A 57,671-nucleotide genomic window follows, 5' to 3' on the forward strand; every position below is an offset into this window, starting at 1 on the left:
CGGTTTTTAGGGGGGATTACCCCACAGGGAGTATTAAACGTCGGAAATTCACCTATGTGAATAATTTAGGTGCATTTGTTGGCCGGTGGATTCCAGTCGCCGGAATAGTCATTCAGGCTTATAATGTGTCATCAATAACCTATAAAACAACCCTCAGATATAACCTGATTGCTCGTGGTAATGATAAATTATGGCGCTGACGCTGGCTGAAAATACTGTTATCGAATGGTATAAAACCCGCTGGAACGGGCGTTTTTTTTTCTCAAAACAACCCTGGCCGGTAAGCCTGGATACCAGTCTTTCAACCGGTGATCATGCGTGGGTTGTTGAGACTGGTGAGGAAATTATGAATGATTTTTTTCAACGGTTTGAGGTTTCACCGGCAAGATTTAACTTACTGACCTATTGGCCCATCGAGCCTGGCTGGATACCCAATATACTTTTACCAGAATCGATGAAAGTTAACTATACCGCCCCCGCGGCACTGACACTCAAAATGCTGGCAGAATCGACGAATGCCGGCTACTGGTTATACGATTAATTCAGCGAAGGAGCGATTAAATGGCTGTACCTGTCCATTTATTTCTGACCGATGACGGTGGCCCGGTTATCCGTGGATCTTCTGTTATACATAACCGGTGAGGGAGTATGGCATTAACTGCATTGCATCACGGATTAACTCTGCCTGTTGATACCATGACTGGCAAGATAACCGGTCCCCGCCAGCACTCTCCATTTCACTTTACCAAACATGCTGGATAGCGTATCTCCTTATCTGTTCACTGCCGCAGCACCGGGTCAGTCTCTTAAATCAGCTGAGTTTCGTTTTTATCATATTAATTATGCCGGCCATGAAGATGAGTACTACCGGATCACGATGGACAATGTAAAGGTTATTGCGGTCAGTTCTGTGATGTACGATACACGCGAATGTCCGGGGACCGGGCATCAGGAAGAAGTCGCACTGGATATGAAAAGATCACCCATCTTTATAAAGACGGCAACTTGCTGGTACTTGATATATGGAGTGAATGACCAACCGGTTAGAGTTTTCTTTCGCGACTAACCTGTAAAAACGCAGGAGCTATTACGGAACCGATGTTTATGCTATCAATCCAGCTGTACCGGCCGGTTTTATGGTTAAACAGCAGGGTAATAGTCACTTCCCCGGGCTGTTTCCGGTGCCGAACCGCTGATATTTCAACCTGAAACTGTAGATCTGATAAACGGGTTTTCGCAGCATCAATGCTCAATGCAGAAAACTCAGAATTACTACCTGTTATCCGGAGAGTTTTTCTCTAAATCTGTGGGTAATACCGTGGCCTGCTGCTGTACCTGATTTGACTCTCGCGATATTACTGAAACAGTCAAAACATTACGCGGGTCGTTTACGCTAATTTCTTAGCCGGGAATTGTTATTATCCTGGCTGGATGTTTTATCACCATTAAATATTACCAATCCTCTCTCGGTACCTCTGCCGATATCCATTCGTAAATAAATATTAATATGATAATGATTTACATTTACATATATTGTGGCGTGCTCTAGGTTGTCTGCAGGGGCTGGCGCATGGGGTACCAGCCGGTAGCGAATTGTCAGGAGCGATAAGCAGAATGAAATCATCAAAGTTACTTTTGGGTGTGGCGCTGGGATCGCTGATGTTTTCCGGGGCGGTGTTTGCCAAAGAATACCCGATTGGCGGGCCAGTTGAACATGACGGGATGCAGATTGCTTCATCCTATCTGTTGAATATTGAAACCAGTCCGTCGCCTCAATCCATGGTGATGGGTAAAGATGTTATTCATCTGGAAACGGATGTTCATGCTACCAAAGGGAACAAGTGGGGCTTCTCTGAAGGTGAATGGATCCCGTATCTGTCGGTCGATTATGTGGTTCAGAAACAGGGTGACAGCAACTTCCTGGAGTTCGGTCAGTTGTTGCCAATGTCTGCCGATGACGGTGCACATTATGCCCATAGTGTGAAAATGGCCGGTGCCGGTACCTATAAAGTCACCCTGAAATACAACGCTCCGGATGAGGCGGGTTACGCCCGGCATATTGATAAGGCCACGGGTATTCCACAGTGGTTTGCACCGTTTACCGAAACCTTTACTTTCCATTACCCTCAGTAATTCCCAGCCCGGTCTGTCCTTTTGGGCAGACTGGCCAGTCGTTAACTGGTAATTCGCCGAAAAACCGGTGTTTTCATAAGTAGAATTCTCTACTAACCTCAATTCAGGGGCAGGGTTATCCTTCCCCTGGTAAAACGTGGCCTCAGAAATTCCCATCTTACTGCAGACTTCCTCGACCCGTGGCCCGGGTTCCGACTGTTCCAGCGCCAAAGCTACCTGTTCTTCCGTATCACGTGTCTTTTTTATGCCGAATTACCTCATTTACGGAGAGAAAGAAAAGCCGGAAACTGCACTTTACACGTGGACTGAACAAAAGGAAGAGATCAATCACAACGCCAGGCTGAAAAAGGCAGTACTCACCAGAGTCATTATTTATAGCTAAATTAATATTGCGTATATCTCTTTACCCTTTCAAACTTCCTGATAAACACCCGCCAAAAAATATCGGATACCTTCAATGAAAATTTCATCTCACGTTTCATCTTTTTAAAAACCATCCCCCGATAGTGATCCCTTTTTTCAACCAGCAGGGAGCGTTCGGCCTGTATTGAAGATTTGCTTTTATCTTTATCATTAGTGCTTATTATATGGGGTATTGTTGCATAAATACGAACCCCGGATAGTTTTTTGAACACCTCATACATATCAGCTTCAAATCTCACCGGGTGTAATAGTTTCAACATAGCCTTTGCCGCAGAATGAGTTATTATATACCCCGTTGTCCGTATGGCTGACCTGACAGGATATATATTAAATTCAGATAATGTTTCTCTACGGTTCTCAACATAACTCACATCACCCGTAAGCAGGTAAATCCCGTCCTTAACATATGTGGAATTATCAAATTCACTCACAAATCTGACTAATTCATTGCCAAAGGTAGCATCATCTTCCATTATTAATGCAAACGGAAGGTTTTCATCAATAATCCTTTTATACAGGTTTATATGGCTTAAAGAACACCCTATTTCGCCTTTGGTTAAAAAGCTATTTTCGTAATCAAAAACATTTTCTCTCAGAAAATCTTCCGACAATGAACTGCCATCCACAGCATTGTATATCTCTACATCCAACCCAACTCTCTCGCACTCATCGGTTATGTGCTGTTTTTTTTCAACTTCCCGGGGTAAGTTAATCACGAATGTTTTCATTTAAAAGCCTATGGTGACATTAAACAATTAATCAGTTTTTTCTTCTGTAATAAGTAAGTCGGGTAAACCCTGGCGTTAATCATGACTGAACGGTTTGTTCTGAATTAACAACAGACTTAGGTTTACTCCTGCTGCCTCTGGCAGATGGTATTCCCGGTGAATATCTTCTCATAACATGATCATTAAATGATTCTTTAGTTAATTTTATATGAGTCCACTTCGCTATATTTTTAGCCATCCCGCTCACTTTACTTTTATCCAGAGGTGCTGCAAATTGCAGATTACAGGCACTGGCGCGCTCACCGCAGGCTTGTAACCACAGCTTATACTCAGGCCATCCCTGACGAATAGCGCGGTAAGCCCACCTTCCCGTTTTATCAAACAGGGGGCAGTTAAGGCCTGAGCCATAGTCAGCGACGATTTCTTTGTCATTCGCGGCGCTCAGGTCCAGCGAATCGGCCAGCCAGCCCGGCGTGTAGAGTTCCGGCTGCCACACAGCAATTTTCCAATTGTCGTGGTTCGGATTTTAACAGATTAGCCCCAAATACCCCACGTCAGCCTCTGATTTTTTACGTAGCGCGTTCTCCACGGCTGCGGCGTAGCGCACCGGCTTCATTTTTCCGTTCGGCGTGGTGTGTATTGAAGTTTCCCGCGCGTACAACAGGTATGCATGTCCGTTTTCCGGGTTGGTGATGCTCAGCATGGGCGCAGGCGCATTTTGGTCGATCCAGTCGATGGCAACTCCGGGGCGCCCGACGTCGAAGCTCAGCCAGAACATGGCGTAAGGCTGACTGAACCGGATATACTTCGCCAGAATAGCACATTCTTTCCCCGCGATACGCACCCCGAAGTGAAGATCGTCCGGGAAGTGCGGCTTGTGCGGGAGTCGTTCGTTAAACAGTTCGGGGGCGACGTTACGAATATGCCCTGCGCTTATGGCGTGGCACGGCTCATGTGCTAATATCCTTTCAGGGTTAGAGCTGGCCCTGGTTATCATACGGATCCGCCAGGATTAGACATGATGCCCGGGCTTTGTTTTTCTGGCCTTAACGTTAAACCGTCTTGCTCCGTCTGTCGGTCTCACCGCGATTTACCATAACATCCGTTGCCTGCATCGCCTCAGGGGCTCTGAGAGCGTTTCTATGCCTTATACACAACAACCGTCTTACTCCCTGAAACCGCTCAGAATCAGCTGATGATTTATGGCGACGTGAATTGTTATGCCCCGGTATGCCTGACAGTGGTTTTCAGGCAGGAATCGCAGTGTATGCCAAAAAACCAGGGCAAACCGGTAACTGGTTGGGCAATCAGCAGGGCGTGGCGGCAGTGTAAACGCGATAACATTAGCTACGGATGACATGACCTTTCCTCGCTCATTCGCTCACTTCGTTCGGTCATTAGACTGTATTCCCTGAACCAGTCACGGTGGATCCTCTCAGGAGGGTGTTCCGTGTATACGGGCTTACAGAAGGGGGTTACAGGGGGAACTGTGGATGGTGTACAAGTGAAACGGAAGAACTTAAAGGACTGATATCTGATACAGATTATCCAGTGTCAAAAGCGATGATAGATTGTACTATTTGTTGGACAGAGGACCTGGATACAGTCCTCCTGGTGATTACTAAAAAACACAATCAGTTATGCAGTAGTAACTTATCTCCTGAAATGACACTTTTCAGCTTACTCTTAAAATACAACCTGACAATTAATAATAAATCAGAGAATTTCATGTTACTGACAAATCCCTTTAATGTTTTCTTGTCAAAGAGGAAATCAATTCCAATCTTTCTTAAATAGTACTCATTGTGTATTTTATCTTTGTACCGTATTTCATTATTACCAATTTTTAACCACGAACCGCTAAAATGGTGTGTGGCGATATTAGCTGGCAGGTCAAGGTACAGGTACGTTGATGGATATAAGTGGATGTAATCAACAAAGATTCACCCCACCATAATAAAAAAGTGCGTGCGCACGAACATAATCAGATACGAACGCAAATTTCTTATGCTTATAAGCTTTTTTTGTATATTGGCTTGAAGAGATGTCAAAGCTGTCTTCATTCCAGCTTTTTATTTCATAATCAGGGCAAAATAACAACCAGCTATCCATGATTTTTCTGATATCATCGGGAATGTCACCATTACCAAACCAGCAATAATGTATTATTTTAGGGATCATATTAAGCTCAAAATAAAAAATATAAATTCATCCATCCCGCTTTCTTCTATAATAAGCAGAACGACTAATACCCAACTTAGACCAGGGCTGAATAGTTTTTCAGAGCCTGGAGCAGGCTTCCTTTTGCTCCCGGAACCTCTAATTTATTGTGTTTTTTACGAGTTAGCTCTGGAAACACAATAACTAAAACTCTCCCCGCTAAACCTTGATTTAGTCCTTTTTGTAGCAATACTTTTTGCTATCCCAGTCACCTCCTTTTCATCTCAAGGAGCAGCGAATTGCAGATTGTACGCACAGGCGCGTTGGTAGCAGGCTTGTCGCCACTGTTCATACTCAAGGCCAGCCCTGACGGAGCGCACGGTATGCCCACTTACGGGTTTTATCGAACAGGGGGCAGTTACACCCTAAACCGTAATCGACGACGATTTCTTTGTAGTTCGCGGCGTTCAAATCAAGCGAATCGGCTAACCAGTACCACCATAAGGAACAACGAAACTGACAGGACCAGTATGGTTACCCGCACCCGGGTAATCACGCCTGTCCACATGGTCGCTCTCCTGTATTCATGCAGATACCTTGCAGGCCACCGGTTCCGGTAGCCCGGACAACAGGTCAGTTGTTGCCTGTGTCTGCCGATGACGGTGCACATTATGCCCGTAGTGTGAAAATGGCCGGTGCCGGTGCCTATAAAGTCACCCTGAAAGACAATGCTCCGGATGAGGCGGGTTACGCCGGGCACATTGATAAGGCCACGGGTATTCCACTGTGGTTTGTACCCTTTACCGAAACCTTTACTTTCCATGACCCTCAGTAATTGCCAGCCAGCTCTGTCCCTATGGGGCAGGCCGGCCTGTGGTTATTGCCTGGTTGTTCTCTGCGAAAATTATTCCTCCTGCCATCTTTAACCCGCCGGTTCCCTGTATCCAACTCATTAATCTGCCGCAGTATATGATTTTATTCTTTAATTCGTCCGCGGATACTTTTGCCGATGGCTGAACTTTTTATAAAAACCTGATGACTGCTGGCCTTATTTTACCGGTCAATATTTTTAGCTGATTTACCTGCGGTTCATGGCGGGCCTCTTTTGCAATAAGTGCCCTGACAGAATTTATTTAATAAATATTTGCGCCAGATCTCATGTTTGTTAGTTGCTGTGGGTTAACTAACGGATTGCCGTAATTAATGTTTTATATTTTTAGCGGAATCCGAACGGGCAGATGCACCAAGGAACAGAGATGGATAAATTAATTAATACCATTCAGCATTATGACTGGGGCAGTAAAACCGCATTAACCAAATTGTACGGTATTGAAAATCCTGAGAATCTGCCTATGGCCGAATTATGGATGGGCGCACACCCGGATGCTCCTTCCCGGGTGGCTGTGGCAGGCCAGCCAGTAAGCCTGGCAGAGTTAATTCGTCAACAGCCACAACAGTTACTCGGTGAGAAAGTGGCCCGCCGCTTTGCCGGACTGCCTTATTTATTCAAAGTATTGTGTGCGGCCGGCCCTCTGTCGGTGCAGGTGCATCCGGATAAACAGGCTGCAGAGCAGGGCTACCAGCGTGAGAATCAGGCCGGTATTCCGTTAACGTCACCGCTACGCAACTATAAAGATAACAACCATAAACCTGAACTGGTGTATGCCCTGACACCGTTCAGGGCGATGAATGGTTTTCGGCCGCCGCAACAGATTGCCGGGTTCCTGGATCCGCTTGCCGGTGCGCATCCGCAAATTGCCGCTTTTGTCGCCAGGCCAGAGATGGCCGGGTTAAGAGAACTTTTTGCCGTATTACTCTCTCTGCAGGGGGATGAGGCTGCGCTGGCGCTGAAACGGCTGGCAGAGGTCAGTGTCGGCTTGCCGGGAGAGACCTGGCAGACCGTACGCAGCCTGCAGCACAGTTACCCGGGAGATATGGGGCAGTTTATGCCATTGCTACTTAATGTGGTGGTGTTGCAACCGGGTCAGGCGATGTTTCTGTTTGCCAAGACCCCGCATGCTTATTTGCAGGGTAGCGGGCTGGAGATTATGGCGAATTCCAATAATGTGCTGCGCGCAGGGCTGACCGCTAAACATATTGATATCCCCGAGCTGCTGGACAATGTGGAGTTTGTGAGCCGCCCGGCGGAACAGTTACTGACTCAGCCAGTTGTTTCGCAGTATGAAATTAGTTTTCCGGTGCCGGTGGATGACTTTAGCTTCGCTGTACATCAGTTGCAGCTCACGGCACAGGCGTTGTCATGGCCGGGTCCACGGATCATATTTTGCCTGGAAGGCACTGCCCGTTGTGAGTGTTCTGGTCAGCAACTGACCCTGCGGCCGGGGGAGTCGGCATTCATTCCGGCGGATGAAGGTCCGTTAAGGGTCAGTGGCCAGGGCAGGCTGGCCGGTTCTTTCTGTGATATTAACTGAATTGTTTTTACTGGTGGCAGAGTAAACTCTGCCCGCTATTTTTTGTGATCTTTATCAAGGTTGTTTTTTATTTTTCAATCATCGTAAAGATTTCTCCTGGTAAATCATTACGATAATTAAATTTATTGATTTCATTTGCATTCCGCTAACACTGTAAAAATCCTGGCTGCAAGGGGTTAACCGGGTTGTTATTAATATGTCACCTTAGCGAAATATATTAGTTTAAATAATGTCAGCTATCAGATAAGGTCGATTTATTCCCTCGATTTACTGCGCTTCATCACATATTTTATTTTTTTTAGAGAATAAAATAACTCCGTGAATGAATACACTTTCCTGACACCTGCGTGGCTTTTTTTATCATAACAATGGCAGGTGCGGGACCTTTGAGAAAGATGTAGTTCAACGGGAGGTAGCAAGTGACTATTGCTATTGTGATTGGTACTCATGGTTGGGCAGCAGAACAACTGCTGAAAACCTCAGAAATGCTATTAGGCGAGCAGGGAAATGTCGGCTGGATTGACTTTGTTCCCGGTGAGAATGCTGACACGTTAATTGAAAAATATACTGCGAGGTTAACTGAGCTCGATACCAGTGAAGGTGTGCTTTTCCTGGTGGATACCTGGGGGGGCAGCCCGTTTAATGCGGCCAGCCGCATGGTGGTGGATAAAGAAAATTATGAAGTCATTGCCGGGGTTAACGTACCTATGCTGGTCGAAACCTTTATGGCAAGAGACGATAACCCGACCTTTGCCGAACTGGTCGCACTGGCACTGGAAACCGGTCGCGAAGGTGTCCGGGCCCTGAAACATCAGCCGGAAGCCGCCGCAGCACCTGTGGAAGCCCCTCAACCGGTCAAACCTGCCGTGGTCGCCCCGGCACAACCTATGTCCGACAGTGATTATATGGTCATTGGCCTGGCGCGTATCGATGACCGTCTGATTCATGGTCAGGTGGCGACCCGTTGGACCAAAGAAACCAATGTGACACGTATTATTGTGGTCAGCGATGAAGTCGCGGCAGATCAGGTGCGTAAAACATTGCTGACTCAGGTCGCTCCTCCCGGAGTGACTGCTCATGTCGTGGATATCGCCAAGATGCTGCGGGTGTATAACAACCCTAAATATGCCGGACAGCGGGTGATGCTGCTGTTTACCAATCCAACGGATGTGGAACGGGTGGTCGAAGGGGGAGTGAAAATCACCAGCGTAAACATTGGGGGTATGGCGTTCCGTCAGGGTAAAACCCAGGTGAATAATGCAGTTTCTGTGGATCAGAAAGATATCGGGGCGTTCAAAAAACTTCATGCCCGGGGCATTGAGCTGGAAGTCCGGAAAGTCTCAAGCGATCAGAAACTTAAAATGATGGATCTTATCGGCAAAGTGAGCCAGTAGCCTGGTCACCGTGTCGCATTATCAGTTTAACCTCACAGGAGAAGTACAATGGAGATAACCACCCTTCAGATTGTACTGATATTCATCGTTGCCTGTATTTCCGGCATGGAGTCGATACTTGATGAGTTTCAGTTCCACCGTCCTCTGGTGGCCTGTACCTTAGTCGGTATAGTCCTTGGTGATATGAAAACCGGGATTATTATCGGCGGTACCTTAGAAATGATTGCTTTGGGCTGGATGAATATCGGTGCCGCAGTGGCCCCGGATGCTGCCCTGGCGTCAATTATATCCACCATCCTGGTCATTGCCGGGCATCAGGGTATCGGTGCTGGTATCGCGCTGGCCATTCCTCTGGCGGCGGCCGGTCAGGTATTAACGATTATTGTTCGTACCATCACCGTGGGCTTCCAGCATGCGGCCGATAAGGCGGCGAATAACGGTAACCTGACGGCACTCTCCTGGATACACGTTTCGGCTTTACTGCTGCAGGCGATGCGTATTGCCATTCCTGCGGTGATTGTGGCTATTTCGGTCGGTACCAGCGAAGTGCAGTCCATGCTGAACTCAATACCGGAAGTTGTGACTAATGGCCTTAACATTGCGGGCGGTATGATAGTCGTCGTCGGTTACGCCATGGTCATTAATATGATGCGTGCCGGCTACCTGATGCCTTTCTTTTACCTGGGTTTTGTCACCGCTGCTTTCACCAATTTCAATCTGGTGGCGCTGGGTGTTATCGGGGCGGTAATGGCGGTGCTGTATATCCAGCTCAGCCCTAAATATAACCGTTCTGCGGCACCTGTGTCGGCGGCAACAAACAACGACCTTGATAACGAATTAGATTAAGAGGTGAGAGAAATGGTTGATACAGCTCGTCCTACAGAGAAAAAACTCACCCCCGGCGATATTCGTGGTGTCTTTATCCGTTCAAACCTGTTTCAGGGGTCATGGAACTTTGAACGTATGCAGGCGCTGGGGTTCTGTTTTTCGATGGTTCCGGCTATCCGCCGGTTATACCCGGAAAATAACGATGCCCGTCGTCAGGCGATCAAGCGTCATCTGGAATTCTTTAACACCCATCCTTACGTGGCGGCACCGGTACTGGGCGTAACACTGGCGATGGAAGAAAAGCGTGCCAACGGCGCGGAAATCGATGATGCTGCGATAAACGGTATCAAAGTGGGTCTGATGGGCCCACTGGCCGGGGTTGGTGACCCGATTTACTGGGGAACGGTTCGTCCGGTATTTGCCGCTCTTGGGGCAGGGATTGCGATGAGTGGCAGCCTGCTCGGACCCTTACTGTTCTTTGTGCTGTTTAATATTGTGCGCCTGCTCACCCGCTATTATGGTGTGGCTTACGGATACCGAAAAGGGATTGATATCGTTAAAGATATGGGCGGTGGCTTCCTGCAAAAAATGACGGAAGGGGCGTCGATTCTCGGCTTATTTGTCATGGGGGCTTTGGTTAACAAATGGACCCACGTCAATATCCCGTTAGTGGTTTCAACTATCCGGGATCAGAACGGTGCTGAGCATGTCACCACCGTGCAGACGATTCTCGACCAGTTGATGCCGGGGCTGGTGCCGTTATTGTTAACCTTCGCCTGTATGTGGCTGCTGCGTAAGAAAGTGAATGCGTTGTGGATCATTATTGGTTTCTTTGTTATCGGTATTGTAGGTTATGCGATAGGGTTACTGGGTCTGTAATCTTTAGTGTTTAAGCGGGGGCTGTCAGCTCCCGCTATGTTTTGGAGTGCTTATGTCGCTGACCGAGGTGGTTCTGTTGCTGTTTGTGGCCTGCCTGATAGGCTGGTTACTGTTTGATGAAGTGGTGACCGGATGGCTGAAAGGACCGACAACGCTGAAGGTCGGGTTGTTACGTGGTAAGCGGATTGACGGGGCTATTTTTATCGGGCTGGTCGCGATATTGCTTTACAACAATATTCATAACCAGGGGTCAACCCTGACCAACTGGTTGTTGTCGGTTTTGCTGTTGGCAGGTGTCTATCTTGTCTGGCTGCGTCGACCAATGTTGTTATTGAAAACAGAAGGATTCTGGTACTCATCGCTGTTTATTCCTTACTCGCGGATTCAGAAAATGAATCTGTCAGAGGACGGGGTGTTAGTCATTGGTCTTGAATCACGTAATCTGCTGATCCGCGTGCGAAATATTGATGATCTTGAACAAATTTACCGCACTATGGTAGCAACACACGGCTGAAAGCCGTGTTTTCTCGTCCGTTGTTACGCTGAATCTATTCCTCCTGATTCCTAAAAGCGTTAAAAATCACATAATTTGTTTGGTTGTTATCGTCAGCAACGGCACAATAGTCTTCATTATTCCGCTCTACCTGAGCATCGCAGAGTCTGGCAGTTTTACGCTTACTCAATGGACGTATGTACTATGAAAATTGCTATTGCCGGCACCGGCTATGTCGGGCTTTCTAATGGTATTCTGCTGGCACAACATAATGAAGTGGTCGCATTAGACATTGACCAGGCCAAAATAGATAAACTGAATAACGGTATTTCTCCGATTATCGATACCGAAATCGAACATTATCTGGCGATTAAACAGCTGAACTTTACCGCTACCACAGATAAGCAACAGGCGTATGCCGGCGCCGATTATGTAATTGTCGCCACGCCAACCGATTATGATCCGGTCAATAACTACTTTAATACCAAAAGCGTTGAGTCGGTGATTAGCGATGTGCTGGCGATTAATCCGCAGGCAACCATCGTGATTAAGTCGACTATTCCGGTGGGTTTTACCCGCGCTCTGAAACAGCGTCTTGGGGTGGATAATATTATTTTCTCGCCTGAGTTTCTGCGTGAAGGTCGTGCGTTGTACGACAACCTGTACCCGTCCCGTATCGTGGTTGGCAGCCAGACCCCTGCCGGAAAACGCTTTGCCGGACTGCTGGTAGAAGGTGCAGAGAAAGAAGATATCGCGGTACTGTTTACCGATGATACTGAAGCCGAAGCGATTAAACTGTTTGCTAATACTTATCTGGCGCTGCGAATTTCTTACTTTAATGAGCTGGACAGCTATGCTGAGCACCACGGCCTGAACAGCCGTCAGATTATCGAAGGTATCGGTCTGGATCCGCGTATCGGCAGCCATTACAACAATCCCTCCTTTGGCTATGGCGGTTACTGCCTGCCGAAAGATACCAAACAGTTGCTGGCCAACTATCACAACGTGCCGAACAACATTATCAGTGCGATTGTTGATGCTAACCGTACCCGTAAAGATTTCATCGCCGACAGCATTTTAAAGCGTAAGCCGAAAAAAGTGGGAATCTATCGGCTGGTGATGAAGGCCGGCTCAGATAACTTCCGTGCCTCGGCGGTGCAGGGTATTATGAAGCGCCTGAAATCCAAAGGCGTAGAGGTGATGGTTTATGAACCGGTGCTGAATGAACCGTTGTTCTTTAATTCGCCGGTCACCCATGACGTCAATGAGCTGAAACAGCAGTGCGATGTGATTATTGCCAACCGTCTGGTCGATGAACTGAAAGATGTCAGCGATAAAGTCTATACCCGCGATCTGTTCGGCAGCGATTAAGTTTTTGTGAAAGAAAGCCCCGCCGCAGTGACCTGCAGTGGGGCTTCTCAATATTCTGAGTGACTCTCTCCGCTAAGAACATAAATTCAACTATTTAGTGATCTGGCCAGAAAATACTGTCTTTTCTGATGATTGCTCATATCAGACTATGTCTACACTATCTCTGTTTGCAAAAATCGGCGTAGTCGAATTCCGGGATATTGATCAGAAATGATACGACTGATTAAAAGTGTGTGACAATAACAGCTGATCGCATCCCTGCGATCTGCTGCCACTATTGAAGGTGACCGGTGGTGAGAAAATTGATCAGCCCTATGCTGTTGTGGACGGATGGCTAACTATGAAAATTGTGGTAACGGGTGGCGCCGGATTCATCGGCTCAGCAGTGGTAAGATACCTTATCAGGCACACTTCTGATGAGATAATTGTCATTGATAATCTGACTTATGCAGGCCATCTCTCCTCATTATCAGAAATCGCTGGCAACGAAAGATTTCGGTTTGAACGTCTTGATATCTGTGACAGAAAAGGCGTAGAGGCGCTGATATTAAAGGTGCAGCCTGATGTGATAATGCATCTGGCCGCAGAAAGTCATGTAGACCGGTCTATTGATGGTCCTGCGACATTCATTAATACTAATATTGTTGGTACCTATAATTTGCTGGAAGCTACCAGGTGCCTGTTGAATCAATGGGGGCAGGGGAGTCAAAGAAATTTCCTGTTTCATCATATCTCTACCGATGAGGTATACGGAGATCTGGATAATCCAACGGATTTCTTTCGGGAAAATACTCCCTATGCCCCCAGTAGCCCGTATTCGGCCTCAAAAGCTGCCAGTGACCATCTGGTGCGTGCATGGCACAGGACCTATGGCCTGCCGGCGATTGTGACCAATTGCTCAAACAATTACGGTCCCTACCATTATCCGGAAAAACTGATTCCATTGACTATCCTGAATGCCCTGGAAGGAAAAACTATTCCTGTTTACGGCGATGGTAAACAGATCCGCGACTGGTTGTATGTCGATGACCATGCCCGCGCTCTGTATCAGGTTATCACCCGCGGAAAGCCCGGAGAAACCTACAACATAGGGGGTAACAACGAACATACCAACATCGACGTTGTGACCTGTATTTGTGATCTGCTTGAAGAGTTACATCCGGTTAAACCGCAAGGGGTGTCACATTATCGGGAGTTGATTACTTATGTTGCTGACAGGCCTGGCCATGACAAACGTTATGCGATAGATGCGACTAAAATTAAATCTGAACTGGGCTGGGAGGCTCAGGAGACTTTTAGTAGCGGATTACGTAAAACCGTACAATGGTATCTTGAACATACGGACTGGTGGCAGGCGGTAAGATCCCGAATGTCTGAAGCCTGAAGTCCCGGGGCTGATAATGATGAACACAGGAGAACTTATGAAAGGAATAGTGTTAGCAGGTGGAACCGGATCTCGTCTGTATCCGATAACCCAGGGTGTCTCTAAACAGTTGCTGCCTGTCTATGACAAACCGATGATCTACTATCCAATATCGGTCCTTATGCTTTCAGGTATCCGTGATATTTTAATCATCACTACGCCGGAGGATAATTCCTCTTTCAAACGTTTGCTGGGTGACGGGACGGCTTTTGGCGTTAACTTCAGCTATCAGATCCAGTCAGTTCCGGCAGGTCTGGCAGATGCGTATTTAATTGGCGAAGAATTTGTACAGGGCCAGCCTTCCGCATTAGTGTTAGGCGATAATGTTTTTTTTGGTCAGGGATTTGGCAGTAAGTTATCAGATGTTGCTCAGCGCACTTCAGGGGCGACAGTGTTTGGCTACCAGGTAAAAGATCCGCAACGCTATGGCGTGGTCGAAATAGACGAAAATACCAAAGCCCTTTCCCTGGAAGAAAAGCCGTTATTGCCAAAATCTAACTGGGCGGTGACCGGTCTCTATTTTTATGATGAGCAGGTCGTTGAAATGGCGAAACGTGTTAAGCCATCTGCGCGTGGTGAACTTGAGATAACCTCGATTAATCAAATGTATCTCGAGGCCGGTCAGTTAAATGTCGAACGTCTGGGACGTGGTTTTGCCTGGCTGGATACGGGGACTCACGAGAGCCTTCTTGATGCATCTCAGTTTATTCACACAATAGAAGAAAGGCAGGGTTTTAAAGTAGCATGCCTTGAGGAGATTGCATTCAGAAATGGCTGGTTAAGCAAAGAACAGGTTGCGGACCAGGCCAAAAGACTGGATAAAACAGGGTACGGTGAATATCTCGGACAACTTATTGCTGGCTTTTGATATGAAGATACAGGATACGTTAATCCCGGATGTTAAAATCATTCAGCCGTCAGTTTATGACGATAATCGGGGTTTTTTCTTAGAGACTTTTCAAAAAAAACGTTATCAGCAGGCCCTGAATATTAATTTTGATTTTGTACAGGATAATCACTCCCGCTCTGTCAGGGGAGTTCTGAGGGGGATGCATTTTCAGAAGAAAAATCCTCAGGGTAAATTAGTCAGAGCTGTACAGGGTGAGATTTATGATGTGGTTGTTGATATACGAAGAGACTCTTTAACTTACGGGAAGTGGGTAAGTGCGAACTTATCTGAGACTAATAAATTCCAGTTATGGGTTCCTCCGGGACTGGCGCATGGTTTTTTGGTTCTGTCAGAAAGTGCCGATGTAGAATATAAATGCACTGCGGAATATGAAGCCAACCATCAAATGAGCTTATTATGGAATGATCCTGATGTGGGGATTATATGGCAAACAGATTCCCCTGTGCTTTCTGAAAAGGACCAGCAAGGAGTATTGCTGAAGAATATATAAATGAAAGTTCTTCTTTGCGGCGGGAATGGGCAACTTGGAAAATATCTACAGAGAGAAAGTCCACAGCAATGGAAAATCACAGTCACCGGGAGAGATGAGTTAGATATTAGCGATCTCTCTGCAGTTGATATTTTTATTAGTGAACTTTGCCCAGATTATATTATCAATGCGGCAGCTTATACGGCTGTGGATAGGGCAGAGCGTGAGCCGCATCAGGCTGATGCTGTTAACCATCAGGGCGTCAGGAATCTGGCTCTGGCAGCGAAAGCGACCGGAGCAAAATTAATTCATATTTCGACTGACTATATTTTTGACGGCCTGTCTGAATCAGGCTACAGCGAATATTGTTTACCAAACCCTGTCAATACATACGGGAAAACTAAGCTGGCTGGAGAAGAAATTCTTAAACATATATTGCCCGGGGCTTTAATAATACGCACCAGTTGGGTGTTTAGCGAGTTTGAAGGGAATTTCCTGCGTACTATTTTGCGTGTCTCCGGGGAAAGAAACTCCGTAAATGTCGTGTCGGATCAGTTTGGCTGTCCAACGTATGCAGGTGATTTGGCTAAAGCGATCATAGTTCTGTCACAATCAGTAATATCGGGAGGAACATTTAATTTTTGCAATTATCCGCCCGTTAGTTGGTATCAGTTTGCTGAATATATTATTGATCAGGCTTTTATTCAGGGATATCTGGCCGCGAAACCAGAACTGAATGCTATCCAAACGGCTGAGTATAATAGCCTGGCGGCCAGACCAAAAAACACCGGACTGGACTGTCAAAAGATAAGCCAGTATTTAGTTTTATCGGACTGGAAACCATCGGTTGACTGGATTATTAACAAGCTGGTCGACGAACTGAAAGATGTCAGCGATAAAGTCTATACCCGCGATCTGTTCGGCAGCGATTAAGTTTTTGTGAAAGAAAGCCCCGCCGCAGGCGTAATGCTACGTTACCTGCTGCGGGGCCTTACTTTACTCCCTGTTATCCTGCAGCATCCGGGGTGTCCTCTGGCATCCTTGCCAGTATTGACACCCCTTCAGGGAGTCACTGCTTATTTATGAAGTCATAAGACATATTTTGCTTAACAGCAGGATCGCTGTTAGGTGATTAACGACCTGCTTCTTACTTCTTACCTCTTTTATTACTTCTTCTTCTACTTCTTCTACTTCTACTTCTACTTTTTCTACTTCTACTTCTCACTGCCACTGCTTTCCTGACTTAACAGGACACCATGAAGTCTTGCGCAGCCGGGCTGCTTATTGCTGATGGTTCTTACGGTCGGCCAGTAATTCGTCAACAAACCGGGTATCTGCCGACTGAGTCGCTTCAATGCGGGCGATCGCATCGCCGAATTGTGGCAGATATTTTTTATGGGCGTATAACAACTGGTCCAGCACCTGTCGGGCGGTATCTCCGGCACGGATCAACGGATTGATAGTGAAAGCATGCAGAGCCGCGCCGTAGTCACCCGTTACCGCGGCTTCTATCACCGTCTGCTCCATGGCTTTCATCAGTTGTACCATGCCGCGTGCGGCAGGGGGCAGGGTTCCCCATGTCAGAGGCTCGGCACCATGCGAGGTAATATAGGCAGAGACTTCCGCGATACAATCATAAGGCAGGTCTGCCAGTGCACCATTGTTACGGGTGCTGACCACCATCAGTTTCCGGCTGTCGTTGTAAATCGATTCGATCAGGTCACAGGCCGCATCACTGTAATGAGCACCACCGCGCTGTGCCAGTTCCGGCGGTTTTTCCTTCAGGTCCGGATTTTTATACATTTCAAACAGACGACTTTCGGTGGCTTTGACCACTTCGGCCCGGGTGGCGTAGTTTTCGAAATCTTCAACCGCATGCCCCAACATCTGTTGTTCCAGATAATAATAGCGATGGTAACCACAGGGCAGCAGACCGAGATGGCGAACCTGCTCAACATTAAACGGAATCTGATGAATATTGGTCAGGCCTTCGTTTTGCTGTTGTTGTGCATAAATCGCTTCCAGCAGGCCGGCGGTTCGCTCGGTTCCCTGCTTATCCCATACACGGTGCCAGTGGAAGTGATTCAGCCCGGCAAATTTAAAGAACAATGACTGTTCCGGTTGGTTCAGCAGCGTCTTTGCCTGCTCAATATGGCTGAACGGCACATTACACAGGCCGATAGTTTTCTCCCACTGACCGTAACGGATAGCCGCTTCGGTGACCATACCGGCCGGATTAGTGAAGTTAACCAGCCAGGCATTTGGGCATTGCTGGCGCATATCTTTGATAATATCGAGGATCACCGGAATGGTGCGCAGCGCTTTCATAATTCCGCCTGCGCCATTGGTCTCCTGACCCAGGTAACCATGGGCTAAAGGAATACACTCATCTTTCAGCCGGGCTTCCAGTAATCCGACGCGGAACTGTGTGGTGACAAAATCGGCATCTTTCAGTGCGGCTTTGCGGTCCAGCGTCAGACGCACCTGCCAGGGCAGTCCGGCAGATTCAATCATCCGTCGGGCCATGTCGCCGACAATTTGTAACTTCTCTTTGCCTTCCTCAATATCAACCAGCCAGATCTCTTTGATCGGTAATTTATCTTTGCGGAGAATAAATCCTTCTATCAGCTCCGGGGTATAGCTTGAACCGCCCCCGATAGTGACTATTTTCATTCGGCTTCCTTTCTCTGTGAGGTGAGTGAATTGAATTTCTGATACAGCGCAACAATCTCTTCCGCCATTTCTCTGCACAGCATGGCATTCATGATGTGATCCTGAGCGTGTACCATAATCAGGCTGACCGGTATTTTGCCACAGCCTTCATCCAGGCCTATCAGTTGGGTCTGGCTGTTATGGCACTGCCGGGCCGCCAGGGTAGACTTCTGCAGACAACCGGCAGCCTGTTCCCACTGGCCGCTACGGGCCGCCTGAATCGCTTCCATGGCGAAGGATTTAGACTCCCCGGCGCACAGAATTAAGTTGATCATCATTTCTTCGGTGATATCCATATCAGACTCCGCTGTTTTGTTCTTCGGCCAGTAAACTCCGTTCATAAAGCTTGCAGAACGGGTAGTAGATCAGTGCCGAGCTGCATACCAGCACCAGTACCAGCAGCGCGGCATTAATATCCCAGCCGGTCGCCCAGGCGGCACCTATCGGGCCGGGCGAGGTCCAGGGGGCCAGTGAGACAATATGCGCCACCAGACCATATTTAATCGCAAACCAGGCCAGTACCGCATTTACCACCGGAGTCAGGATAAACGGGATAAAGAACAAGGTGTTCATGACAATCGGGGAACCAAATATCACCGGCTCATTGATGTTAAACAGCGAGGGAACCAGCGATATTTTGCCGATAGAACGCAGATGGGCAGATTTACTGCGCAAATAGAGCAGCACCAGTCCGAGGGTGGCCCCGGAACCCCCCAGGGTAATAAAGAAAGCCCAGAAGGGTTCGACAAAAATATGTTCTGCCGGCAGGCCACTGGCCAGTTTGCTCTGGTTAATCCCAAGATTCGTCAGCCAGAATGCCTGTAAGAAGCCGCTGACAATGGTCGCGCCATGAATCCCTGCAAACCACAGCACATGGCAAATAATCACCGCGATGATCACCGCCGGTAATGAGTCTGAGGCGGATAATAACGGGCTGAACAGCGCCATAATGGCCTGCGGAATCAGCATGCCGCTGAGTGACTGTACGGCCAGGCTGACCGGAAACAGGATTAACAGCACCAGGGACAAAGGAATTAACTGATTAAATGATTTGCGGATATTATCCGGCACCTGCTCAGGCAGGCGGATTCCGATGTTTTTCTGGTGTAAAACGTGTGACAGTTCACAGACGAGTACCGCGACAATGATGGCGGTGAAAATTCCGGAGCCTCCCAGATAGCTGCTCTCCATGGTGCCATTATTCAGCGGGCAGCAGATTAGTAAAAAGGCCACCAGTGCCAGTAAGGCGGTATTCAGCCCCTCCAGCCGGTAGTGCCGCGCCAGGCAGTAACTGATGGCCGGGCAGATATATACCGACATAATCCCCATGGTCATATTATAGGGGGTGAGGAGTTGCTGTTTGTATTCCGCAGCGATATATAGCCAGCCACGGGCAATAAAAAACTGGTTATCTTCAGAAAAGGGCGGGTAAGCAAATATCAGTATAAAAGAACCGATAATCATAAATGGCATCACCGCGATAAACCCGTCGCGGATGGCCATAATATGCCGCTGAGAGGATATTTTGGCGGCAACCGGTAACATTACCTGCTCCAGCGAAGAAAACATGCGGTTAATATCCATATTCCCTCCGGGATTACATTGCCAAAGCCGATTCCAGCACTTTATCGCCGCGCATCATGCCATAATCCCGGATATCGATAACGGCAACCGGAATATTCAGTGGAGCCAGTTTTTGCTGCACTTCGGCCAGTTTATATTTGACCTGTGGTCCCAGCAGACAGCAGTCGGTATTGGTAAGGTGAGAGTCTAATTCATTGATACTTATGGCATTGATTTCTACATCAATCGCCTGGTCTGCGGCATATTTCTGCATCCGGCTCACCAGCATGCTGGTGGACATTCCTGCGGCACAACAAAGCAGTATATTTTTCATATTCATTCCCTGAGTACGTGAAATTCATCCTGAATGAAAATAATGCACCATCGGGTTTATACAGGTTCTGATTAATTTATAGTGTGCGGAAAATCACATGTGGAAAATATACCTGCTGTTTCTTATTTTTCATTATTGACGGCTTGTGAGTGATGCTGTTTACCCGATCCATTAATTATTTTTTTATTTTTGAGTAATAAAACTCCGGCTGACGGAATAAACAGTAAAATATTTCAGTATTTGGTCTTATCCGTGAAACACTCTGTATCCGCAGGCTCAGTTTTCACTTTTGCGGTTAACGCAATTATGAATTGCAGTCATAGTAGTTTGACCCACGGCTGAGCTGTGCTTTACTAACAAGTGAGCTGTGCTGTTACATTCAATCATCCAGTCTGACCCGGTGGGGACCTGCACCTGTCGCCGGGTATCGTAGTTTCTAAAAATTATTACAGGAGTCTTTATGCCCGTAGCTCTACTGGCACTGGCACTGAGTGCGTTTGCTATCGGAACCACTGAGTTTGTGATTATGGGATTACTTCCCGAGGTGGCAGGGAATCTGCAAGTGTCCATCCCGTCAGCCGGCTGGCTTATCAGTGGCTATGCGCTGGGGGTGGCGATAGGTGCGCCGATTATGGCGTTAGTGACGGCGCGTCTGCCCCGTAAACGTACCTTATTGCTGCTGATGCTGATTTTTATTCTCGGTAATCTGATGTGCGCTATGGCGCCCAACTATCATCTGCTGATGCTGGCCAGAATCGTGACCGCGCTCTGTCATGGCGCATTTTTTGGTATCGGTTCTGTGGTCGCGGCCAGCCTGGTGGCCCCTAATCGTCAGGCCTCAGCCGTGGCGCTGATGTTTACGGGGCTGACGCTGGCTAACGTTCTGGGCGTTCCTCTCGGGACCTGGTTCGGCCAGCTGTATGGCTGGCGTGCCACCTTCTGGGCGGTAGGCGGCATTGGGGTGCTGGCCTTTATCGGGCTGGCACTGAGCCTGCCGGTTAACCATGAAGAAAAACCGGTCGATCTGATGAGCGAAATCAGTGCGCTGGCCAATGGGAAACTCTGGTTATCGCTACTGATGACCGTGTTCTTTGCCGCAGCGATGTTTGCCTTGTTCAGCTATATCGCGCCGCTCCTGTTGCAGGTGACCGGAATAAGTGACAAGGGGGTCAGCTGGACACTGTTCCTGATGGGGGCAGGCCTGACGCTGGGCAATATCCTGGGCGGACGGCTGGCGGACTGGAAAGTCTCTTTCAGCCTGTTGTTAAGCTTCACCCTGATTGCTGTATTTTCGCTGGTGTTCCGCTGGACCAGCAGCGAAATCTGGCTGGCTGAAATTACCCTGTTTATCTGGTCGATGGCGACGTTCTCGACCGTACCCGCGTTACAAATCAATGTGGTACGCCATGGTAAGGATGCCCCGCATCTGGTCTCTACCCTGAACATTTCTGCCTTTAACCTGGGGAATGCCATTGGGGCATGGCTGGGCGGTCTGGTGATTGGCCGTGGCCTGGGGCTGACCTTTGTGCCTGTCACCGCGGCAGCACTGGCGGTTGTCGGCTTACTGGTTGCGCTGCTTATCTTCCGTGGCGGGTCACATGCACCGGCACGGGAACTGCGCCAGCAGTAACCCACTTGCGTCAGCTACTGCCAGCCGGCAGTAGCTGATGTTCAATCTGCCGGACAAATTGTCCGGCCTGTTGTTGCAGGTGACGAATAAATGCCCCGGTCAGCGCGGATGCTGGCCGGTGTAATGGCCGGATCAGACTGACGGTAAACGGGACACTGATACTGAAACGTCGCATTACCACCCCACGTCCGGCGTAATCCAGCGCCGTCAGCGGATTAATAATCGAAACCCCAACCCCCGCTTTCACCATGGCACACACCGATGCCGCACTGTGCGTCTCCATGCGCAGCATCCGGCTGACTTGCTGTTCGCGGAACAGATTATCCAGTAACTGCCGGTAACTGTCGTCTTTAGCCAGGCTGATAAAGGGCAATCCGGCAAAATCGGCTGGCGTCAGTTGTTGTCGGGAGGCCAGCGGATGCTGTTCCGGCAATACACAAACTTCATCAACGGTCAGTAGCGGTAGCCGCTCGGTGCCGGCGGGGACGCTGTGGGTTTCGGTCATTCCCAGGTCATAGCGTTGGGCAGAGAGCCACTCCTCAAGTAACGGCGATTCACGGGGAATAATATTCATACTCACCGTCGGATAGAGTTCCAGAAACGGCTGGCAAAGTGCCGGTAACAGAGACTGGGAGAAGGCAGGCAGGCAGGCCACCGAGAGCTCTGCCTGGTGAAAATCCCTTAATCCTTCGGCCACTTCACGTATCCGTTCCATACCATACCAGCTGCGTTCAACCTCTTCGAAAAGTCGTAACCCTTGTACTGTCGGTTGCAGCCGTCCACGTACCCGGCTAAACAGGCTGACGGACAGTTGTTGTTCAAAACGGGCCAGTTCGCGGCTGAGGGTGGGCTGAGAAGTATGAAGGAACTCAGCCGCCTGGGTGAGGTTGCCACGGGTCATGATGGCGTGGAAGATCTCAATCTGACGCCAGTGTATTTTTTGCATAACTCAGAATACCAAAAATGCCCCGCTGACGCGGGGCAGGGCAGGAGCAGAGGTGGCTCAGAACATGGTGTTAGTGTTGGCCGAAGTCGCCGGGACATCCTGGACCGAGTCCCAGTGCTCGACAATTTTGCCGTGTTCCACCCGGAAGATATCGACAATGGCACGGCCACGGTCGTCAGCATTTTTTACCGAATGAACCCGCAGGAATACCCGGTCACCGTAGGTACCGTACTGGGTGATTTCAGAATGGGCCTGCGGATTCGCCTTGAAATATCCGGCGAAATAACTGACAAATGGGGCACGCCCGTCAGGAACATGCGGATTATGTTGTTTATATCCCGGCGATAAGTCACGGTCCGCAGCCTGTAAATTATGCTGGTTAAAAAAATCCTGATAGAACTGGTAAACCAGCTTCAGATTCTGGTTTTCCTGTTGCAGGTTCCGCGCCGGGCTGGTGTCTGATGGCGGTGGAAAAGGCTGACTGGCGGCGGCCAGGGCGCCGGCCGAACAGAACAGACTGACTGCCAGGATAACTGCGTGTTTCATAAGTTAATCTCCGTTTCTTTCACAGGAAAGCCTCTGCCGGTGTACGGTTCAGCTCTGACGATTCTGGTAGAGATCCCAGCGGTTACCGTACAAATCTTCAAATACCACCACGGTGCCGTACTCTTCTTCGCGCGGGTCTTCGCAAAACTGAACACCGGCTTTTAACATCTTATGGTAGTCACGCCAGAAGTCATCGGTCTGCAGAAACAGAAACACTCTGCCACCGCACTGGTTCCCGATAAATTCAGTTTGTCGCGGCTCAGACGCGCGGGCAAGCAACAGATTGCAATCGCTGTCCGGGTTAGGGGTCACCACCACCCAGCGTTTGCCGGGTTGCGGAGTATCTTCCACCAGAGTAAAACCCAGGCTGTGAGTATAGTAGTCAATCGCGCGGTCGTAATCGTCGACTACAATCGCCACATAGCCCATACATTTCTTCTGTGTACGCAACGGAGGGTTCCTTAGTTGAGAACAGGTCAGGGGGCGGCCAGAGGGCAGAGCACTGAGGTAGCCCATATCAGAAGTAAATAGATATCAGATGAAATGATATTTTTCAATATGGTCAGACTGTGGCTTACTGTGACTATCAGCACAGGAGAATAAAAATTATGCCACGCCCGTTAACCACCACCGAAACCGCTCTCAACCAGCAAAACCTGCTGCCTCTGGCACAGCGTTATCAGGGGCCATTCTGGGCCTATGATGGCGAAGTGATCCGCCGGCAGATTGAAAAGCTTCGTGACTTTGACGTGATCCGTTTTGCCCAGAAAGCCTGCTCAAATATTCATATTTTACGGCTGATGCGTGCCGCCGGCGTTAAAGTGGATTCGGTTTCGCTGGGAGAAATTGAACGGGCGTTAGTCGCCGGTTATCCGGCCGGAGGGGACGATATCGTATTCACTGCCGATGTGCTGGATAATGCGGTATTACACCGGGTGGCTGAACTGAAAATTCCGGTGAATGCCGGTTCGATAGATATGTTACATCAGTTGGCGGAAGTGTCTGCCGGTCATCCGGTATGGCTGCGCATTAACCCGGGATTTGGTCATGGGCACAGTCAGAAAACCAATACCGGCGGCGAAAACAGTAAGCACGGTATCTGGTATCTGGCACTGAATGAGGCCTTACAGGTGGTCCGTGACAAAGGACTGACGCTGGCGGGTCTGCATATGCATATCGGGTCGGGAGTCGATTATCAGCATCTGCAACAGGTATGTGATGCAATGGTCGATCAGGTGATTAGCAGTGGAGCCGATGTTCCGGCCATTTCTGCCGGGGGAGGATTATCCATCCCTTACCGTTATGCGGAAGCAGAAATCGATCCGACGCACTATTACACCCTGTGGAACGGGGCGCGTCAGCGAATTGCCGATCATCTGGGGCATCCGGTTACCCTGGAAATTGAGCCGGGACGTTTTCTGGTGGCCCAGTCCGGGGTGTTGGTCAGCCAGGTCCGTGCGGTTAAACCGATGGGAAGTCGCCACTTTGTGCTGGTGGATGCCGGGTTCAGTGACCTGATGCGTCCGTCGATGTACGGCAGTTATCATGAAATTTCGGTGATGCCCGCCGACGGATGTCAGGCTGACAGCAGCGTGACCTTTGATTCCGTGGTGGCCGGCCCGTTGTGTGAGTCCGGGGATGTGTTTACCCAGCTGGAAGGGGGGATGGTGGAACCTCGTGCACTGCCCCGGGTCAGCGTTGGCGATTATCTGGTATTTCATGATACCGGGGCTTATGGCGCATCCATGTCGTCAAACTACAACAGCCGGCCACTGATCCCCGAAGTATTGTTTACCGAAGGGCAGCCGCGTGAAATTCGTCGCGCCCAGACCATCGGTGAGTTGCTGGCACTGGAGTCAGAGACCCCCCTGTAATGGCAGGCCGCCGGGCGGTTTAGCCCGGCTGATCGTTATATCTGGCGACCGAATGGCGGATCACCAGGGTAGGGTGGAACAGATGGGTGACCGGCGGAGCGGGTTCGTTCTTCGATAATGCCAGCGCCAGTGCAGCCGCCTGTTGGGCCATAGTGACGACCGGATACCGGATAGTGGTAAGACGAGGCCGCAGGTATCGGGAAACCAGCACATCATCAAAACCCATCAGTGACATCTGCTGTGGTACCTGAATGCTGTTGTCATTGAGCGCCGCCAGCGCCCCTGCCGCCATGGAGTCGTTATAACAGGCGACTGCGCTAAAGTCCTTGCCCTGGGCCAGCAGACTGATCATGGCCTGCTCGCCCCCGGTTTCGTCCGGATCGCCGAAGGCGACCAGTTGCCGGTTGGCCGGAAGCTGATGATCGCTCAGAGCGCGGTAATAACCCGCCAGCCGGTCACTGGCATCTGAAATTGCGTGGTCAGAGCAGATAAACGCAATATTTTCATGTCCCTGCTGAATCAGATGGCGGGTGGCCAGCCAGCCTCCGTAATTATCATCCAGCGCAATGCAACGGTGTTCGAAGCCCGGCAGGGTGCGGTTAATCAGCACAATCCCCGGGATATAGCGCATTAATTCCGACAGTTCATCATCCGGTATTTTTTTGACATGCAGCACCAGAGCTTCGCACTGATGGCGGATCAGTTGCTGAATGGCCAGCCGCTCCTGATGTTCATCGTGATAGCCATTCCCAATCAGCAGGAAGTTATTGGTCTGGCTGGCGACTTCATCCACCGCTTTTACCATCGCCCCAAAGAAGGGATCCGCCACATCTGCCACGATAAGACCAATGGTCGCCGTGGTTTGTTGGGCCAGTGCACGGGCATTGGCGTTGGGCTGATAATGCAGTTCCTGCATCGCCTCCTGCACTGCCTGGCGTGAAGCTTCACTGGCTTTCGGCGAATGGTTGAGCACGCGGGAAACAGTGGCGACTGAGACGCCGGCGAGTCTGGCGACATCCTTTATCGTTGCCATGATGGGATTCCGGGAAAACGTTTACACATTGGACCAGTGTTACGGAAAAGCCGACGAACTGCAAGCTGAGAAAATGTCGGCTAACCCGCAAATTTGATTAAAATAGTCAGGTTTTTCAGAATAATGACAGCGATTCGGGGAGGCCTCTGCGCTCAAAGGGCAGTCCCGGCAATCTGCAGGGGATAAGCGAGTGTGGAGATAGTTCAATGTATTTGAAGCGTTAATCTCTAAATAGCTGCTTACATTTTGCGGACAACTGTTGCGTTTATGTTGTAGAGAGAAACAGTGGAAACCTGGTAGATTGAAGGTCCCAGAGGTATTGATGGGTGAACATCAAAAGTTTTGATTACACCAACCTGCGCTGAAGCGCAGGTTTTTTTTGCCTTCGGTTTCTCATTTCTTCCGTTGCCCTGATATGCTATCAATGTTCACTCTCATTAAAGATTACCAACTGATACACACTTTCGCTGTGATCCTGCGGGTAAATTCATTATAAGACTGTGTTAATACGCCTTATTATTCATAATTCAGCGGAATGTTATGCCCCGGATAAAGAAGATACTGGGAAAAGACCAGATCAAATCAACGTTTAACCCTTTTCGTTTTCGCCTGGTATGTCTTGGTGTCGTAAGTTGCCTGGTATTTCTGGTGCTGCGGGTAGGTGATTTGCAGTTACTGGATCATCCAATGCTGGAAAAAGAAGCTGACCAGCGTTCGTTACGTGAAGTCGTGTTGCCAACCAACCGTGGCACCCTGCTGGACAGAAACGGCGATACCCTGGCACTGAGTGTGCCGTCGCGGGATATTATTGCCGATCCACTCAAGGTGCTGGAAGGAAACCCCAATTTTTACGACCCGAAATGGGCCTATCTGGCGGCGGCACTGGATATGCGTCCGGAGCAGCTGGCGGCGCAAATCACCGCCAGTCCGAAAAAACGTTTCCTCTATCTGGGCCGGAAAATCGAACTGGGTATCGCCAAAGACATCAGTCAACTGCATCTGACCGGGATCTCTTCGGTTTATGATGACAGCCGTTTTTATCCGATGGGTGATGCGGCAGCCCCGCTGATTGGCATTGTCGGTGCGGATAACAGTGGTCTGAACGGTATCGAGAAGAGTTTCGACAAAATTTTGCAGGGTGAACCGGGGAAAGAGAAATACCGCCAGGATGGCCACGGCAATATTATTTCGATGATCAGTTACCAGCCACCCACCCAGCCGCCGACGGTACAACTGAGCATCGATAAGTTTATCCAGTACACCATGTACAGTAAGCTGCGTGACGGCGTGTTACTCAATAAAGCAGACTCAGGTGCCGCGGTGATGGTGCGGGTAGACACCGGGGAAATCCTCGGCATGGCCTCTTATCCTTCGTACAACCCGAATAATTATGATGATGCCACTCCGACACAGATGCGTAATGTCGCGATTAACGACAGCTTTGAGCCAGGATCTACCGTTAAACCGCTGGTGGTGATGGAAGGATTGCAGCGACATCTGGTCCGTCCTGATTCGGTGATTGATACCACCCCTTATACGGTGAATGGCCATCTGATTCGTGACGTCGGACACTGGCCGCGGCTGACCATGACCGGCATATTGCAGAAGTCGAGTGATATCGGGGTATCCCACATTGCGCTGGCGATGCCGGCAGAAGTGTTGGTGAATACTTACCGTTCCTTTGGGTTAGGCAGGCCAACCGATCTGGGGCTGACCGGGGAAAGCACCGGTTACTTCCCGCTGCACCGCCAGCGCTGGGCGGATATCGAACGGGCGACATTTGCGTTTGGTTATGGATTACGTCTGACCCCGCTGCAGATTGCCCGTGAATACGCCACTCTGGGTTCATTCGGTATTTATCGCCCGTTATCAATCACCAAGGTTACCCCGCCGGTGGAAGGGACCCGGGTCGCCGATGAAGATGTGGTCCGCAGTGTGGTGCATATGATGGAAAGTGATGCATTGCCTGGCGGTTCAGGGGTTCGTGCCGCCGTACCGGGCTATCGTCTGGCGATTAAAACCGGTACCGCCGAAAAAATGGGCAGTAATGGTAAGTATGATGGCGGCTATATTAACTATACTGCCGGGGTCGCTCCCGCCAGTCACCCGGTGGTGGCGTTAGTCATCATGGTGAACCACCCGACAGCAGGTACTCACTTCGGGGGCACGGTGGCCGCGCCGATTTTCGGTAATATTATCGGCCCGGTGCTGAAGTATCTGAATGTGCCGCCGGATGCACTTTACAGTACCAATGCCAGCCTGCCACCGGGCACGGATACTTCAACTCCCGCCGATTAAATCCACGGCGTACCGCAGGCGGTGTTGTGGGACGAGATGTTCCCGGCGCTGTCTGCGCTGTTGAATCCTGCGGCTGGCCGCCCACTCCGGTTGCCAGTGAGAATAATCCGTCATTGTCATTGGCCGTTTCACCCCCCTTACATTATATTTTGAAGCGCTTTACCTGTCAGGACCGACAGGGCTTAACGAAATTCTTACGTTTTGACGGTGGAAATATAGCGGCTCTGTTGTCAATAATAGTCAGGATGTAATTTCATATCACCGCAGAAAGATGACTTCTGTCTGGTGTATTCACTTTCTCTGATAATCACGAAATCTGATGACTAATAACCAAAAGAAACCTGTTCGAACTCACTGGCTGAGATGGCTGTTGTTAGTGATCCTGTGTGCGATTATTGGCGGAGTCGTCTGGCGGGTGTGGTTTTCCGGCGGTTCGGCGGGGGGCTTTGCCGGCCCTGGTGGTCCCGGCGGCCATGGCCGTGGTGGAGAAACGCAAAAGCATCAGGGTAACCGTGGCGGCGGTCGTTGGGGCGGGATGGCAGGTGGCGGGGCGGCATCCATCGTGCATGCCGGCGTTGCCAGCCAGGCCGATGTCCCGGTCTACCTGAGTGCACCCGGCACCGTGATCCCGAATGCCAGTGTCACCGTGACCAGCCGGGTCGACGGACAGTTAGAGAAAGTCTATTTCACCGAAGGTCAGAAGGTCAAAGCCGGCCAGTTGCTGGCACAAATCGATGATCGTACTTATCAGGCGACGCTGGCCCAGTACCAGGGTGCGCTGGCTCAGAACCAGGCATTACTCACCAGCGCACGGTTAACCCTGGCCCGTTACCGTAAACTGTTTGCCGAAGATTCACTTTCCCGACAGGACCTTGAAACTCAGGAAGCCACCACCGGCCAGTACGCGGGTGCGGTGAAAGAAGATCAGGCTCAGATTGACAGTGCCAAAGTCAACATCGGCTATGCACGAATTACCGCGCCGATCAGTGGCCGGGTGGGGTTACGGCTGATCGATCCCGGCAATATGGTACAGAGCTCATCCACCACCGGTATTGTGACTATCACCCAGATGCAGCCTGCGGCAGTCACCTTCAGTGTTCCGCAGAGCAATATCCCGACCCTGATCAAAGCGCTGCATCATGGCGAAGCGTTACCGGCGACCGCTTTTGATCAGAACAACACCACGGTACTGGCACAGGGTGAAGTCCGCTTTATCAGTAACAGCATAGATACCAGCACCGGCAGCATCGAAATGAAAGCCACCTTTGCTAACCAGGATGAAGCCCTGTATGCCAACCAGTTTGTGAATCTGCGCCTGCAAACCAGTCTGTTGAAAAATGCCACGGTGGTGCCGGTACAGGCCGTGCAGTTAAGCAGCGATGGCAGCTTTGTGTTTGTGATTAACGCCGACAACACGGTGACCCGCAAACAAATCACCCCCGGTCCGGTCTATGGTACCGATAAGCAGGTGGTGCTGAGCGGGGTGAATCCGGGGGACCGGCTGGTGACCGATGGCATCGATCGTCTGACCACTGGCGCGAAAGTGTCAGTCGCCACAGACACTACAGTCAACAGTACCACGACCGACAGTGCCGCCTCTGCAGCGGCCGCTGAAAATAAAGACAGTACGCAGGCAAGTCAGTAATGAATCCGTCCCGGCTATTTATTCAGCGCCCTGTCGCCACCATCCTGCTGATGGTGGGAATTTTGTTATCAGGTATCTTCGCTTACCGCTTTTTGTCGGTGTCAGCACTGCCGGAGGTTGATTACCCGACTATTCAGGTCACCACGCTCTATCCCGGTGCCAGTCCCGATGTTATGTCAACCTCGGTGACCTCACCGCTGGAACGTAATCTGGGAGAAATGGCGGGCTTAAGTCAGATGACCTCTGACAGCTCCGGTGGATCTTCCATCATTACCCTGCGTTTCGATCTGAATCTCTCGCTGGATGTCGCCGAACAGGAAGTTCAGGCAGCGATTAATACGGCAACCAGCCTGTTGCCGGATGATCTGCCGAATCCGCCAACCTACAAAAAGGTCAACCCGGCCGATACCGCAGTGATTACCCTGTCGGCGACCTCCGATAACCTGCCGCTGACCCGTATTCAGGATTTGGTGAACACCCGGGTCGCCCTGAAACTGTCACAAATCAGCGGGGTAGGGATGGTGACCCTGGCCGGTGGGAATCAGCCGGCTATTCGCGTCCAACTCAATCCGCAGGCGCTGGCCGCCCATAACCTGACCCTGGAGGACGTGAATACCCTGATCTCCAACAGTAACGTCAATGGTTCAAAAGGCGGATTTGACGGTAAATACCATTCGGTCACCATTGATGCCAATGACCAGCTAAAAACACCGGAAGAGTACGGTAATCTGATCCTCACCTGGCAGAACGGTTCAGCTTTACGCCTGAAAGATATTGCCACCATCACTCAGGGGGCAGAAAACCGTTTCCAGTCCGCGTGGGCCAATAAGAAACCGGCCATCATTATCAGCGTGCAGCGCCAGCCCGGGGCCAACGTTATCCAGGTGGTGGATGGTATTAAAGCGCAGTTGCCAAAATTGCAGGCAACCTTACCGGACGGGGTCAAACTGACGGTGGTTTCTGACCGTACCCAGACTATCCGTGCCTCGATAGAGGATGTGCAGTTCGAACTGTTATTGTCGGTGGCGCTGGTAGTGATGGTGACCTTCCTGTTCCTGCGTAATATTGCGGCAACCCTGATCCCGAGTGTTGCGGTGCCGCTGTCACTGGTGGGTACCTTTGGGGTGATGTATCTGCTGGATTTCAGCCTGAATAACCTGTCACTGATGGCGCTGACCATTGCCACCGGTTTTGTTATCGATGATGCCATCGTGGTGGTAGAAAATATCTCGCGTCGGCTGGAAGAGGGGGAATCGCCGATGCAGGCGGCCCTGAAGGGGTCGCAGCAAATCGGTTTCACCCTGATATCCCTGACATTCTCGCTGATTGCGGTTCTGATCCCGTTATTATTTATGGGAGATGTGGTCGGCAGATTGTTCCGCGAATTTGCGATTACCCTGGCAGTTTCAATACTGGTGTCGCTGGTGGTCTCGCTTACGCTGACCCCCATGCTCAGTGCTTATCTGTTACGCCATATTCCGAAAGAGAAACAGTCGCGCTTCTCCCGCAAAGGGGAGGAGGTGTTTGACCGGATTATCCGTGGCTATGATCGTCTGCTGACGGTTGTGCTTAACCATCAGAAAATAACCCTGCTGGTGGCACTGGCGACCTTTGCACTGACGGCACTACTCTATCTGGCAGTTCCGAAAGGTTTCTTCCCGCCACAGGATACCGGGCTGATTCAGGGTGCCACGATTGCGTCTCAGGATATCTCATTCCAGGAAATGTCCCGGCGTCAGCAGCAACTGGCGGATGTGGTACTGCAAAACCCGTCGGTGGAGTCGCTGACATCGACTATCGGGATTGATGGTTCCAATACCAGTCTTAACAGTGGCCGGTTGCAGATTAACCTGAAACCCTTCTCTGAACGCAGCGATAGCGGGGCGGAAATCGTTAAACAGCTACAGCAGGCTGCGCTGAAGGTACCGGGAATTAAGCTGTATATGCAACAGGCGCAGGATCTGACGGTTGACGATCAGGTCACCCCGAGCCAGTATCAGTTCACGCTGGCCTCGCTGGACAGTGAAGATCTGGTGAACTACACCCCGAAACTGATCGCAGCCCTGGCAAAATATCCGGAATTTAACAGTGTGGTCAGTAACCTGCAGGATCAGGGGAGGATAGCTTATGTCGATCTGGACCGCGATAAAGCAGCCCGTCTGGGGATTACCGCCTCCGATGTCGATACCGCCCTGTATAACGCTTTCGGTCAGCGGCTGGTATCGACCATCTTTACCCAGGCTAACCAGTATCGGGTGGTTCTGGAAGTGGCACCGCAATACCAGCAAAGTCCGCAGTCACTGAACGATATCTACCTGCAGTCTTCGGTGAAGAGCAGCTCTGCCGCAGACAGCAGTTCGTCCACCTCCACCACTGACAGTCCCAGTAGCTCTTCTGGTACCACCACCACCACCGGCATGGTGAAACTTACCTCGATAGCCACTATCCATCAGCGCCTGGGTTCACTGATGAATATGCGGCTTAATCAGTATCCGGCGGTGATGGTGTCGTTTAATCTTAATCAGGGCTATTCCCTTGAGCAGGCACAGCAGGCGATTAGTGAAGTCAGCAAACAACTATCGATGCCTGCATCAATTACCATGGCATACCAGGGGGAAGCCTCGGCGTTCCAGGCGGCGACCGGCAATACGCTGTGGCTGATCCTGGCCGCACTGCTGACCATGTATCTGGTGCTCGGGATCCTCTATGAGAGCTTTATCCACCCGGTGACGATTCTGTCGACTCTGCCCTCGGCGGCTATCGGGGCATTGCTGGCCCTGTTGCTGACAGGTAATGAGTTCAGCCTGATTGCACTGATCGGGGTGATCCTGCTCATCGGCATCGTGAAAAAGAATGCGATCATGATGATCGACTTCGCCCTGGAAGCCGAAAATAAACAGCATATGTCCCCCCGTGAGGCTATCCATCAGGCGTGCCTGTTACGTTTCCGGCCGATTCTGATGACCACCATGGCGGCGTTGCTGGGTGCATTGCCGTTGATGCTGGCGACCGGGTCTGGATCGGAATTACGTGCACCGCTCGGGCTGGTGATTGTGGGCGGACTGATTGTCAGCCAGGTGCTGACCCTGTTCTCCACCCCGGTGATCTATCTGTGGTTCGACGGGATTTCTCAGCGTGGTAAGCGTTACCTGAAACGTAAACGCAACCCACGGGGGGCCTCATGAATATCACCCGGCTGTTTATTTTCCGGCCGGTTGCCACTCTGTTGCTGACCATGGCCATACTGCTGTTGGGTGCTCTGGGTTACCGGCTACTGCCGGTGGCCCCGTTACCGCAGGTGGACTTCCCGACGATTATGGTCAGTGCCAGCCTGCCTGGCGCCAGTCCGGAAACCATGGCAGCGACCGTTGCTACTCCGCTGGAGCGTTCGCTGGGGGAAATTGCCGGGGTCAGCGAAATGACCTCCAGCAGTTCGCAAAGCTCCACCACCATTATTTTGCAGTTTGATCTGAGCCGCGATATCAACGGCGCCGCCCGCGATGTGCAGGCGGCCATCAATGCTGCCCGCAGCCTGTTGCCTAGCAGTATGCCGTCGTTACCCACCTACCGTAAAGCCAACCCGTCAGACGCGCCGATAGTCATGCTGGCGCTGACATCGCCGAACCGGACGGCGGGTGAGTTGTATGATATTGCCGAAAGTAAAGTAGAGCAGGTACTGGCGCAGGTCAACGGGGTCGGGGCCGTCAGCCTGTTTGGCAGTGCGTTACCGGCAGTGCGTATCGACCTGCAACCGGCGAAACTGACCCAGTATGGTATCTCTCTGGATACGGTACGTCAGGCAGTGGCTGACAGTACCTCTAACCGGCCAAAAGGCTTTTTGCAAGGGGACAAACTCTCCTGGTCTATCGACAGCAACAGCCAGCTGGAGAGTGCTGCTTACTACCGTCATCTGATTGTGGTGTATCAGAATGGTAATGCCGTGCGACTCAGCGATGTGGCGACGGTGTATGACAATGTGCAGGATAAATACAATGCCGGTTTCCTGAACGGGAGTCCGGCGGTGATGCTGGGGGTAACCCGGCAGGCCGGGGCCAACATGCTGCAAACCATTGATGCGATTAAAGCCCAGCTGCCGGCATTAAGAGCCAGTATTCCGGCCGACACCGCCCTGAAACTGGTGGTGGACCGTTCGCCGCTGGTACGCGCATCACTCTATGACACCGAAGAAACGCTGCTGGTCGCCGTGTTACTGGTGATTGCCGTGGTATTTGTGTTCCTGCGTAACTGGCAGGCGGTACTGATCCCGGCAGTCGCACTGCCGGTGTCGCTGATTGGCACCTGTATGGTGATGTACCTGCTGGGGTACAGCCTGGATAACCTGTCGCTGATGGCACTGATTATTGCCACCGGGTTTGTAGTCGATGATGCCATTGTGGTGCTGGAAAATATCATGCGCCATATTGAATCCGGGCTGGGGCCGGTGCGGGCGTCAGTGCGGGGTGCCAGAGAGGTGAGCTTTACCGTACTGTCGATGACCGTCTCTCTGATTGCGGTATTTATCCCGATCCTGCTGATGGGCAGCATCGTCGGCCGTTTGTTCCGGGAGTTTGCGGTCACTCTGACCATTTCGCTGGTCATCTCGATGGTGGTGTCGTTGAGTCTGACCCCGATGTTGTGTGCGCGGCTGTTGAAACGCCACTCACCAGTCAGCAAACGTCCCCATCCGCTGTTCCGCTGGATAGAAACTCAGCTAAATCGCCTGTTAACTGCCTATACCCATGGGCTGAGCTGGGTGATGGCACACCAGAAACTGACGATGTTCAGCCTGCTGCTGACCATCCTGCTGAATCTGTTCCTCTATTCCGTGGTACAGAAGGGCTTCTTCCCGAATCAGGATACCGGATTGCTGGTTGGGGCCGTGCGTGCGGATCAGAATATTTCATTCCAGGCGATGCTGCCCAAAGTGAAGCAGTTTACCCAGATTATACGTTCCGACCCGGCGGTAGATTCGGTGATGTCATCAATGGGGGGCGGCATGTTCGGTTCCCGTAACTCAGCACTGTTCTTTATTCGCCTGAAGGACTTTAGTCAGCGCTCTGCAACCGCCACCGAAATCGCTAACCGGCTGACGATGAAAGGTAGCCAAGTGGCGGGCGCGCAGATGTTCCTGATGGCAGCCCAGGATATTCATGTCGGCGGACGCAGTGCTAACGCGACCTATCAGTTCAGTTTGCAGGCCGATGATCTGGATCTGTTAAGGGTCTGGACCCCGAAGGTGGCGGCCGCACTCAGGGCGATCCCGCAGTTAACCAGTGTCGATTCAGATTCACAAACCGGCGGCCAGGAAGTGATGATTGATATCGACCGTGACCGGGCCACCCGGTTAGGGGTGAACGTGAATATGCTGGATACCCTGCTGAACAACTCATTTAGTCAGCGCCAGGTTGCTACCATCTATAAGACGTTGAATCAGTACCATGTGGTGATGATGCTGCAAAGCAGTGATACTCAGGATCCGTCGGAACTTCAGCATCTGTATGTGATTAATAACAACGGAGACAGGATCCCGCTTTCCGCCTTTGCCAGCTTCAGAGGTGGCAATGCTCCGTTGTCTGTGGCGCATCAGGGTCAGTCAGCCACCAGTACCATTGCCTTTAACCTGGCGGATGGCGTTTCGCTGGAACAGGCGCAGCAACTGATAAGCCAGGCGATGGCGAAGATTGCGCTGCCGGATACTATCTCCGCCGGCTTCCAGGGCACGGCGAAAGCCTTTAGCCAACTGACGGCGACGATGCCGTGGCTGATTGCCGCCGCACTGCTGGCGGTGTATATCGTGCTGGGGATGTTGTATGAAAGTTATGTCCATCCACTGACGATACTCTCTACGCTGCCTTCTGCCGGAGTCGGGGCCTTGCTGCTGCTGATTCTGACCAATACACAGTTGACGGTGATCGCGCTGATTGGGATTGTGCTGCTGATTGGTATTGTGAAAAAGAACGCGATTATGATGATCGACTTTGCGCTGGATGCTGAACGCCGGCAGGGTCTGACGCCACAACAGGCGATTACCCAGGCCTGTATTCACCGTTTCAGACCGATCATGATGACGACTCTGGCGGCATTCTTTGGCGCACTGCCACTGGCGCTGGGACACGGCGGTGATGCCGATCTGCGCAGCCCGTTAGGGCTGGCGATTGCCGGTGGCCTGGCGCTCAGCCAGTTACTGACTCTCTTTACCACCCCGGTGGTGTATTTGTGGCTGGACCGGTTAAGCCGGGCCACTAAACGACAATGGCACCGTGTCCGGGCCCCAGGATCCTGATTGATGAAATTCACGAAAAAACTGACACCGGTCTGTCTGGCATTACTGCTCAGTGGTTGTATGGTGGGACCGGACTATCATCGTCCTTCAGCGGATATTCCGCTTCAGTACAAAGAAGCGAAAGGCTGGCAACAGGCACGGCCCGGGGACTCACTTCCCAAAGGGGAATGGTGGCGGGTCTACAATGATCCGGTGCTGAACCAGCTAATGCCACAGGTGGCGATTTCTAACCAGAACATCGCCATGTATCTGGCGCAGTACCGGGAGGCTCAGGCGCTGGCCGCTCAGTCGAAAGCCGCGCTGTTCCCGACCGTTTCCGGCAGCGCCGGTTCAACCCGCAGTGCCAGCCACAGCAGTGGCAGCAATCCGGTGCAGAATATTTCCAACAGCCATACGGCAGAGCTGTCTGCCAGCTGGGAACTGGATCTGTGGGGCAAGCTGCGGCGGACCCTGGAAGAAAACCGCGCCACCGCATCGGCCAGTGCGGCGGAGCTGGCGAATGCCACCCTCAGTGCTCAGTCTGAACTGGCGCAGGACTATTTCCAGCTACGCTTTATGGATCAGCGCATCGCGCTCTACCAGCAGAGTATCGACGCCTATAGCGGCTATTTAAGAGTGATTAATAACAAATACCAGGCCGGGAGTGAGGACAGAGCGACGCTGGCGCAGGCGCAAAATCAACTGGCAAGTACCCGCGCCACGGCACTGGATTATCAGTGGCAGCGTGCCCAGCTTGAACATGCGATTGCCTTATTACTGGGTAAAACACCTTCCGAATTCTCGTTGCCGGTGGCACCTTTGCAGGGAACCCTGCCATCCATTCCGGCAGCCGTTCCCGGCACTCTGCTGCAACGCCGTCCGGATATCGCCTACGCCGAACGTAATGTGGCCGCGGCCAATGCGGCGGTGGGGGTGGCCATTGCCGGTTACTTCCCTGATCTGAGCATCAGTGCCAGCGGCGGATTCAGTTCATCTGTGTTGCACAATTTATTCTCGCTCCCGCAACGGGTCTGGTCACTGGGACCTGAGCTTAGCGGCACGGTACTGGACTTCGGTGCCACCTCTGCCGAAGTGAATCAGGCAAGGGCTTCGTATGATGCCAGTGTTGCTACCTATCGCCAGACAGTTCTGACGGCTATTCAGGGGGTTGAGGATGATCTGGTGGAACTGAATACCCTGCAGCAAGAGATTGCGGCTCAGCAGGAAGCCACCACCGCAGCGATTGAATCTGCCAGGGTCACCCGTAATCAGTACGATGCCGGAATGATCGATTATCTGGATGTCGCGACCACCGAAAATACCAGTCTCAGCTCCCGCCAGAGCCTGCTTTCACTGCAGAGTACTCAGTGGGTGACCAGTGTGGCGCTGATAGCGGCGCTGGGGGGAGGCTGGGATAGTTCACAGCTGCCTGACGCACCTGCCGCCAGCCGTCAGTAATCCCGCCCCTTACAGCCACAGGATTCTGAGTTTTCAGCAGCTTGTGGCTGAGCACTAATTGCACAAAAATAGCGACATTTTCTGCCGGGGAATTGTGTCAGGCGAAACAAACGTGTTTAATTCCTGATATTACTATCTGAAAGCTCAGGAGAGTGGATGTTTAGCTTGTTGCGAGGACTTTGTCGGGTACTGTGGCGCATCCGTGTTCAGGGAGACTTATCGGTACTGAATAACAGCAAAGTGCTGCTTACGCCTAACCACGTCTCTTTCCTTGATGGTTTACTGCTGGCACTGTTTTTGCCGGTAAAACCGGTATTTGCCGTCTGGTCCGGGTTGTCTGATAAGTGGTATATGAAGGCGGTTAAGTCACTGGTGGAAGTGGTGACACTCGACCCGTTAAAACCGATGTCAGTCAAACAGCTGATCCGCATTGTGGAACAGGGGCGGCCGGTGGTGATTTTCCCGGAAGGCCGGATTTCGGTGACCGGCTCGCTGATGAAAGTCTACAGTGGCGCGGGCTTTGTAGCGGCGAAAAGCGGTGCCAGTGTGGTACCGGTGCGGATTGAAGGTGCCGAATACAGCTGGTTTGCCCGTAAAAGTGGTGAAATCCGGCGTCGTGCTTTTCCTCAAATCTCCCTGCATATTCTGCCTGCCACCGTGATTCCGATGCCGGAGGCACCCTCTGCCCGCCAGCGGCGTGCCCGGGCAGGTGAACACCTGCAACATATTATGATGGAAGCCCGGATGGCGGTGCGTCCCCGGCAAACCTTATTCGATGCCTATCTCAGCGCGGCCAAACGCTACGGCTGGCGTCGTCCCTGTCTTGAAGATGTGCAGTTTTCGCCGGACAGTTACCGTGGCTTACTGAAGAAAATTCTGGGTGTCGCCCGGTTGCTGGATAAATATTGTCCACCCACCGCCACTCCCGGGCTGTTACTGCCGAACACCTCAATCACCCCTGCGGTTATTTTAGGGGCAATTCTGCGGGGCCGCGTTCCGGCGATGCTCAATTATTCGGCCGGGGTGAAAGGATTGCAGGTGGCGGTCACTGCGGCGAAGATCACCACGATTTTTACCTCCCGACAGTTCCTGGATAAGGGAAAACTCTGGTACCTGACCGAAGGGATCAGCGGAGTCAACTGGGTCTATCTGGAGGATTTAAAACCGGCTCTGAAGTTCGCCGACAAACTTTGGATACTCTGGCACTTAGTGGTACCGCATAACGCACAGGTGGAGCAACAGCCGGAAGATGCGGCCATGATTCTGTTTACCTCCGGGTCCGAGGGAAATCCGAAGGGCGTTGTGCACAGCCATAAGAGTTTGCTGGCTAATGTGGAACAGATTCGTACCGTCGCGGATTTCCGGCCCGGTGATCGTTTTATGTCCTCGTTACCACTGTTTCATGCCTTTGGCCTGACCGTCGGGCTGTTAACACCGCTGTTTACCGGTGCAGAAACCTTTCTGTATCCCAGCCCGCTGCACTACCGGGTTATCCCCGAACTGGTCTATGACCGGAACTGTACCGTGCTGTTTGGCACCCCGGCCTTTCTGGCCCGCTATGCACAGTATGCACATCCTTATGATTTCGCCCGGCTGCGTTATGTGGTGGCAGGTGCCGAGAAGCTGCGTGACTCCACCCGGGATCTCTATATGGAGAAATTTGGGCTGCGTATTCTTGAAGGCTACGGAGCGACCGAGTGTGCGCCGGTATTATCCATTAATGTGCCGATGGCTGCCCGCTTCAATACCGTTGGCCGTATCCTGCCGGCGATGGATTACCGCCTGATTTCTGTCCCGGGTATTGAAGATGGCGGGCGCTTGCAGGTCTGTGGTCCAAACCTGATGAAAGGTTATTTACGCCTGGAAGCGCCGGGGGTGATTGAGCCTCCGGCGGCAGATAACGGTGAAGGGGTGAGTGAAGCTGGCTGGTATGATACCGGCGATATTGTCAGCTTCGACAGCGAAGGGTTCTGCCAGATTCAGGGGCGGGTGAAACGTTTTGCCAAACTGGCGGGAGAAATGGTTTCCCTGGAAATCCCGGAACGGGTGGCTTTGCATGTTTCTGGTGATTATCAGCATGCATCATCAGTTAAATCTGATCCTCTGCGCGGTGAAGCCCTGGTATTATTTACCACAGATCCGCATCTGAACCGGGAGCGGTTACTCCAGGCCAGCCGTGAGCTGGGCTACAGTGAGTTAACCGTCCCGCGGGATATCCGTTATTTGTCGCAGTTACCTGTGCTGGGCAGTGGAAAACCCGATTATCAGCAACTGAAACTGATGGCCGCAGACGCGGAACCGCAACCTGTCGGGGGTGATAATGAATGATTTGAGTTCAGGTCCTGCGCCCGAACGGAGCTCTGGTTTACGACCGGTACTACTGGCTCAGTTTTTTTCCGCCTTCGGTGACAACGCTTTATTATTCGCCACCCTGGCGGTGCTGAAACGCGCTGATTATGCCGAATGGACACAACCCGTGCTGCAAATGGTGTTTGTGGTGGCTTATGTCGTGCTGGCCCCCTTTGTCGGACAGTTTGCCGACAGTTTCCCCAAAGGGCGGGTCATGATGTTAGCCAACGGACTGAAATTTATCGGTGCCGCGTTGATTGGCATTAATTTTAATCCGTTTGTCGGTTATGCGCTGGTGGGGATTGGCGCGGCGGCTTACTCACCGGCCAAATACGGTATTCTTGGCGAGCTGATGAGTAAAGAGCAGCTGATTCGTGGCAACGGACTGATGGAAAGCTCCACGATTGCGGCCATTCTGCTCGGATCGGTAACCGGCGGTGTGCTGGCTGACTGGCATATCTCTACCGCGTTGCTGGTCTGTGCGGTGATTTATGCGCTGGCCGTGCTGGCGAATATGCTGATCCCACCCTTACCGGCGGCTAAGCCCGGCAAAAACTGGCGCTGGCGGCATATGGTCAGCCGTTTCCGTCAGGATGGGCAGGCCCTGTGGCAGGACACCGACACCCGTTTTTCGTTAATAGGTACCAGTATGTTCTGGGGCGCCGGAGTCACGTTGCGTTTTCTGCTGGTACTGTGGGTGCCTGCCGCATTGGGGATTGTGGATAATAAAACGCCGACATTGCTGAATGCGATGGTGGCTATCGGGATTGTTGGCGGTGCATTACTGGCGGAAAAACTTATCTCTCTGAAGCATACAAGGCGATGCATGCCCGCCGGAATTCTGGTCGGCTTGGTGGTGGTCGCCTTCACCCTGACGCACCATCTGTACAGTGGAGGATTCTGGCTGATTGTGCTCGGTATTTGTGGCGGGCTGTTCGTGGTGCCGTTAAATGCCCTGTTGCAGGTGCGTGGTCAGGCTTCTGTCGGGGCGGGGCCGGCGATTGCGGTACAAAATCTGGGGGAAAACATGGCCATGCTGGTCATGTTGGCCATCTACACACTGGCTGTACGCCTGGGAGCTTCTGCGGTATTGACGGGGATTGCCTTCGGTAGTCTGTTCTCACTGGCGATTGTCGGTTTATGGATCTGGCAATGGAACCGGCAGCGTCAGCAATCACGTCAGCAGCCGTTGTAACCTGCCGCGGCCAATAAGCCGCGGCAGCCAACCAGCGAAGCTGTTAAGGCGCCGGATAGGTATAGCGACGATGAATGGCTTCCAGTTGTTGCATCAGTTCTTCATCCAGTGTCAGATTAAAACTGTCAATATTCACCTTCAGCTGCTGCAGCGTGGTTGCGCCCAGCAGGGTGCTTGCGACAAAAGGTTGCTGACGAACAAATGCCAGCGCCATCTGAGACGGGTCCAGACCATGTTGTTGCGCCAGGGCGACATAGGCAGCTACCGCTTCCGCAGACTGTTCTCCGGAGTAGCGGGTAAAACGGCTAAACAGGGTATTTCTGGCATTCGCGGGTTGTTGACCGTTCAGGTATTTACCGCTTAAGGTCCCGAACCCGAGCGATGAATAGGCAAGTAACTCTACCCCTTCATACTGGCTGATTTCCGCCAGTCCGACTTCAAAACTCCGGTTGAGCAGGCTGTAGGGGTTCTGGATGGTCACAATGCGCGGCAGTTCATGTTTTTCTGCCAGTTGCAGGTAGCGCATCACTCCCCAGGGGGTTTCATTCGAGACCCCGATATAGCGGATTTTTCCCGCCCGTACCTGTTCAGACAGAGCTTCCAGGGTTTCCAGCAGTGTCACCGGCACATTTTCTTCGGTGTACTGATAGCCCAGCTTGCCAAAAAAGTTGGCAGGACGTTGCGGCCAGTGGATCTGATACAAATCGAGGTAATCGGTATTCAACCGTTGCAGGCTGGCATCCAGTGCCGCCCGGATATTTTTGCGGTCAACCGCCTGACCGGGACGGATCTGCGCATCACTGCCTCTGGCAGGGCCGGCCACCTTACTGGCCAGGATAATTTTGTCGCGGTTACCGGTTTTTTTCAGCCAGCTGCCAATATATTTTTCGGTCAGCCCCTGAGTTTCCGGACGGGGAGGGACCGGATACATCTCGGCGGTATCCACCAGGTTGATTCCCTGGCTCAGGGCAAAATCTAATTGCGCATGTGCATCGGCTTCACTGTTTTGCTCGCCGAAGGTCATGGTACCCAGGCCCAGCTGACTCACTTCCAGCGAACTATGGGGAATGCGATGATAGAGCATTGCTGGTTTCCTTTTTGTCATGGTTGTCATGATGGGTAAGGGAAAATCTACACTGGCACCCGGCGCAAGTCCAGACCAGCCGGATGTCGCAGTCTGTTTCGCCGGACCCCGGCGGCAGGGATTCCCAACAGGCGTAACCTCAGGTTACCTGACTTTTGGCGTTCGACGTCCGGGCACATCAGTCTCTGCCAGCAGAGTGTAAAATATTGTCGGAAGGGGGGCGTCACCGAAAAACGATAACCTGCTGCCGCGATCTCTGTCACTGTCTTATCAGAAAGTTATAATATCGGGCAGCCACCTGAAAGAATCATTCTGAACGACCTAGCGTTCAATAATACCGGAGATTTCGTCACCGTTAATCTGGATGAGATTGCCTGCTTCATCGGTGTATTCCACCAGACCGGTATCTTTATCTATTTTGGGTTTCCCGTCAGTCATGATCATCCGGCCATCTTTGGTCGCCATCACATAGTGACTACTGCAACCCGCTAACAGTGCGCTACCCAACAAAATGCCACACAGGGCGGTTTTTTTTAGATTTTTCATTCTGTTCCCCGACAGGTTTTAGATTCATTATTCCTGGTATAAATGATTTACACAAGGTAAACCAACCGGACAGGTCTGAATTAAAAAATAAACCGCTAAAAAGCAGTAACTAAATATAAACGGGAAGTGTCCGGCAGCCCACAGTGGCGTTTGCACTGCTGACTACCGGCCAAAGAGCATGGCGAAAACTTAGTGGCTGTTTTTCTTACCGCGCAGCAAATTGAGTAATTCGACCCCCATCGAAAAGAACATCGCGAAGTAGATGTAGCCTTTTGGCACATGTACTGCAAAACTTTCCAGTATCAGGGTAAAACCCACCAGGATCAAAAATGCCAGCGCCAGCATTTTTATCGTCGGATGACGCTCAACAAACTCACCAATCGCCCTGGCGGCAAACATCATCATCAGTACGGCAATCACTACCGCAGCCATCATAATAAACAGATGGTCTGATAAACCGACGGCGGTGATCACCGAGTCGAGGCTGAAGATGATATCCAGCAGCATGATTTGCACTATCGCACCGATAAAGGAATGAACGCGGCTCTGTGGCGCTTCTTCATCACCTTCGATAGTTTCGTGGATCTCTTTACCCGATTTCCAGATAAGAAATAATCCCCCGGCCAGCAATATCAGGTCTCTGGCAGAAAAATCATGACTCATCAGGGTAAATAACGGCGTCGTCAGGCGCACGACCCAGGCGATGGAAGCCAGCAATGCCAGTCTCATCAGCATAGCCGCCATCAGGCCTAAACGCCGCGCACTGTTTTGCTGATGTGCTGGCAGTTTAGATACGACCAGCGAAAGAAAAATAATATTGTCGATACCCAGGACAACTTCCAGAACAATCAGTGTCCCGAGCGCCAGCCAGGCATTAGGGTCCGCAATCCACTCGAACATACTCACATCAATCCTAAACGAAAGCTAAACAGAGAGTATAACCGGGCTATATTCTGCGACTAAAGTAAAAAATGACGGGCCAGCAGGGGGCCGGTAAAGGTTTTCTTCAGATAAAAGCCCCGTGGCAATGTCATGACGGGCTCCCCGTGCGGGCCGATGCCTTCGGTCAGGGCTTTGCTGTTGGCCGCTTTGGGACGGATTTGCAGATACTGACCATGCCTGGCGGTAATCTTATCCACCTCACCCAGCACAATCATCTCCATCAGTTCTTCCCAGTCTGCCTGCAGCATTTGATCTTCCTGTTCCGAAGGGCTCCATAACAGCGGGCTGCCTATCCGGCGCTGTTTCAAAGGAATGGTCCTTGAGCCTTCAACCGGAATCCATAACACCCGGGACAGCTTGTGCCGCAGATGGCTGTGTTGCCAGTCTACGCCTGTGTTACCGGTCAAAGGTGCAACACAGACAAAGGTGGTTTCCAGCGGACGGCCCAGGCTATCTACCGGGATGGTTTTCAGTTCTATTCCCAGGTGAGCGAAATCCTGCTCTGCTTTGCTGCCGGCACTGGCTCCCAGATGAAGTTCTGTCAGGGTACCGACCCAGCCTTTATCCCGTCGCAGATCTGCCGGTACAGAAATAGCCAGTGCTGCAGCCAGTTCCTCCAGAGACTGGCCTGCCAGAGCATAGGCTCGTTGCATCAGTACCTGTTCATTTTCCGGGACAGGAACGGGTGGGGAAGGATAATTCATAAGGCTCCCGGGGTTGGTTAAAAATTACCCTGCTATAATCTGTGAACCATACACAGGATAAATTACAGGGGATAAACCAGATAATAGCATGATTAATCGTAATTTTTTATCCTGTTATCGGCCGGAAGCAGCTCAGGCCCCGGGGTTTATACCCTGTTGTCATCAATAATAAACAGGATTATACGCCCTGTTATCCACAGAAAAATGGGATAACTGTGAATTAACCAGACTACTGGTTCGATTCACAGCCTTGACTTTACCTGAAAGTGCCATTTTTTTTGCTGTTGTGGGCAACATCTCGCCATAAACTGTGGATAAAAATGGCGGCGGTGAAAATTTGCGCAGTGAGCTAAGTGCTGTTTGGGTCGGGTGAGTATCTTGTGAGTTTAGAAAGTGGAAATAATAGTTAACATTATGATGTATATGTATTATTTTATTTTTATTTCGCGCGGTGGATCGTGTTTACCTACTGCATTATTCAGGGAATTCCCGCGTTCTGCACAAAGCTATCCACAGAAAAGGTGCATAAAATTACCTGCCATCGAGCGTTTCTGTTTATAACTTGACTAAAAATTGTGAGTTATCCCGGAATTATTATAGTCAAAGCCCATCAGCCAATGGTTTACCGCCTGTAAGGAGTATGAAACAATCAGGCTATCTAAAGATAGCTTTGAGGTAGTCTGGTGATCGATGATGATGGCTACCGCCCGAATGTTGGGATTGTAATCTGTAACAGGCAAGGACAGGTTCTGTGGGCCAGGCGGTTTGGACAACATTCCTGGCAATTTCCTCAGGGAGGAATAAACCCTGGAGAAACCCCGGAACAGGCGATGTATCGCGAGTTGTTCGAAGAAGTCGGGTTGCATCGTAAAGATGTACGTATTATCGCCTCTACCCGTAACTGGCTGCGTTACAAGTTGCCTAAACGTTTGGTGCGTTGGGACACCCGGCCGGTATGTATCGGCCAGAAACAAAAATGGTTTCTGTTACAGCTGCAATCTCATGATGGCGCTATCAATGTCCAGGGAAGCAGTACGCCTGAATTTGATGGCTGGCGCTGGGTAAGTTTCTGGTATCCGGTGCGGCAGGTTGTTTCTTTCAAACGGGATGTTTATCGCCGGGTGATGAAGGAGTTTGCTACTGTCGTGATGTCTGTCGCGGAAAATTCACTGCAACGCAGTCAACCCTCAGGCAGAAGAAAAAGAGGATAGAGCATGCCGCTGATGCTCACTCAGTTGCGCGATATTGTCGAAAAGGTAGCCAGTGCCTCCCGGTTGAATGAGGCGCTGGAGATCCTGGTCAACGAAATTTGCCGTGTCATGGAAACCGAAGTCTGTTCGGTGTATCTGGCCGACCAGGAGCGCCAGTGCTATTACCTGATGGCGACCCGCGGTTTGAAAAAGCCGAGAGGTCGCACCATTACCCTCGCTCTGGATGAGGGGATTGTCGGGCTGGTCGGCCGGCTTGCCGAGCCGATTAACCTTGCCGATGTTCAAAGTCACCCCAGTTTCAAATTTATCCCGTCGGTAAAAGAGGAAAACTATCGTTCATTCCTCGGGGCGCCCATTATCAACCGCCGTCAGGTGCTGGGGGTGTTGGCGGTTCAGCAGCGTGAACTGCGTTCCTTTGATGAAACCGAAGAATCGTTCCTGATGACTCTGGCCACCCAGGTCGGAACCTTGCTGTCTCAGTCACAGGTCGGACAGCTGTTTGGCGTGTTTCGCCAGAGTCGCATCCGGGCGATTGCGGCTTCTCCCGGGGTTGCTGTCGCCCCCGGCTGGGTAGACCATATTCAGCCGACGCTGGATCAGGTCACTCAGGCTTCTACCCTGAATACGGCTCAGGAAAAAGAACGCTTACTGCAGGCTATCAGTGAATCCGGCGACGAGTTTCGTCGTTACAGTAAACGCTTCACCTCCAGTGTGCAGAAAGAAAGTGCGGCGATTTTCGATCTCTATTCCCACCTGCTCAGCGATCCGCGTCTGAAAAAGGATCTGCTGGCGGAAATTGATCGGGGATCGGTGGCGGAATGGGCGGTGAAAACGGTGATTGAACAATACGCCGGACAGTTTGCCGACCTGAAAGATGCCTATCTGCGTGAACGCAGCGGGGATATCCGCGAACTGGGCCAGCGTTTGCTGTTTCACCTTGATGACAGTCTGCAGGGGGCCAATGCCTGGCCGGAACGCTTTGTGCTGGTGGCCGATGAACTAACGGCCACCGCACTGGCCGAAGTACCGCCGGAACGGTTGGCGGGGGTTGTGGTGCGTGATGGTGCCGCCAACTCTCATGCCGCGATCCTGACCCGTGCCATGGGGATACCGGCAGTCATGGGGGCGGATATTCGCCCGGAACAACTGAACAAACACCTGCTGATCGTTGATGGTTACCGTGGTGAGTTACTGGTCGATCCGGAACCGATCCTGATTAAAGAGTATCAACGGCTGATCCGTGAAGAGAATGCCCTGAGTAAAACGGCCGAAACAGTCGCAGAACAACCGGGTGAACTGAAAAGCGGCGAGAACATTGAGATTCTGTTGAATGCCGGGCTCAGTGCCGAACTGGAACAGGCACTGAACAACTGGGTTGACGGGGTTGGGCTGTACCGGACCGAAGTGCCGTTTATGTTACAGAGTGGTTTCCCTTCAGAAGAAGAGCAGGTTGCCCAGTATCAGGGAATGTTGCAGCTGTTTAATAACAAGTCGGTCACGCTGCGAACTCTGGATATCGGTGCGGATAAACAGCTGCCTTATATGCCGATTAGCGAAGAGAACCCGAGCCTGGGGTGGCGCGGAATTCGCCTGACACTGGATCAACCGGATATTTTTCTGGTGCAGGTCAGGGCAATGCTGAGGGCGAACGCGGCTTCCGGGAATCTGAATATTCTGCTGCCGATGGTCACCAGCATTGATGAGATTGATGATGCCCGTAAACTGATTGAGCGGGCAGGTCATGAGGTCGAAGAGATGCTGGGCTACGTGATCCCTCGTCCGAAGGTTGGCATCATGATTGAAGTGCCGTCGATGGTATTTTTGATCCCTCAGGTCGCCCGTAGCGTGGACTTTATCTCCGTGGGCAGTAATGACCTGACCCAGTATCTGCTGGCGGTTGACCGCAACAACACCCGGGTGGCCAATCTCTACGATCCCCTGCATCCGTCGGTTTTGCAGGCGCTGTACCATATCAGTGCGGAAGCCCGGCGGCATAATCTGCCGATGAGCCTGTGTGGCGAAATGGCCGGTGATCCGATGTGTGTGGCCTTGCTGATAGGTATGGGGTTCCGTCATCTGAGCATGAACGGCAAAAATGTCCCCCGGGTAAAGTATCTGTTACGCCACCTGGATTGCAGTGAAACGGAACAGCTGGCTGAGCAGGTGCTACAGGCCAGTACCGCCAGTGAAATTCGTTATCAGGTCGCGGTTTTTATGGAGCGGCGTGGATTAGGCGGACTAATCCGTGGCGGGCGCTAAGTGCTCATTCATGTTTACATTTGCTGATCACACCGTAAGAGTGGCTGTGCTATCATGCGCACCTCTTTACTGTCTGGCTCCCGGGAATCCCCGTGACGGCAGGCTTTCAGATAGAAAGAATAATGGTGAAAGATGACTAACGGCTATCTTGCTTTTCCAAAATTTGACCCGGTGATTTTTTCTGTCGGTCCGGTTTCGCTTCACTGGTACGGTCTGATGTACCTTGTCGGTTTCATTTTTGCCATGTGGCTGGCGGGTCGTCGGGCGAATAAGCCTGGCAGTGGCTGGACCAAAAATGAGGTCGAAAATTTACTCTATGCCGGTTTCCTCGGGGTCTTCCTGGGTGGGCGTATCGGTTATGTCCTGTTCTATAATCTGCCGCTGTTCCTGGCGAATCCGCTCTACTTGTTCAAGGTATGGGATGGTGGCATGTCATTCCACGGGGGACTGATTGGTGTCATTATTGTGATGCTGATTTTTGCCCGCCGTACTCACCGTACTTTCTTTCAGGTATCTGATTTTATTGCCCCGTTAATCCCGTTTGGTCTGGGGGCCGGTCGTCTGGGGAATTTTATTAACGGTGAGTTGTGGGGCCGTGTTGACCCGAACTGTCCGTGGGCGATGCTGTTCCCGGGGTCCCGTGAAGAAGATGTGGCTTTGGTGGCGACGCATCCACAATGGCAATCGTTGCTGGATACCTACGGGGTATTGCCACGCCATCCGTCGCAGATTTATGAGCTGTTACTGGAAGGGGTGATTTTGTTCATCATCCTGAATGTGTTTATTCGTAAACCGCGCCCACGGGGAAGTGTTTCTGGTCTGTTCCTGATTGGTTACGGCGCTTTCCGGATCATTGTTGAATTTTTCCGTCAGCCGGATGCCCAGCTGGGACTGTTCGATGGCGTAATCAGTATGGGGCAGATCCTCTCCATACCAATGATTCTGGCCGGTGTTATTATGATGATTTGGGCTTACCGTACCAGCCCCCTGAAACAACCGGGTGAAGTAAAATGAAACAGTATCTGGAACTGATGCAGAAGGTGTTAAACGAAGGCACAGCCAAAGACGACCGTACCGGCACCGGGACGTTGTCGATTTTTGGTCATCAGATGCGTTTTGATCTGCAGCAGGGCTTCCCGCTGGTCACCACCAAAAAATGCCATCTGCGTTCCATTATTCATGAACTGTTGTGGTTCCTGCAGGGCGACACTAATATTGGCTACCTGAAGGACAATAAAGTCAGTATCTGGGATGAATGGGCGGATGAGAATGGCGATTTAGGCCCGGTTTATGGCAAACAGTGGCGTAGCTGGCCTGCCGCCGATGGCCGTCATATTGACCAGATCAGCGAAGTCATCCGCCAGCTGAAACATGACCCGAATTCACGGCGTATTATTGTTTCTGCGTGGAATGTCGGTGAGCTGGATAAAATGGCGCTGGCACCGTGCCATGCTTTCTTCCAGTTTTATGTGGCTGACGGGCGACTCAGTTGCCAGTTATATCAACGTTCCTGTGATATTTTCCTCGGACTGCCGTTCAATATCGCCAGTTATGCACTACTGGTTCATATGGTGGCACAGCAATGTGATCTGCAGGTGGGGGATTTTGTCTGGACAGGCGGGGATACCCATTTGTACAACAATCACCTGGAACAGACCCGTTTGCAGTTAACCCGCGAACCGCGTCCGTTACCGGTGCTGAAAATTAAGCGTAAGCCGGAATCTATTTTCGATTATCGCTTTGAAGATTTCGAGATTGAAGGTTACGACCCGCATCCGGCTATCAAAGCCCCGGTCGCTGTCTGATTTCACTTTTCCGGTACTGAAATAACGCGGCAGAGCCTGACAGCTCTGCCTTTTTTTTGGGTTGATGTCTCAGAATTGCGGGGGCTCTCTGGCTTGTCCTCCGGGTGCCTGCAATCTGCATTCCGGGCCTACGGGCAGCTACCTAAACCCTCAGTTTTCGCCTGTCGTCTGGATAAATTGTTCGCCACACTGGGGCAATGAACAGAAACCGATTAATGATATCCACCGGTGGATTCACGATACCGGAACTGATGGTCGTTTTGCTGATTATTGCCCTGCTGGCCGGTGGCTCCGGGCATCTCTGGCAAAACTGGCGTCACCGGCAGCAACTGTCAGAAACCGCCATCAGGTTGCACTTTTTCCTTACCGGGATTCGTGAATATGCACACCGCACCAACCGCGATTTACCCTTGGCGGTAACACAGCGCAACGGTTACTGGTGTGTTGATGCTCATCCGCGGCCGGAAGCCAGAGACTGCAGCCAGCCAGGACGTTTTGTCTGGAAATCCCCCTATCCTCAGCAGGCCGCTCCTAAGGTCAACGGACAACCCGGGTTCTATGGACGCCGGAGTGTGGCACGGGCCGGAAGTATTGAGTTTGGGCCGGCTGAGCAGCGCTGGCGGGTGATCATTTCGGCTCATGCCCGAATCCGTGTCTGCCCGCCGGAACAGGAGGGCTGCCTGTGAAAAAATTTCCCTGGTTACCTTCATCGCATAGAATTTCGGCCGGTTTTACTTTAGGAGAAATGCTGCTGGCACTGTTACTCACCGGCATCATATTTCTTGCCGCCGGGCAGTTTTTTCCGCAGTTGTTTCAGCAAACCCGCCGGTTACAGCAACAGCAGTTGCTGGCTCAGGAGATTCAGCAGTTGATGCTGATTCTTGAAAAAAGCCTGCGCCGCGCAGGTTACTGCCAGCAGGCGCCCTGCATCCTGCCCGCTATCACGATAAGTCAGGATGGACACTGCCTGATTGTGCGGAGTCAGGAGCGACGCCAGGTATCTGCCGGACTGGCCGGGGCATTACACAGTGAAAGTTATGGTTACCGCTGGCGTGAAGGACAGATAGAAACCCGGCGCGGTGTGACCGGGTGTCAGGGCAGTGGCTGGGAACGGCTGACAGACCCGGCGACTCTGCGGGTGGATGAACTGGCTTTTAGTCTGCAGGCACCCCGCATTGGCATCAGGTTACGGGTGTCAGCCGGGCCGGATATCAGCCTGCGCCGTCAGCACTGGTTACTGGCGGAAAATTTGTGAACCGCCGGGGCAGCAGTCCGCTGTTAATGGTCATGGGACTGTTATTGTCAGGGATTATATTACTGCATGGCAGCGCCCGGTTACTGGAAAACAGCATGGCAGGGATAGCGGATGAAACGGTTTATTTGCGGGACTTCTACCAGGCGCAGTCGGCATTGCAATGGGGGTTATCACGCCAGTGGCCGCGGGCGGCCGGCTGGCAATGCCAGTCACCCGGTTCCCGGGAATGGCGGAGTTGTCTGTTATGGCAAACCGCCGATACCGCACTGTTACTGGGACAGTCAGCTAACGGAGAAAAAAATCTTTGGCGGCAGGTGGCTACAGCTAACACGGCTGGCGGGAAGGTGGTGGCTGTTCCCGCCGGATGGACCGACCTCTGTCCGCTACCGGACGAGGCACTGTGCGCCCTGTCGTCGCCAGGGGTTTAGTCTGGCAGAATGTCTGATTGCGTTACTTATATTATCACTGAGCGTTTTGCTGCTTTCCGGATATCATCAGCAACTGGTATATGGTTTCCGGATACGGCAGGCACAGCGTGATGCCGTTTGGGCAGCGACCCAGGTGCTGGCGGGTAAACCCCCGGCAGGGTGGGACAGTGAGTTGCAGCGTAAGGTGACGGAGGATGGCTGCCTGCGGGTTAACGCGAAAGTGCAGGGGCCGTTTAACCGGCATGCGGAGCTGGGACAGTTGTTTTGTCCGCCGTTTAATCAACACCTGCCGGAATAAGTGTGCCAAGGCTTGCAACCGGTGGGTGAGCAGGTAGAGTGACGGGCATAGCCGGCAGCAGTTTCAGGAGAAAATATGTTCAGCGTTTACCATTCCAATCATCTGGATATTTTGAAGGATCTGACTGCCCACATTACTAAAGTGCAGCCGCTGGAGGATCCTTTTGCCAGTGAAGTGGTGTTGGTGCAAAGCCCGGGGATGGCACAGTGGTTGCAGATGTCACTGGCAGAAACCTTTGGTATTGCGGCGAATATAGAATTTCCGCTGCCAGCCACCTTTATCTGGCAGATGTTTGTCCGGGTATTACCCGATATTCCTCAGCAGAGCGCATTTAATAAAAGTGCGATGAGCTGGAAGCTGATGACGCTGCTGCCGGAGATGCTGGAACGCGACGATTTTCTGCCTCTGCGCCATTACCTGACTGACGATGAGGATAAACGTAAGCTCTTTCAGCTCAGTAGCCGTATTGCCGACCTGTTTGACCAGTATCTGGTCTATCGCCCTGACTGGCTCAATTTGTGGGAGCAGCAGCAGATGGCTGAGGGGCCTGGCGAGGCTCAACTCTGGCAGGCCCCGTTATGGCGGGCGCTGGTGGAATATACCGCCGAACTGGGCCAGCCAGAATGGCACCGTGCTAACCTCTATTCACGGTTTATTCAGACGCTGGAGCAGAGTACTACACCGCCACCCGGGTTGCCGCCACGGGTATTTATCTGCGGTATTTCGGCATTACCTCCGGTATACCTGCAGGCCTTACAGGCTCTGGGCCGGCATATTGATATCCATTTACTGTTTACCAATCCCTGCCGTGATTACTGGGGGGATATTCGTGATGCTGCGTTTCTTGCCAGGCTGCAAAACCGCCAGCGCCGGCTCCATAACTCCTCGCAGCAACGGACAATGTTCCGCCAGCCGGATCAGGCGGCTTTGTTGTTTACTTCAGAAGGGGAACAGCAACTGACCCAGCCGTTACTCGCCTCCTGGGGTAAACTTGGGCGGGATAATCTCTATTTGTTGGCACAAATGGATGCGCTGGACAATGAGATAGATGCCTTTGCCGAACCCGGTCGCGATACTCTGCTGCACAGCCTGCAACAGGATATTCTCAACCTGGAAGATCATGCGGTGACCGGGCTGACGTTAGAACAATTCAATGATAGTGGCCGTAAGCGCCGTCTGGCCGCAGATGATGAGTCGTTTTCGTTACATGCCTGCCATAGCCCACAACGTGAAACCGAAGTGTTGCAGGATTACCTGCTGGCTTTGATGGAAGCCGATCCTGAGCTGAAGCCGCGGGATATCATTGTGATGGTTGCAGATATCGACAGTTACTCGCCGTTTATCCAGTCGGTCTTTGGCGGTGCTGACCGGCAACGCCATATCCCGTTTGCCATTTCAGACCGACGAGCCAGCCATGCTCATCCGGTCATTCAGGCGTTTCTGCAACTGTTGTCACTGCCTGACAGCCGTTTTACGCCGGAAGATGTGCTGGCATTACTGGAAGTTCCCGCGCTGGCAGCCAGGTTCGCGATTAATGAACAGGGGTTAACCACCTTACGGCACTGGGTAGATGAATCCGGTGTTCGCTGGGGGCTGGATGACCACAGTGTCAGTGAGCTCTCGCTGCCGGTGACCGGACAACATACCTGGCAATTTGGTCTGCAGCGAATGTTGCTGGGATATGCACTGGACAGTAACCAGGGCGACTGGCAGGGGATTTTACCCTACGATGAAGCTGCCGGACTGATGGCGGAACTCGCCGGGCAGTTGGCGGAATTACTCAGTTGTCTGACGGAGTGGCGCCAACGTTTACGGCAGAATCAGACTCTGACTGGCTGGCAGCCCTGCTGCCGCGAGATGATGGCGACTTTTTTCGCGGGGGATGCAGACAGTGAAGCCGCTCTGGCTATTATTGATGAGCAATGGCGACAGTTGACTGAGCAGGGGATTGAGGCCCGTTATCCGGCCGAAATTCCGGTCACGATACTGCGTGATGAACTGCGTTCGAAACTCGATCAACAGCGGATCAGCCAGCGCTTCCTTGCAGGCCAGGTGAACTTCTGTACCCTGATGCCAATGCGTTCAATACCCTTTAAAGTGGTTTGCCTGTTGGGAATGAATGATGGCGTTTACCCGCGAACCCTGACGCCTTCAGGGTTTGACCTGATGCAACAATCCCCCCGTCGGGGAGATCGCAGCCGTCGTGATGATGACCGTTACCTGTTTCTTGAAGCCCTGGTGTCTGCCCGTGACCGGCTGTATATCAGCTATATCGGCCGAAGTATTCAGGACAACCGGGAGCGCCTGCCCTCGGTTCTGGTCAGTGAGCTGTGTGAATACATTTCGCAGAGTTTTTGCCTGCCAGGAGATGAAATACTCAATGTGGACGACAGTGCACGGCGGGTCGCTGAACATCTGGTACATCATCACAGCCGTACCCCGTTTGCGGAACAAAACTTTATTCCGCACAGTGGCGGGCAGAGTTTTGCCAGTGAATGGCTGCCTTCAGCCCTCGGACAGGGAGAAGCGATGCCTGACTTTGCTCAGCCACTGCCTGATTATCAGTGTCAGGAAATCAACCTGAATCAGCTGATAAACTTCTGGCGACATCCGGTACGGGCATGGTTCACGGAGCGTCTGGGAGTGCGGTTTGTCGATCAGCAGGAGGATCTCCCGGATACCGAACCTTTTGAACTGGATAATCTGCAACGTTATCAGCTAAATCAACAGTTACTGAATACGCTGATCTTCGGACAGGACAGTGAACTGTTTTTCCGCCGTCAGCGGCTGGCCGGGCATCTGCCCTATGGCGCATTTGGCTCAATTTTGCGTGAGAAACAGCTGGCTGAGATGCAGGAAATTGCCGGTCTGGTGCAGGGACAAATCGCAGAAACCCACAGCATCGAAGTCGATCTGGAGTTGTCGGTACGGCTGACTGGCTGGCTGACCGGCGTTCAGCCGGATGGCATTTTACGCTGGCGTCCCGGGGAACTGAACCTGAGTGATGGCCTGCTGTTATGGACAGAGCATATGGTGTATTGCGCTTTGGGCGGTCAGGGTATCAGCCGGATGTATGGGCGTAAGAATAGCTGCTGGCGTTTTTTACCACTGCCTCAGGCAGAGGCCATTGAGCAACTCGAACATCTGATAGCCGGTTACAGGCAGGGGATGAATCAGCCGTTGCTACTGCTGAAAGGTTGCGGTGGAAGCTGGCTGACGGCCAGTCTGGGGAAAGATAATCAGCTGTTGACCGATGAAGAGACCCAACGCAAAGCCCTGCAAAAACTGACCGATGCCTGGAATGGTAATTTTCTGGTGGCTGGTGAAGGGAGTGACCCTTGCCTGAAACGGCTATCCCGTGAGGCAGACCCGCTGATGATTCAGGAGATATGCTCCGCGGCTGAGCGGTGGTATCTGCCGGTGATTTTAGCCCATGTCGCCGAATAAACTGGCGGTATCGCGACTGATAATATTAACCATGAGTAACTGATGATGAGTTTGCAACAGGCTGAAACACTGGACCCGTTACTTTTGCCTTTGCAGGGCCAGAGACTGATTGAAGCCTCGGCCGGCACCGGTAAAACCTATACCATTGGTATTCTGTATCTGCGTTTGTTGCTGGGACTGGGCGGCGAAAACGCTTACAGCCGTCCGTTATCGGTCGAAGAGATACTGGTGGTGACCTTTACCGAAGCCGCCACCGCAGAATTACGTGGACGTATCCGTGACAATATCCATGGTTTACGGATTGCCTGTATTCGTGCGGTTGACGGTAAGCGCCGTGAAGCCGAATCCACCGCCCCGTCAGACCAGCCCCCGGTCGAACAGGACAGCGCCTGGCTACCTTTGCTGCAACAGATTACCGATTTACCGGTCGCAGCCGGGTTGTTGCTGGCGGCAGAGCGTCAAATGGATGAAGCCTCAATATTCACGATCCATGGCTTTTGCCAGCGAATGCTGAATATGAATGCTTTTGAGTCCGGGATGCTGTTTGAGCAACAACTGGTGGAAAACCAGCAGCAGTTGCTGAACCAGGCCGCCGCAGATTTCTGGCGCCGTTACTGTTATCCGCTGGAGATGGAGACTGCCCGCGCAGTGTTGGATAACTTTAGCGGTCCTGAGCATTTACTGGCTTCTCTGTTGCCGTGGTTGCAGGGGGAGATGCCGGAGATTAAATCCCCGGTCGCTGAAGATCAGAGTCTGCAACAATGCCATCAGCAGAATATGCAGCGTATTGATGCGCTAAAACAGGCCTGGTCTGCGGCGTCGCGGGATATCCGGGAGTTGATAGAACAGTCTGATGTAGATAAGCGCAGCTACAGTAAGAAGAATTTACCGGTCTGGCTGGAAAAACTGGATCTTTGGGCCGCAGATTCAGAGAGCGGTTATCAGTTGCCGAAAGAACTTGAGCGATTTACTCAAAGCACACTGAGTGAAAAAACTAAAAAAGGCCAGGCTCCACAGCATCCGGTATTTACGCAAATTGAACTGTTTTTGCAGCAGCCAGTCACTCTGTATGATTGTCTGGTCAGTCATGCATTGCGCGAAATTCGACTTTCCGTGCTACAGCAAAAGCGCCAGCAGGCTTTGTTAAGTTTTGATGATCTGCTCAGTCGGCTGGATTATGCCTTGCAACACGAGGCAGGGCCGGCGTTGGCAGAATCTATCCGCCAGCGTTACCCGGTGGCAATGATTGATGAATTTCAGGATACCGACCCGTTACAGTACCGCATCTTTAACACACTGTATGGTGGCCAGGCGCAGAATGCCATGTTGCTGATTGGTGATCCAAAACAGGCTATCTATGCCTTTCGTGGCGCGGATATTTTCACCTATATTACCGCCAGAAAACAAGTCAGTGCTCACTATACGCTGGGCACTAACTGGCGTTCGTCACCGGCGATGGTCGCCGGCGTAAACCGTTTGTTCTCCGGGACAGAAAACCCGTTTATCTTCAGCGACATTCCTTTTCAGCCGGTCGCTTCCAGTGGGCGTAACCAGGCGCTCAGCCTGCAACTGGACGGAGAGATTCAGCCGGCACTGCGCTTCTGGCTGGCCCCTGGCGAAGGCATGGGGGTAAGTGAGTACCAGCAAATCATGGCGAAACAGGCGGCGAATGATATTGCCCGCTGGCTGACGGCCGGACACCAGGGTAAGGCCTGTTTTATCGACAGTAAGCAGCAGTCAAGACCGGTGACGGCTGCAGATATTACGGTGCTGGTGCGTAGCAGCCGTGAAGCCGGAATCATCCGTGAAGCTTTACAGGCCAAAGGGATTGCCTCGGTGTATCTCTCCAGCCGCGACAGTGTCTGGCTGACGACCGAAGCCCGGGAACTGTTGTGGATTTTACAGGCAATACTGGCCCCGGAGCAGGAGCGGACGTTACGCACTGCGCTGGCTACCTCCATTATTGGTACCGATGCCGCAACTCTGGAGCAGATAAGCCAGGACAGTCACTGCTGGGACGAGGTTACAGACCAGTTTGCCGGCTGGCAGTTGTTGTGGCGCCAGTCCGGAATCCTGCCGATGTTACGTGACCTTATGATTCAGCAACGGCTGGCAGAAAATTTACTGGCCAGTGAGGGCGGAGAACGGCGTCTGACTGACATCATGCACCTTGGTGAACTATTACAGGAAGCCTCTGTACAACT

General features: G+C 51.7%; 47 protein-coding genes and 4 pseudogenes (1 of these 51 running past the window's edge). 34 read left to right on the forward strand and 17 right to left on the reverse strand.

Annotated elements, in window-relative coordinates; all coding sequences use genetic code 11:
- From B3Z23_RS12475 to B3Z23_RS12490, 4 genes and pseudogenes are all read left to right on the forward strand, one after another.
- Nucleotides 1-200 (forward strand): annotated as a pseudogene (locus B3Z23_RS12475) (hypothetical protein); the annotation flags it as partial.
- Entirely contained in the window at nucleotides 191-541 is a 351-nt protein-coding gene (locus tag B3Z23_RS12480) for a DUF1493 family protein (protein WP_294910483.1), read from the forward strand. The pseudogene B3Z23_RS12475 and the gene B3Z23_RS12480, both read left to right, overlap by 10 nt.
- 210 nt (nucleotides 542-751) lie before the next feature.
- Complete coding sequence (locus B3Z23_RS18700; protein WP_349677221.1) at nucleotides 752-1,066, forward strand: type VI secretion system tube protein Hcp; 315 nt, start codon at nucleotides 752-754, stop codon at nucleotides 1,064-1,066.
- Between the two features lie 548 nt (nucleotides 1,067-1,614).
- A complete protein-coding gene (locus B3Z23_RS12490) occupies nucleotides 1,615-2,133 on the forward strand; it encodes an iron transporter (protein ID WP_294910486.1) in 519 nt (172 codons plus the stop codon).
- 120 nt (nucleotides 2,134-2,253) lie between these two features.
- Here B3Z23_RS12490 and B3Z23_RS12495 read toward each other — a convergent pair.
- From B3Z23_RS12495 to B3Z23_RS12510, 5 genes and pseudogenes are all read right to left on the reverse strand, one after another.
- Nucleotides 2,254-2,379: pseudogene (locus B3Z23_RS12495) on the reverse strand (transposase); the annotation flags it as partial.
- A gap of 137 nt (nucleotides 2,380-2,516) precedes the next feature.
- Nucleotides 2,517-3,284, reverse strand: a complete 768-nt coding sequence (locus B3Z23_RS12500) for a glycosyltransferase family 25 protein (protein WP_294910488.1) — start codon at nucleotides 3,282-3,284, stop codon at nucleotides 2,517-2,519.
- A gap of 79 nt (nucleotides 3,285-3,363) precedes the next feature.
- Nucleotides 3,364-4,206, reverse strand: a pseudogene (locus B3Z23_RS12505) (replication initiation protein).
- A 1,010-nt stretch (nucleotides 4,207-5,216) separates the two neighbouring features.
- Complete coding sequence (locus B3Z23_RS18725) at nucleotides 5,217-5,465, reverse strand: glycosyltransferase family 32 protein (RefSeq protein ID WP_414716489.1); 249 nt, start codon at nucleotides 5,463-5,465, stop codon at nucleotides 5,217-5,219.
- 27 nt (nucleotides 5,466-5,492) lie between these two features.
- Nucleotides 5,493-5,936: pseudogene (locus tag B3Z23_RS12510) on the reverse strand (replicase); the annotation flags it as partial.
- Nucleotides 5,937-6,030: 94 nt separating this feature from the next.
- Here B3Z23_RS12510 and B3Z23_RS12515 point away from each other — a divergent pair.
- The 11 genes from B3Z23_RS12515 (at nucleotide 6,031) to rfbD (ending at nucleotide 16,576) form a co-directional block, all read left to right on the forward strand.
- The gene (locus tag B3Z23_RS12515) at nucleotides 6,031-6,279 is read left to right on the forward strand and encodes an iron transporter (RefSeq protein WP_294910490.1); all 249 of its coding nucleotides are present in this window, start codon (nucleotides 6,031-6,033) and stop codon (nucleotides 6,277-6,279) included.
- 421 nt (nucleotides 6,280-6,700) lie between these two features.
- Nucleotides 6,701-7,876, forward strand: a complete 1,176-nt coding sequence (gene manA / locus B3Z23_RS12520; protein WP_294910492.1) for a mannose-6-phosphate isomerase — start codon at nucleotides 6,701-6,703, stop codon at nucleotides 7,874-7,876.
- Nucleotides 7,877-8,295: 419 nt separating this feature from the next.
- A complete protein-coding gene (gene manX / locus B3Z23_RS12525; protein ID WP_294910493.1) occupies nucleotides 8,296-9,270 on the forward strand; it encodes a PTS mannose transporter subunit IIAB in 975 nt (324 codons plus the stop codon).
- A gap of 48 nt (nucleotides 9,271-9,318) precedes the next feature.
- Entirely contained in the window at nucleotides 9,319-10,116 is a 798-nt protein-coding gene (locus B3Z23_RS12530; protein ID WP_294910496.1) for a PTS mannose/fructose/sorbose transporter subunit IIC, read from the forward strand.
- 12 nt (nucleotides 10,117-10,128) lie between these two features.
- Nucleotides 10,129-10,977 (forward strand): PTS mannose transporter subunit IID, encoded by an 849-nt coding sequence (locus tag B3Z23_RS12535; RefSeq protein ID WP_038018198.1) that lies wholly within the window; start codon nucleotides 10,129-10,131, stop codon nucleotides 10,975-10,977.
- 52 nt (nucleotides 10,978-11,029) lie between these two features.
- Nucleotides 11,030-11,491 (forward strand): DUF986 family protein, encoded by a 462-nt coding sequence (locus B3Z23_RS12540; RefSeq protein ID WP_294910501.1) that lies wholly within the window; start codon nucleotides 11,030-11,032, stop codon nucleotides 11,489-11,491.
- A gap of 183 nt (nucleotides 11,492-11,674) precedes the next feature.
- Nucleotides 11,675-12,841 (forward strand): nucleotide sugar dehydrogenase, encoded by a 1,167-nt coding sequence (locus B3Z23_RS12545; RefSeq protein WP_294910503.1) that lies wholly within the window; start codon nucleotides 11,675-11,677, stop codon nucleotides 12,839-12,841.
- Between the two features lie 340 nt (nucleotides 12,842-13,181).
- Nucleotides 13,182-14,225 (forward strand): dTDP-glucose 4,6-dehydratase, encoded by a 1,044-nt coding sequence (gene rfbB / locus B3Z23_RS12550; protein ID WP_294910506.1) that lies wholly within the window; start codon nucleotides 13,182-13,184, stop codon nucleotides 14,223-14,225.
- Nucleotides 14,226-14,262: 37 nt separating this feature from the next.
- Nucleotides 14,263-15,132 (forward strand): glucose-1-phosphate thymidylyltransferase RfbA, encoded by an 870-nt coding sequence (gene rfbA / locus B3Z23_RS12555; protein ID WP_294910509.1) that lies wholly within the window; start codon nucleotides 14,263-14,265, stop codon nucleotides 15,130-15,132.
- A 1-nt stretch (nucleotide 15,133) separates the two neighbouring features.
- A complete protein-coding gene (gene rfbC, locus B3Z23_RS12560) occupies nucleotides 15,134-15,664 on the forward strand; it encodes a dTDP-4-dehydrorhamnose 3,5-epimerase (protein WP_294910511.1) in 531 nt (176 codons plus the stop codon).
- Entirely contained in the window at nucleotides 15,665-16,576 is a 912-nt protein-coding gene (gene rfbD, locus B3Z23_RS12565; RefSeq protein WP_294910514.1) for a dTDP-4-dehydrorhamnose reductase, read from the forward strand. It begins immediately after the preceding gene.
- A 348-nt stretch (nucleotides 16,577-16,924) separates the two neighbouring features.
- Here rfbD and B3Z23_RS12570 read toward each other — a convergent pair whose 3' ends face one another.
- Genes B3Z23_RS12570 through B3Z23_RS12585 form a run of 4 tightly spaced genes read right to left on the reverse strand, consistent with a single transcriptional unit; the run spans nucleotide 16,925 to nucleotide 20,252 of the window.
- Entirely contained in the window at nucleotides 16,925-18,316 is a 1,392-nt protein-coding gene (locus tag B3Z23_RS12570) for a 6-phospho-beta-glucosidase (RefSeq protein ID WP_294910517.1), read from the reverse strand.
- On the reverse strand, nucleotides 18,313-18,651 hold the full coding sequence (locus B3Z23_RS12575; protein ID WP_294910520.1) for a PTS lactose/cellobiose transporter subunit IIA: 339 nt from the start codon (nucleotides 18,649-18,651) through the stop codon (nucleotides 18,313-18,315). Before B3Z23_RS12575 ends, B3Z23_RS12570 begins: the two co-directional genes overlap by 4 nt.
- A gap of 1 nt (nucleotide 18,652) precedes the next feature.
- Entirely contained in the window at nucleotides 18,653-19,939 is a 1,287-nt protein-coding gene (locus B3Z23_RS12580) for a PTS sugar transporter subunit IIC (RefSeq protein ID WP_294910523.1), read from the reverse strand.
- Nucleotides 19,940-19,952: 13 nt separating this feature from the next.
- Entirely contained in the window at nucleotides 19,953-20,252 is a 300-nt protein-coding gene (locus B3Z23_RS12585) for a PTS sugar transporter subunit IIB (protein ID WP_294910526.1), read from the reverse strand.
- Between the two features lie 460 nt (nucleotides 20,253-20,712).
- On the opposite strand from B3Z23_RS12585, the gene B3Z23_RS12590 reads away from it, so the two are divergent.
- Nucleotides 20,713-21,882, forward strand: a complete 1,170-nt coding sequence (locus B3Z23_RS12590; protein ID WP_294910529.1) for an MFS transporter — start codon at nucleotides 20,713-20,715, stop codon at nucleotides 21,880-21,882.
- Between the two features lie 10 nt (nucleotides 21,883-21,892).
- Here B3Z23_RS12590 and B3Z23_RS12595 read toward each other — a convergent pair whose 3' ends face one another.
- Genes B3Z23_RS12595 through B3Z23_RS12605 form a run of 3 tightly spaced genes read right to left on the reverse strand, consistent with a single transcriptional unit; the run spans nucleotide 21,893 to nucleotide 23,824 of the window.
- Nucleotides 21,893-22,828 (reverse strand): LysR family transcriptional regulator, encoded by a 936-nt coding sequence (locus B3Z23_RS12595; RefSeq protein ID WP_294910531.1) that lies wholly within the window; start codon nucleotides 22,826-22,828, stop codon nucleotides 21,893-21,895.
- Nucleotides 22,829-22,885: 57 nt separating this feature from the next.
- Nucleotides 22,886-23,374: a nuclear transport factor 2 family protein gene (locus B3Z23_RS12600; protein WP_294910534.1), complete on the reverse strand. Its 489-nt coding sequence runs from the start codon at nucleotides 23,372-23,374 to the stop codon at nucleotides 22,886-22,888.
- 48 nt (nucleotides 23,375-23,422) lie between these two features.
- On the reverse strand, nucleotides 23,423-23,824 hold the full coding sequence (locus B3Z23_RS12605; RefSeq protein WP_294910536.1) for a VOC family protein: 402 nt from the start codon (nucleotides 23,822-23,824) through the stop codon (nucleotides 23,423-23,425).
- Nucleotides 23,825-23,982: 158 nt separating this feature from the next.
- Here B3Z23_RS12605 and lysA point away from each other — a divergent pair, with 158 nt between their 5' ends.
- A complete protein-coding gene (lysA, locus tag B3Z23_RS12610) occupies nucleotides 23,983-25,248 on the forward strand; it encodes a diaminopimelate decarboxylase (RefSeq protein ID WP_294910539.1) in 1,266 nt (421 codons plus the stop codon).
- Nucleotides 25,249-25,267: 19 nt separating this feature from the next.
- On the opposite strand, the gene galR is transcribed toward lysA, so the two are convergent.
- Nucleotides 25,268-26,281, reverse strand: a complete 1,014-nt coding sequence (gene galR, locus B3Z23_RS12615; RefSeq protein ID WP_294910543.1) for an HTH-type transcriptional regulator GalR — start codon at nucleotides 26,279-26,281, stop codon at nucleotides 25,268-25,270.
- A gap of 540 nt (nucleotides 26,282-26,821) precedes the next feature.
- Here galR and B3Z23_RS12620 point away from each other — a divergent pair.
- The 7 genes from B3Z23_RS12620 (at nucleotide 26,822) to lplT (ending at nucleotide 41,488) form a co-directional block, all read left to right on the forward strand.
- Nucleotides 26,822-28,579 carry a penicillin-binding transpeptidase domain-containing protein gene (locus B3Z23_RS12620; RefSeq protein ID WP_294910545.1) on the forward strand — a complete coding sequence of 586 codons (1,758 nt, stop codon included), beginning with the start codon at nucleotides 26,822-26,824 and terminating at the stop codon, nucleotides 28,577-28,579.
- Between the two features lie 319 nt (nucleotides 28,580-28,898).
- Nucleotides 28,899-30,224, forward strand: coding sequence for an MdtA/MuxA family multidrug efflux RND transporter periplasmic adaptor subunit (locus tag B3Z23_RS12625; RefSeq protein ID WP_294910547.1), 1,326 nt, complete (start codon nucleotides 28,899-28,901; stop codon nucleotides 30,222-30,224).
- On the forward strand, nucleotides 30,224-33,409 hold the full coding sequence (locus B3Z23_RS12630) for an efflux RND transporter permease subunit (RefSeq protein ID WP_294910550.1): 3,186 nt from the start codon (nucleotides 30,224-30,226) through the stop codon (nucleotides 33,407-33,409). The genes B3Z23_RS12625 and B3Z23_RS12630 overlap by 1 nt, the downstream gene beginning before the upstream one ends.
- Nucleotides 33,406-36,507, forward strand: coding sequence for an efflux RND transporter permease subunit (locus B3Z23_RS12635; RefSeq protein WP_294910552.1), 3,102 nt, complete (start codon nucleotides 33,406-33,408; stop codon nucleotides 36,505-36,507). The genes B3Z23_RS12630 and B3Z23_RS12635 overlap by 4 nt, the downstream gene beginning before the upstream one ends.
- 3 nt (nucleotides 36,508-36,510) lie before the next feature.
- Nucleotides 36,511-37,944 (forward strand): efflux transporter outer membrane subunit, encoded by a 1,434-nt coding sequence (locus B3Z23_RS12640; protein ID WP_294910555.1) that lies wholly within the window; start codon nucleotides 36,511-36,513, stop codon nucleotides 37,942-37,944.
- Between the two features lie 156 nt (nucleotides 37,945-38,100).
- Nucleotides 38,101-40,272 carry a bifunctional acyl-ACP--phospholipid O-acyltransferase/long-chain-fatty-acid--ACP ligase gene (gene aas / locus B3Z23_RS12645; RefSeq protein ID WP_294910558.1) on the forward strand — a complete coding sequence of 724 codons (2,172 nt, stop codon included), beginning with the start codon at nucleotides 38,101-38,103 and terminating at the stop codon, nucleotides 40,270-40,272.
- Nucleotides 40,265-41,488: a lysophospholipid transporter LplT gene (gene lplT, locus B3Z23_RS12650; RefSeq protein ID WP_294910561.1), complete on the forward strand. Its 1,224-nt coding sequence runs from the start codon at nucleotides 40,265-40,267 to the stop codon at nucleotides 41,486-41,488. The genes aas and lplT overlap by 8 nt, the downstream gene beginning before the upstream one ends.
- 43 nt (nucleotides 41,489-41,531) lie before the next feature.
- Here the strand turns inward: lplT and B3Z23_RS12655 are convergent, their stop codons facing one another.
- From B3Z23_RS12655 to mutH, 4 genes are all read right to left on the reverse strand, one after another.
- The gene (locus B3Z23_RS12655; protein WP_294910564.1) at nucleotides 41,532-42,572 is read right to left on the reverse strand and encodes an NADP(H)-dependent aldo-keto reductase; all 1,041 of its coding nucleotides are present in this window, start codon (nucleotides 42,570-42,572) and stop codon (nucleotides 41,532-41,534) included.
- Nucleotides 42,573-42,893: 321 nt separating this feature from the next.
- Nucleotides 42,894-43,118 (reverse strand): YgdI/YgdR family lipoprotein, encoded by a 225-nt coding sequence (locus B3Z23_RS12660; protein WP_038018255.1) that lies wholly within the window; start codon nucleotides 43,116-43,118, stop codon nucleotides 42,894-42,896.
- A 189-nt stretch (nucleotides 43,119-43,307) separates the two neighbouring features.
- Nucleotides 43,308-44,018: a TerC family protein gene (locus B3Z23_RS12665; RefSeq protein WP_294910569.1), complete on the reverse strand. Its 711-nt coding sequence runs from the start codon at nucleotides 44,016-44,018 to the stop codon at nucleotides 43,308-43,310.
- A gap of 59 nt (nucleotides 44,019-44,077) precedes the next feature.
- Nucleotides 44,078-44,764, reverse strand: coding sequence for a DNA mismatch repair endonuclease MutH (mutH, locus tag B3Z23_RS12670; protein WP_294910571.1), 687 nt, complete (start codon nucleotides 44,762-44,764; stop codon nucleotides 44,078-44,080).
- A gap of 683 nt (nucleotides 44,765-45,447) precedes the next feature.
- On the opposite strand from mutH, the gene rppH reads away from it, so the two are divergent.
- The 10 genes from rppH to recB all read left to right on the forward strand — a co-directional run.
- Nucleotides 45,448-45,975: an RNA pyrophosphohydrolase gene (gene rppH, locus B3Z23_RS12675; RefSeq protein WP_038018261.1), complete on the forward strand. Its 528-nt coding sequence runs from the start codon at nucleotides 45,448-45,450 to the stop codon at nucleotides 45,973-45,975.
- Between the two features lie 12 nt (nucleotides 45,976-45,987).
- Nucleotides 45,988-48,234: a phosphoenolpyruvate--protein phosphotransferase gene (gene ptsP / locus B3Z23_RS12680; protein WP_294911123.1), complete on the forward strand. Its 2,247-nt coding sequence runs from the start codon at nucleotides 45,988-45,990 to the stop codon at nucleotides 48,232-48,234.
- A 132-nt stretch (nucleotides 48,235-48,366) separates the two neighbouring features.
- Nucleotides 48,367-49,248, forward strand: coding sequence for a prolipoprotein diacylglyceryl transferase (lgt, locus tag B3Z23_RS12685; protein WP_038018263.1), 882 nt, complete (start codon nucleotides 48,367-48,369; stop codon nucleotides 49,246-49,248).
- On the forward strand, nucleotides 49,245-50,039 hold the full coding sequence (gene thyA / locus B3Z23_RS12690) for a thymidylate synthase (protein WP_294910576.1): 795 nt from the start codon (nucleotides 49,245-49,247) through the stop codon (nucleotides 50,037-50,039). Before lgt ends, thyA begins: the two co-directional genes overlap by 4 nt.
- A 215-nt stretch (nucleotides 50,040-50,254) precedes the next feature.
- Nucleotides 50,255-50,725, forward strand: coding sequence for a prepilin-type N-terminal cleavage/methylation domain-containing protein (locus B3Z23_RS12695; protein ID WP_294910578.1), 471 nt, complete (start codon nucleotides 50,255-50,257; stop codon nucleotides 50,723-50,725).
- On the forward strand, nucleotides 50,722-51,294 hold the full coding sequence (locus tag B3Z23_RS12700; protein WP_294910580.1) for a prepilin peptidase-dependent protein: 573 nt from the start codon (nucleotides 50,722-50,724) through the stop codon (nucleotides 51,292-51,294). Before B3Z23_RS12695 ends, B3Z23_RS12700 begins: the two co-directional genes overlap by 4 nt.
- Nucleotides 51,291-51,722 carry a DUF2509 family protein gene (locus tag B3Z23_RS12705; RefSeq protein WP_294910582.1) on the forward strand — a complete coding sequence of 144 codons (432 nt, stop codon included), beginning with the start codon at nucleotides 51,291-51,293 and terminating at the stop codon, nucleotides 51,720-51,722. Before B3Z23_RS12700 ends, B3Z23_RS12705 begins: the two co-directional genes overlap by 4 nt.
- Before the next feature lie 46 nt (nucleotides 51,723-51,768).
- Nucleotides 51,769-52,020 carry a prepilin-type N-terminal cleavage/methylation domain-containing protein gene (locus tag B3Z23_RS12710; RefSeq protein ID WP_294910585.1) on the forward strand — a complete coding sequence of 84 codons (252 nt, stop codon included), beginning with the start codon at nucleotides 51,769-51,771 and terminating at the stop codon, nucleotides 52,018-52,020.
- 75 nt (nucleotides 52,021-52,095) lie between these two features.
- Nucleotides 52,096-55,467: an exodeoxyribonuclease V subunit gamma gene (recC, locus tag B3Z23_RS12715; RefSeq protein WP_294910588.1), complete on the forward strand. Its 3,372-nt coding sequence runs from the start codon at nucleotides 52,096-52,098 to the stop codon at nucleotides 55,465-55,467.
- 45 nt (nucleotides 55,468-55,512) lie between these two features.
- Nucleotides 55,513-57,671, forward strand: partial view of an exodeoxyribonuclease V subunit beta gene (recB, locus tag B3Z23_RS12720; RefSeq protein WP_294911126.1) — the 5' portion only. It continues 1,444 nt past the right edge of the window; the window shows 2,159 of its 3,603 coding nt (coding positions 1-2,159); the start codon lies at nucleotides 55,513-55,515; the stop codon falls past the right edge of the window.

Origin of the sequence: Tatumella sp. UBA2305 (assembly GCF_002345795.1) — a bacterium.
Lineage (GTDB): Bacteria > Pseudomonadota > Gammaproteobacteria > Enterobacterales > Enterobacteriaceae > Tatumella > Tatumella morbirosei.

What these genes read in the sequence shown, in the direction of transcription:
- B3Z23_RS12480 (WP_294910483.1), top strand. Translation starts at nt 191, where the DNA reads ATGGCGCTGACGCTGGCTGAAAATACTGTTATCGAATGGTATAAAACC.
- B3Z23_RS18700 (WP_349677221.1), top strand. Translation starts at nt 752, where the DNA reads ATGCTGGATAGCGTATCTCCTTATCTGTTCACTGCCGCAGCACCGGGT.
- B3Z23_RS12490 (WP_294910486.1), top strand. Translation starts at nt 1,615, where the DNA reads ATGAAATCATCAAAGTTACTTTTGGGTGTGGCGCTGGGATCGCTGATG.
- B3Z23_RS12500 (WP_294910488.1), bottom strand. Translation starts at nt 3,284, where the DNA reads ATGAAAACATTCGTGATTAACTTACCCCGGGAAGTTGAAAAAAAACAG.
- B3Z23_RS18725 (WP_414716489.1), bottom strand. Translation starts at nt 5,465, where the DNA reads ATGATCCCTAAAATAATACATTATTGCTGGTTTGGTAATGGTGACATT.
- B3Z23_RS12515 (WP_294910490.1), top strand. Translation starts at nt 6,031, where the DNA reads ATGCAGATACCTTGCAGGCCACCGGTTCCGGTAGCCCGGACAACAGGT.
- manA (WP_294910492.1), top strand. Translation starts at nt 6,701, where the DNA reads ATGGATAAATTAATTAATACCATTCAGCATTATGACTGGGGCAGTAAA.
- B3Z23_RS12530 (WP_294910496.1), top strand. Translation starts at nt 9,319, where the DNA reads ATGGAGATAACCACCCTTCAGATTGTACTGATATTCATCGTTGCCTGT.
- B3Z23_RS12535 (WP_038018198.1), top strand. Translation starts at nt 10,129, where the DNA reads ATGGTTGATACAGCTCGTCCTACAGAGAAAAAACTCACCCCCGGCGAT.
- B3Z23_RS12540 (WP_294910501.1), top strand. Translation starts at nt 11,030, where the DNA reads ATGTCGCTGACCGAGGTGGTTCTGTTGCTGTTTGTGGCCTGCCTGATA.
- B3Z23_RS12545 (WP_294910503.1), top strand. Translation starts at nt 11,675, where the DNA reads ATGAAAATTGCTATTGCCGGCACCGGCTATGTCGGGCTTTCTAATGGT.
- rfbB (WP_294910506.1), top strand. Translation starts at nt 13,182, where the DNA reads ATGAAAATTGTGGTAACGGGTGGCGCCGGATTCATCGGCTCAGCAGTG.
- rfbA (WP_294910509.1), top strand. Translation starts at nt 14,263, where the DNA reads ATGAAAGGAATAGTGTTAGCAGGTGGAACCGGATCTCGTCTGTATCCG.
- rfbC (WP_294910511.1), top strand. Translation starts at nt 15,134, where the DNA reads ATGAAGATACAGGATACGTTAATCCCGGATGTTAAAATCATTCAGCCG.
- rfbD (WP_294910514.1), top strand. Translation starts at nt 15,665, where the DNA reads ATGAAAGTTCTTCTTTGCGGCGGGAATGGGCAACTTGGAAAATATCTA.
- B3Z23_RS12570 (WP_294910517.1), bottom strand. Translation starts at nt 18,316, where the DNA reads ATGAAAATAGTCACTATCGGGGGCGGTTCAAGCTATACCCCGGAGCTG.
- B3Z23_RS12575 (WP_294910520.1), bottom strand. Translation starts at nt 18,651, where the DNA reads ATGGATATCACCGAAGAAATGATGATCAACTTAATTCTGTGCGCCGGG.
- B3Z23_RS12580 (WP_294910523.1), bottom strand. Translation starts at nt 19,939, where the DNA reads ATGGATATTAACCGCATGTTTTCTTCGCTGGAGCAGGTAATGTTACCG.
- B3Z23_RS12585 (WP_294910526.1), bottom strand. Translation starts at nt 20,252, where the DNA reads ATGAAAAATATACTGCTTTGTTGTGCCGCAGGAATGTCCACCAGCATG.
- B3Z23_RS12590 (WP_294910529.1), top strand. Translation starts at nt 20,713, where the DNA reads ATGCCCGTAGCTCTACTGGCACTGGCACTGAGTGCGTTTGCTATCGGA.
- B3Z23_RS12595 (WP_294910531.1), bottom strand. Translation starts at nt 22,828, where the DNA reads ATGCAAAAAATACACTGGCGTCAGATTGAGATCTTCCACGCCATCATG.
- B3Z23_RS12600 (WP_294910534.1), bottom strand. Translation starts at nt 23,374, where the DNA reads ATGAAACACGCAGTTATCCTGGCAGTCAGTCTGTTCTGTTCGGCCGGC.
- lysA (WP_294910539.1), top strand. Translation starts at nt 23,983, where the DNA reads ATGCCACGCCCGTTAACCACCACCGAAACCGCTCTCAACCAGCAAAAC.
- galR (WP_294910543.1), bottom strand. Translation starts at nt 26,281, where the DNA reads ATGGCAACGATAAAGGATGTCGCCAGACTCGCCGGCGTCTCAGTCGCC.
- B3Z23_RS12620 (WP_294910545.1), top strand. Translation starts at nt 26,822, where the DNA reads ATGCCCCGGATAAAGAAGATACTGGGAAAAGACCAGATCAAATCAACG.
- B3Z23_RS12625 (WP_294910547.1), top strand. Translation starts at nt 28,899, where the DNA reads ATGACTAATAACCAAAAGAAACCTGTTCGAACTCACTGGCTGAGATGG.
- B3Z23_RS12630 (WP_294910550.1), top strand. Translation starts at nt 30,224, where the DNA reads ATGAATCCGTCCCGGCTATTTATTCAGCGCCCTGTCGCCACCATCCTG.
- B3Z23_RS12635 (WP_294910552.1), top strand. Translation starts at nt 33,406, where the DNA reads ATGAATATCACCCGGCTGTTTATTTTCCGGCCGGTTGCCACTCTGTTG.
- B3Z23_RS12640 (WP_294910555.1), top strand. Translation starts at nt 36,511, where the DNA reads ATGAAATTCACGAAAAAACTGACACCGGTCTGTCTGGCATTACTGCTC.
- aas (WP_294910558.1), top strand. Translation starts at nt 38,101, where the DNA reads ATGTTTAGCTTGTTGCGAGGACTTTGTCGGGTACTGTGGCGCATCCGT.
- lplT (WP_294910561.1), top strand. Translation starts at nt 40,265, where the DNA reads ATGAATGATTTGAGTTCAGGTCCTGCGCCCGAACGGAGCTCTGGTTTA.
- B3Z23_RS12655 (WP_294910564.1), bottom strand. Translation starts at nt 42,572, where the DNA reads ATGCTCTATCATCGCATTCCCCATAGTTCGCTGGAAGTGAGTCAGCTG.
- B3Z23_RS12660 (WP_038018255.1), bottom strand. Translation starts at nt 43,118, where the DNA reads ATGAAAAATCTAAAAAAAACCGCCCTGTGTGGCATTTTGTTGGGTAGC.
- B3Z23_RS12665 (WP_294910569.1), bottom strand. Translation starts at nt 44,018, where the DNA reads ATGTTCGAGTGGATTGCGGACCCTAATGCCTGGCTGGCGCTCGGGACA.
- mutH (WP_294910571.1), bottom strand. Translation starts at nt 44,764, where the DNA reads ATGAATTATCCTTCCCCACCCGTTCCTGTCCCGGAAAATGAACAGGTA.
- ptsP (WP_294911123.1), top strand. Translation starts at nt 45,988, where the DNA reads ATGCTCACTCAGTTGCGCGATATTGTCGAAAAGGTAGCCAGTGCCTCC.
- lgt (WP_038018263.1), top strand. Translation starts at nt 48,367, where the DNA reads ATGACTAACGGCTATCTTGCTTTTCCAAAATTTGACCCGGTGATTTTT.
- thyA (WP_294910576.1), top strand. Translation starts at nt 49,245, where the DNA reads ATGAAACAGTATCTGGAACTGATGCAGAAGGTGTTAAACGAAGGCACA.
- B3Z23_RS12695 (WP_294910578.1), top strand. Translation starts at nt 50,255, where the DNA reads ATGATATCCACCGGTGGATTCACGATACCGGAACTGATGGTCGTTTTG.
- recC (WP_294910588.1), top strand. Translation starts at nt 52,096, where the DNA reads ATGTTCAGCGTTTACCATTCCAATCATCTGGATATTTTGAAGGATCTG.